At 30.3% G+C, this 55,100-nt stretch carries 53 protein-coding genes and 1 pseudogene; 23 read left to right on the forward strand and 31 right to left on the reverse strand.

Annotated elements, in window-relative coordinates:
• A pseudogene (locus FYJ83_RS19975) lies at positions 1-203 on the forward strand (IS256 family transposase); the annotation flags it as partial.
• Positions 204-566: 363 nt separating this feature from the next.
• Here FYJ83_RS19975 and FYJ83_RS11430 read toward each other — a convergent pair.
• From FYJ83_RS11430 to FYJ83_RS11440, 3 genes are all read right to left on the reverse strand, one after another.
• A complete protein-coding gene (locus FYJ83_RS11430) occupies positions 567-1,028 on the reverse strand; it encodes a hypothetical protein (RefSeq protein ID WP_154440692.1) in 462 nt (153 codons plus the stop codon).
• Positions 1,016-1,354: a YtrH family sporulation protein gene (locus tag FYJ83_RS11435; protein ID WP_154440694.1), complete on the reverse strand. Its 339-nt coding sequence runs from the start codon at positions 1,352-1,354 to the stop codon at positions 1,016-1,018. Before FYJ83_RS11435 ends, FYJ83_RS11430 begins: the two co-directional genes overlap by 13 nt.
• 192 nt (positions 1,355-1,546) lie before the next feature.
• On the reverse strand, positions 1,547-1,885 hold the full coding sequence (locus FYJ83_RS11440; RefSeq protein ID WP_154440695.1) for a zinc ribbon domain-containing protein YjdM: 339 nt from the start codon (positions 1,883-1,885) through the stop codon (positions 1,547-1,549).
• Between the two features lie 224 nt (positions 1,886-2,109).
• Between FYJ83_RS11440 and pdhA the strand changes: the two genes are divergently transcribed.
• The 9 genes from pdhA (at position 2,110) to FYJ83_RS11485 (ending at position 10,818) form a co-directional block, all read left to right on the forward strand.
• Complete coding sequence (gene pdhA / locus FYJ83_RS11445; RefSeq protein ID WP_154440697.1) at positions 2,110-3,192, forward strand: pyruvate dehydrogenase (acetyl-transferring) E1 component subunit alpha; 1,083 nt, start codon at positions 2,110-2,112, stop codon at positions 3,190-3,192.
• 1 nt (position 3,193) lies between these two features.
• Positions 3,194-4,174: an alpha-ketoacid dehydrogenase subunit beta gene (locus tag FYJ83_RS11450; protein ID WP_154440699.1), complete on the forward strand. Its 981-nt coding sequence runs from the start codon at positions 3,194-3,196 to the stop codon at positions 4,172-4,174.
• 14 nt (positions 4,175-4,188) lie between these two features.
• Complete coding sequence (locus FYJ83_RS11455) at positions 4,189-5,481, forward strand: dihydrolipoamide acetyltransferase family protein (protein WP_154440701.1); 1,293 nt, start codon at positions 4,189-4,191, stop codon at positions 5,479-5,481.
• Positions 5,482-5,498: 17 nt separating this feature from the next.
• Complete coding sequence (lpdA, locus tag FYJ83_RS11460; protein WP_154440703.1) at positions 5,499-6,878, forward strand: dihydrolipoyl dehydrogenase; 1,380 nt, start codon at positions 5,499-5,501, stop codon at positions 6,876-6,878.
• 130 nt (positions 6,879-7,008) lie between these two features.
• A complete protein-coding gene (locus tag FYJ83_RS11465; RefSeq protein WP_154440705.1) occupies positions 7,009-7,491 on the forward strand; it encodes a DUF2975 domain-containing protein in 483 nt (160 codons plus the stop codon).
• A 10-nt stretch (positions 7,492-7,501) separates the two neighbouring features.
• A complete protein-coding gene (locus tag FYJ83_RS11470; RefSeq protein ID WP_154440707.1) occupies positions 7,502-7,711 on the forward strand; it encodes a helix-turn-helix domain-containing protein in 210 nt (69 codons plus the stop codon).
• Positions 7,712-7,753: 42 nt separating this feature from the next.
• On the forward strand, positions 7,754-8,815 hold the full coding sequence (locus FYJ83_RS11475; protein WP_154440709.1) for an FAD-binding protein: 1,062 nt from the start codon (positions 7,754-7,756) through the stop codon (positions 8,813-8,815).
• Between the two features lie 139 nt (positions 8,816-8,954).
• Positions 8,955-9,452 (forward strand): SixA phosphatase family protein, encoded by a 498-nt coding sequence (locus FYJ83_RS11480; protein ID WP_154440711.1) that lies wholly within the window; start codon positions 8,955-8,957, stop codon positions 9,450-9,452.
• A 130-nt stretch (positions 9,453-9,582) separates the two neighbouring features.
• Positions 9,583-10,818, forward strand: coding sequence for an aminopeptidase (locus tag FYJ83_RS11485; RefSeq protein ID WP_154440713.1), 1,236 nt, complete (start codon positions 9,583-9,585; stop codon positions 10,816-10,818).
• Between the two features lie 53 nt (positions 10,819-10,871).
• Here FYJ83_RS11485 and FYJ83_RS11490 read toward each other — a convergent pair whose 3' ends face one another.
• Together FYJ83_RS11490 and FYJ83_RS11495 are read right to left on the reverse strand one after the other, a co-directional pair.
• Positions 10,872-11,216: a hypothetical protein gene (locus FYJ83_RS11490; protein ID WP_154440715.1), complete on the reverse strand. Its 345-nt coding sequence runs from the start codon at positions 11,214-11,216 to the stop codon at positions 10,872-10,874.
• Complete coding sequence (locus FYJ83_RS11495; protein WP_154440717.1) at positions 11,209-11,718, reverse strand: DUF6036 family nucleotidyltransferase; 510 nt, start codon at positions 11,716-11,718, stop codon at positions 11,209-11,211. The genes FYJ83_RS11490 and FYJ83_RS11495 overlap by 8 nt, the downstream gene beginning before the upstream one ends.
• 174 nt (positions 11,719-11,892) lie before the next feature.
• Between FYJ83_RS11495 and namA the strand changes: the two genes are divergently transcribed.
• Entirely contained in the window at positions 11,893-12,909 is a 1,017-nt protein-coding gene (gene namA / locus FYJ83_RS11500) for an NADPH dehydrogenase NamA (RefSeq protein ID WP_154440719.1), read from the forward strand.
• A gap of 32 nt (positions 12,910-12,941) precedes the next feature.
• Here the strand turns inward: namA and FYJ83_RS11505 are convergent, their stop codons facing one another.
• From FYJ83_RS11505 to FYJ83_RS11520, 4 genes are all read right to left on the reverse strand, one after another.
• On the reverse strand, positions 12,942-15,566 hold the full coding sequence (locus tag FYJ83_RS11505) for an ABC transporter permease (RefSeq protein WP_154440721.1): 2,625 nt from the start codon (positions 15,564-15,566) through the stop codon (positions 12,942-12,944).
• Positions 15,553-16,242 carry an ABC transporter ATP-binding protein gene (locus FYJ83_RS11510; protein WP_154440723.1) on the reverse strand — a complete coding sequence of 230 codons (690 nt, stop codon included), beginning with the start codon at positions 16,240-16,242 and terminating at the stop codon, positions 15,553-15,555. Before FYJ83_RS11510 ends, FYJ83_RS11505 begins: the two co-directional genes overlap by 14 nt.
• A gap of 134 nt (positions 16,243-16,376) precedes the next feature.
• Positions 16,377-17,600: a HAMP domain-containing sensor histidine kinase gene (locus FYJ83_RS11515; protein WP_154440724.1), complete on the reverse strand. Its 1,224-nt coding sequence runs from the start codon at positions 17,598-17,600 to the stop codon at positions 16,377-16,379.
• A 4-nt stretch (positions 17,601-17,604) separates the two neighbouring features.
• Positions 17,605-18,294: a response regulator transcription factor gene (locus FYJ83_RS11520; protein ID WP_216584799.1), complete on the reverse strand. Its 690-nt coding sequence runs from the start codon at positions 18,292-18,294 to the stop codon at positions 17,605-17,607.
• A gap of 156 nt (positions 18,295-18,450) precedes the next feature.
• Between FYJ83_RS11520 and FYJ83_RS11525 the strand changes: the two genes are divergently transcribed.
• The 5 genes from FYJ83_RS11525 to FYJ83_RS11545 all read left to right on the forward strand — a co-directional run bounded on the left by FYJ83_RS11525 (position 18,451) and on the right by FYJ83_RS11545 (position 26,554).
• Complete coding sequence (locus tag FYJ83_RS11525; RefSeq protein ID WP_154440726.1) at positions 18,451-19,272, forward strand: putative ABC transporter permease; 822 nt, start codon at positions 18,451-18,453, stop codon at positions 19,270-19,272.
• A gap of 155 nt (positions 19,273-19,427) precedes the next feature.
• Entirely contained in the window at positions 19,428-22,325 is a 2,898-nt protein-coding gene (locus FYJ83_RS11530) for an acyl-CoA dehydratase activase (RefSeq protein WP_154440727.1), read from the forward strand.
• Between the two features lie 16 nt (positions 22,326-22,341).
• The gene (locus FYJ83_RS20300; protein ID WP_154440728.1) at positions 22,342-23,709 is read left to right on the forward strand and encodes a 2-hydroxyacyl-CoA dehydratase; all 1,368 of its coding nucleotides are present in this window, start codon (positions 22,342-22,344) and stop codon (positions 23,707-23,709) included.
• A 77-nt stretch (positions 23,710-23,786) separates the two neighbouring features.
• Complete coding sequence (locus tag FYJ83_RS11540; RefSeq protein ID WP_154440729.1) at positions 23,787-25,109, forward strand: helix-turn-helix domain-containing protein; 1,323 nt, start codon at positions 23,787-23,789, stop codon at positions 25,107-25,109.
• Positions 25,110-25,183: 74 nt separating this feature from the next.
• On the forward strand, positions 25,184-26,554 hold the full coding sequence (locus FYJ83_RS11545; protein WP_154440730.1) for an aldehyde dehydrogenase: 1,371 nt from the start codon (positions 25,184-25,186) through the stop codon (positions 26,552-26,554).
• A gap of 56 nt (positions 26,555-26,610) precedes the next feature.
• Here FYJ83_RS11545 and FYJ83_RS11550 read toward each other — a convergent pair whose 3' ends face one another.
• The 5 genes from FYJ83_RS11550 to FYJ83_RS11570 form a co-directional block, all read right to left on the reverse strand.
• Positions 26,611-27,105, reverse strand: coding sequence for an ECF transporter S component (locus FYJ83_RS11550; protein WP_154440731.1), 495 nt, complete (start codon positions 27,103-27,105; stop codon positions 26,611-26,613).
• Between the two features lie 167 nt (positions 27,106-27,272).
• Entirely contained in the window at positions 27,273-28,667 is a 1,395-nt protein-coding gene (locus tag FYJ83_RS11555) for an MATE family efflux transporter (protein ID WP_154440732.1), read from the reverse strand.
• A gap of 145 nt (positions 28,668-28,812) precedes the next feature.
• Positions 28,813-30,789, reverse strand: a complete 1,977-nt coding sequence (locus FYJ83_RS11560) for a helix-turn-helix domain-containing protein (RefSeq protein ID WP_154440733.1) — start codon at positions 30,787-30,789, stop codon at positions 28,813-28,815.
• Positions 30,790-30,811: 22 nt separating this feature from the next.
• Entirely contained in the window at positions 30,812-31,138 is a 327-nt protein-coding gene (locus FYJ83_RS11565; protein WP_154440734.1) for a P-II family nitrogen regulator, read from the reverse strand.
• A 36-nt stretch (positions 31,139-31,174) separates the two neighbouring features.
• Positions 31,175-31,876, reverse strand: coding sequence for a DUF1538 domain-containing protein (locus FYJ83_RS11570; RefSeq protein WP_154440735.1), 702 nt, complete (start codon positions 31,874-31,876; stop codon positions 31,175-31,177).
• A 152-nt stretch (positions 31,877-32,028) separates the two neighbouring features.
• Here FYJ83_RS11570 and FYJ83_RS11575 point away from each other — a divergent pair, with 152 nt between their 5' ends.
• The gene (locus FYJ83_RS11575) at positions 32,029-32,712 is read left to right on the forward strand and encodes a hydrolase (protein WP_154440736.1); all 684 of its coding nucleotides are present in this window, start codon (positions 32,029-32,031) and stop codon (positions 32,710-32,712) included.
• Positions 32,713-32,762: 50 nt separating this feature from the next.
• On the opposite strand, the gene FYJ83_RS11580 is transcribed toward FYJ83_RS11575, so the two are convergent.
• The 3 genes from FYJ83_RS11580 to FYJ83_RS11590 form a co-directional block, all read right to left on the reverse strand.
• A complete protein-coding gene (locus FYJ83_RS11580; protein ID WP_154440737.1) occupies positions 32,763-34,121 on the reverse strand; it encodes an alanine/glycine:cation symporter family protein in 1,359 nt (452 codons plus the stop codon).
• A gap of 90 nt (positions 34,122-34,211) precedes the next feature.
• Positions 34,212-35,057 (reverse strand): response regulator, encoded by an 846-nt coding sequence (locus tag FYJ83_RS11585; protein ID WP_154440738.1) that lies wholly within the window; start codon positions 35,055-35,057, stop codon positions 34,212-34,214.
• A gap of 17 nt (positions 35,058-35,074) precedes the next feature.
• Positions 35,075-35,959: a DMT family transporter gene (locus FYJ83_RS11590; protein ID WP_154440739.1), complete on the reverse strand. Its 885-nt coding sequence runs from the start codon at positions 35,957-35,959 to the stop codon at positions 35,075-35,077.
• Positions 35,960-36,098: 139 nt separating this feature from the next.
• Here FYJ83_RS11590 and FYJ83_RS11595 point away from each other — a divergent pair, with 139 nt between their 5' ends.
• The 3 genes from FYJ83_RS11595 to FYJ83_RS11605 all read left to right on the forward strand — a co-directional run bounded on the left by FYJ83_RS11595 (position 36,099) and on the right by FYJ83_RS11605 (position 39,079).
• Positions 36,099-37,397 (forward strand): aminotransferase class V-fold PLP-dependent enzyme, encoded by a 1,299-nt coding sequence (locus FYJ83_RS11595; RefSeq protein ID WP_154440740.1) that lies wholly within the window; start codon positions 36,099-36,101, stop codon positions 37,395-37,397.
• 61 nt (positions 37,398-37,458) lie between these two features.
• The gene (locus FYJ83_RS11600) at positions 37,459-37,947 is read left to right on the forward strand and encodes a DsrE/DsrF/DrsH-like family protein (protein WP_154440741.1); all 489 of its coding nucleotides are present in this window, start codon (positions 37,459-37,461) and stop codon (positions 37,945-37,947) included.
• Positions 37,948-38,059: 112 nt separating this feature from the next.
• Complete coding sequence (locus tag FYJ83_RS11605) at positions 38,060-39,079, forward strand: lysylphosphatidylglycerol synthase transmembrane domain-containing protein (RefSeq protein WP_154440742.1); 1,020 nt, start codon at positions 38,060-38,062, stop codon at positions 39,077-39,079.
• A 146-nt stretch (positions 39,080-39,225) separates the two neighbouring features.
• Here FYJ83_RS11605 and FYJ83_RS11610 read toward each other — a convergent pair whose 3' ends face one another.
• The 6 genes from FYJ83_RS11610 to FYJ83_RS11635 form a co-directional block, all read right to left on the reverse strand.
• Positions 39,226-39,420, reverse strand: a complete 195-nt coding sequence (locus tag FYJ83_RS11610) for a hypothetical protein (protein ID WP_154440743.1) — start codon at positions 39,418-39,420, stop codon at positions 39,226-39,228.
• A complete protein-coding gene (locus tag FYJ83_RS11615) occupies positions 39,417-40,742 on the reverse strand; it encodes a tetratricopeptide repeat protein (protein WP_229768574.1) in 1,326 nt (441 codons plus the stop codon). Before FYJ83_RS11615 ends, FYJ83_RS11610 begins: the two co-directional genes overlap by 4 nt.
• Positions 40,743-41,111: 369 nt before the next feature.
• Positions 41,112-41,774: an ABC-2 transporter permease gene (locus FYJ83_RS11620; protein ID WP_154440745.1), complete on the reverse strand. Its 663-nt coding sequence runs from the start codon at positions 41,772-41,774 to the stop codon at positions 41,112-41,114.
• Positions 41,775-41,785: 11 nt separating this feature from the next.
• Positions 41,786-42,397, reverse strand: a complete 612-nt coding sequence (locus FYJ83_RS11625; RefSeq protein WP_154440746.1) for an ABC-2 transporter permease — start codon at positions 42,395-42,397, stop codon at positions 41,786-41,788.
• A gap of 4 nt (positions 42,398-42,401) precedes the next feature.
• A complete protein-coding gene (locus tag FYJ83_RS11630) occupies positions 42,402-43,247 on the reverse strand; it encodes an ABC transporter ATP-binding protein (RefSeq protein WP_154440747.1) in 846 nt (281 codons plus the stop codon).
• 2 nt (positions 43,248-43,249) lie between these two features.
• Positions 43,250-43,624, reverse strand: coding sequence for a GntR family transcriptional regulator (locus FYJ83_RS11635; protein ID WP_154440748.1), 375 nt, complete (start codon positions 43,622-43,624; stop codon positions 43,250-43,252).
• A gap of 215 nt (positions 43,625-43,839) precedes the next feature.
• Between FYJ83_RS11635 and FYJ83_RS11640 the strand changes: the two genes are divergently transcribed.
• Positions 43,840-44,403: a biotin transporter BioY gene (locus FYJ83_RS11640; protein WP_154440749.1), complete on the forward strand. Its 564-nt coding sequence runs from the start codon at positions 43,840-43,842 to the stop codon at positions 44,401-44,403.
• 14 nt (positions 44,404-44,417) lie between these two features.
• Here the strand turns inward: FYJ83_RS11640 and brnQ are convergent, their stop codons facing one another.
• From brnQ to FYJ83_RS11665, 5 genes are all read right to left on the reverse strand, one after another.
• Positions 44,418-45,701 carry a branched-chain amino acid transport system II carrier protein gene (gene brnQ, locus FYJ83_RS11645; protein ID WP_326828338.1) on the reverse strand — a complete coding sequence of 428 codons (1,284 nt, stop codon included), beginning with the start codon at positions 45,699-45,701 and terminating at the stop codon, positions 44,418-44,420.
• A 91-nt stretch (positions 45,702-45,792) separates the two neighbouring features.
• On the reverse strand, positions 45,793-46,773 hold the full coding sequence (locus FYJ83_RS11650; protein WP_154440750.1) for a biotin--[acetyl-CoA-carboxylase] ligase: 981 nt from the start codon (positions 46,771-46,773) through the stop codon (positions 45,793-45,795).
• Between the two features lie 110 nt (positions 46,774-46,883).
• A complete protein-coding gene (gene dapB, locus FYJ83_RS11655) occupies positions 46,884-47,603 on the reverse strand; it encodes a 4-hydroxy-tetrahydrodipicolinate reductase (protein WP_154440751.1) in 720 nt (239 codons plus the stop codon).
• 9 nt (positions 47,604-47,612) lie between these two features.
• Positions 47,613-48,485 carry a 4-hydroxy-tetrahydrodipicolinate synthase gene (gene dapA, locus FYJ83_RS11660; RefSeq protein WP_154440752.1) on the reverse strand — a complete coding sequence of 291 codons (873 nt, stop codon included), beginning with the start codon at positions 48,483-48,485 and terminating at the stop codon, positions 47,613-47,615.
• 2 nt (positions 48,486-48,487) lie between these two features.
• The gene (locus FYJ83_RS11665; RefSeq protein WP_154440753.1) at positions 48,488-49,492 is read right to left on the reverse strand and encodes an aspartate-semialdehyde dehydrogenase; all 1,005 of its coding nucleotides are present in this window, start codon (positions 49,490-49,492) and stop codon (positions 48,488-48,490) included.
• 171 nt (positions 49,493-49,663) lie between these two features.
• Between FYJ83_RS11665 and FYJ83_RS11670 the strand changes: the two genes are divergently transcribed.
• Complete coding sequence (locus tag FYJ83_RS11670; protein WP_195837988.1) at positions 49,664-51,454, forward strand: DUF2207 domain-containing protein; 1,791 nt, start codon at positions 49,664-49,666, stop codon at positions 51,452-51,454.
• 62 nt (positions 51,455-51,516) lie between these two features.
• Here FYJ83_RS11670 and fni read toward each other — a convergent pair whose 3' ends face one another.
• Both fni and FYJ83_RS11680 read right to left on the reverse strand, forming a co-directional pair.
• The gene (fni, locus tag FYJ83_RS11675; RefSeq protein ID WP_154440755.1) at positions 51,517-52,539 is read right to left on the reverse strand and encodes a type 2 isopentenyl-diphosphate Delta-isomerase; all 1,023 of its coding nucleotides are present in this window, start codon (positions 52,537-52,539) and stop codon (positions 51,517-51,519) included.
• Between the two features lie 14 nt (positions 52,540-52,553).
• Complete coding sequence (locus FYJ83_RS11680) at positions 52,554-53,489, reverse strand: LCP family protein (protein WP_154440756.1); 936 nt, start codon at positions 53,487-53,489, stop codon at positions 52,554-52,556.
• Positions 53,490-53,831: 342 nt separating this feature from the next.
• On the opposite strand from FYJ83_RS11680, the gene FYJ83_RS11685 reads away from it, so the two are divergent.
• Complete coding sequence (locus FYJ83_RS11685; protein WP_154440757.1) at positions 53,832-54,761, forward strand: TDT family transporter; 930 nt, start codon at positions 53,832-53,834, stop codon at positions 54,759-54,761.
• A gap of 110 nt (positions 54,762-54,871) precedes the next feature.
• Here FYJ83_RS11685 and FYJ83_RS11690 read toward each other — a convergent pair.
• Positions 54,872-55,100, reverse strand: a 229-nt coding sequence (locus FYJ83_RS11690) for an IS3 family transposase (protein WP_154440758.1), incomplete at its 5' end; no start/stop codon positions are given.

The raw sequence follows: 55,100 nt of genomic DNA on the forward strand, positions 1-55,100 counted from the left end.
TAATAGAAGGTTTTCATAGACAGCTAAGAAAAGTAACCAAGACTAAAACTATGTTCCCATCTGATCAAGCTCTAGAAAAGATACTTTACTTAGCTAGCCAAAATACTATAAAGAAATGGACCCAAAGGTATAAAAACTGGGATTTGGTTATAAACCAGTTATCTATATTCTTTGAAGAACGAGTAAATATCCATCTTTCATAGAATTATATAGGTGTTATATGAAAACCTTCTAAATTTGGGATTATAGGCTTTAAAACAGATTATAAAGCTAGCTTCAAACCATAATCCAATTAAAAATGAGTAAGCTTTTTGTAAAGATAAATTCAAAGATATATTTACAAAAAGTCATAGCATCACTTATATAAAATTATTGCCAAGATTATTCAATTTAATGCATAAATTAAAATAACCTTGGCAAAGATATAATCAAGATATTTAATTGTAAGTTTTATCCAGTTTAATATTTCTTGTCAGATTAGAGATGAGTAGTTATCTCTAAAGCACAAAGTTATTTACATTCTCGGCTCTTATATTAAGATACTACCCTTTATTTCATTGCCCTTATTATTCCTTTAACTCTACATTAACATATATCTTTAATATTTCTGTCAATATTAATTTTTCTACCTTTAGCTTGTATTCCTTTTTTTCTATTTTAAAAATTCTTTTATCTATTACTTCTGAAAGTATATCTGTGTCTATACTTTTAACTTCTTTTCCAATTAAGGTATTATATTTTTCTTTTATGGACTTTTCTATATCTATTCTATCCATCTCATCTCCATTAAAGTTTAGTTTTATCTCTATATCTTTAAGTATCATATTAGTATCACTAATGGTTTGTTCTAATTTTTCCAACTTGGCATCTCTATCCTCAATTGTATTCTCTAGAGATATTATTGTTTTATGATATTCATCTATTCTATAGCTAACTAAAGTAGTAAAAACAGCTATCCCCATTAAGATACCTGAGATAAATCCTGTGAAAAGACATACTATATATTTTGAACTTCTTACTTTAGCCATATTTCACTACTCCTTTGAATTAACTTAATAAAAGAAAATCCTAAATTTGCCCCTAAAAGAGCTATTAATATATATATCATCTGTTTTATAATAGATTTTAACTCTCCTTCTATTAAACCTTTATCAATTATTATAAAAGAAGAGAATGTTCCACCTAATGCAATGGCAACAGCCCATATTTTAATAGAACCTGCTACGTTTAACATAGTCCGAAGGGGTGGGTTATTAGTTATAATTGCTCCTATTCCAGCAAATACACTTCCTCCAACTACTACACCAAAAGCAATGCAAAAGTTTTGTACTATACTTATATAAAAATTAGACAATATATCATCCCCCGAAGCAATTCTTTTTTATTAAGATATGTTTGCTTTTTTTGTTTATGTTAGTAATCATATTTCAAATCTTCGCTTTGTTTCAATTACTGACTAGCCTATTTTATAGAAATAAGATTTTTAAATAAATAAAAACCTATGGATTATATATAATCCATAGGTCTTTATATGTTAGGTATACAGTTATGCCTTTTTTACAAATTCAGATTTTAGTTTCATGGCTCCAAATCCATCAATTTTACAATCAATATCGTGATCCCCATCGACTAATTTTATATTTTTCACCTTTGTACCTATTTTTACAGATGATGAACTTCCCTTGACCTTAAGATCCTTAATCACTATTATATCATCACCATCACTAAGTACATTTCCATTGGCATCTTTTACTACCTTCTCATGGGTAGACTCTTGTTGTATATCTGGGTTCCACTCGTGGGCACACTCTGGACAAACAAGAAGATGTCCATCTTCATAAGTATATTCTGAACTACATTTTGGACAATTTGGTAAGCTTGACATATTTTCCTCTCCTTTCATGATTAATTTTTATATAAATTTATAATTTATTTTAAATTTCCTCATAGGCATATATAGTACCATAGTTCACTTTTATTTACAAATAATCTCAAAATATATAAAAATTAAAGCATGTCTCCATGTTTAGTTTATTGTATTTAGGGAATAAAATAAATACAAATGATAATAGTTATCAATTAGTTATTTATATATAAGGAGGTAGTAAAATGAGATTTGAAGATTATAACCCTCTAGATGAAAAATATTATAGTATTTTAAATGCCCATGGCGAAATTATAAACGAAAAAGATATTCCGGCACTGTCCAACGACGAATTATTATATCTTTACAAAACCATGTTATACACTCGTACAATAGATGAAAAAGCTTTATCCTATCAAAGACAGGGAAGGATGCTTACCTATGCTCCTAACACTGGTCAAGAAGCTGCCCAAGTAGGCAGTGCTTATGCCATGGATAAGGAAGACTGGTTAGTTCCTGCTTTTAGAGAATTAGGGGCTTGGTTAGTTAGAGGTGTTCCTCTTAAAAATATTTATTTATATTGGTATGGAAATGAATGGGGAAGTTATATGCCAGAAGGTGTAAAAGTACTTCCTGTAGCTGTTCCTATAGGTTCCCAATATCAACATGCAGCAGGTATCGGTATGGCAAACAATATTAAAGGAGAGAAAAATGCAGTAGTAACTTATATTGGAGATGGCGGTACTTCCCACGGAGATTTCCATGAGGCTTTAAACTTTGCGGCAGTTTTTAATGCTCCAGTAGTATTTATAATCCAAAATAACCAATACGCTATTTCAGTTGCTAGAGAAAAACAGACTAAGAGTAAAACCTTAGCTCAGAAAGCTATTGCTTACGGTATGCCAGGTATTGTAGTAGATGGCAATGATATATTTGCCATGTATTCTGCTACAAAAGAAGCCATAGACAGAGCTAGAAATGGTGAAGGTCCTACACTTATAGAAGCCTTTACCTACAGATTAGGTGCTCATACTACTTCTGATGACCCTACTTTATATAGGGAAGACTCTGAAGTTGAAGAATGGAAACATAAAGACCCATTATTAAGATTTAGAAAATATTTATTAAATAAAAATATATTAACAGAGGAATGGGAAGAAAAAACTAAAAAGGAATTGGAAACTGAAGTAATGGCTACTTTTGAATCAATTGAAAATAAATCTGATACCGAAATTGATGATATATTTAAGTATCACTATGAAACAATGCCTCCACAATTAGAGGAACAATTGTTGGAATACAAGTCTTTTTTAGAAGGAGGTAAATAATATGGCTAACACATTAAATATAGTTCAGGCTGTTAATCAAGCTTTAATGAATGAAATGGAAAATGATGAAACTGTAGTAGTTTACGGTGAAGACGTAGGTCTTGAAGGTGGAGTCTTTAGAGCAACTGTTGGATTACAAGAAAAGTTTGGAAAAATGAGAGCCTTTGACTCTCCCCTTGCAGAATCTGCCATAGTAGGTACAGCAATAGGTATGGCAGTTAATGGACTAAAACCAGTTGTAGAAATGCAGTTTATGGGATTTTCCTATCCTGCCTTTAACCAAATAATATCTCATGTTGCTAGAATGAGAAACCGTAGTAGAGGTAGATATATTTTGCCTATGGTAATTCGTGCTCCTTACGGCGGAGGTATTAGGGCATTGGAACATCACTCTGAAAGTACGGAAGCTCTTTATGCTCATATACCAGGACTTAAAGTTGTTATCCCTTCTACCCCTTATGATGCAAAGGGACTTCTTATAGCAGCAATTCGAGATCCTGATCCCGTTTTATTTCTAGAACCAAAGAGAATATATAGGGCATTTAAACAAGATATTCCAGAGGACGCTTATACACTTCCTATTGGTAAAGCAAAGATCGTGGAAGAAGGAGAAGATGTAACTATTATAACTTGGGGTGCAATGGTTAGAGATGTGCAGAAAGCTGCCCAAATGGTAAAAGCCAAAGGAATCCATCCGGAAATAATAGACTTAAGAACCATTGCTCCAATGGACAGAGAGACTTTTGTTGAATCAGTTAAGAAAACTGGAAGAGCCATAGTAGTCCATGAAGCTCCAAAGACTTTAGGTACAGGAGCAGAGATTGTAGCTATTCTAAATGAAAAGGCATTCTTATATTTAGAAGCTCCTCCTACTCGTGTAACAGGATTTGATACTACTTTCCCTCTTCCAAGAGGAGAAAAGCACTATATTCCATCTCCTGAAAGAATAGCAAAAACAATTGAAGATGTAGTTAAGTTTTAGTTAGGAGGTATATTATGAAATTTGAATTTCGTTTCCCAGATATAGGTGAAGGTATAAGAGAAGGTACTCTTATGAAATGGCTAGTTCATGAAGGTGACAATATAGAAGAAGGTCAATCTGTAGCCGAAGTAGAAACAGATAAAGTCACTACAGAAATCCCTTCTGCAAAATCAGGTAAAGTATTAGAATTGAAGTTTGAAGAAGGAGATACTATTGAAGTAGAACAGGTCTTTATTGTAATAGATACTTCTGATGACTCTTTAGAAAATGAACAAGAACTAAATGAACTATCTGAAAAAAAAGAAGTCGTAGAAGAAGAAACTGCTGGGGTTGTAGGAGAAGTCATAGCTTCCTCAGAAGTGATTCCATCTAGTACAGAAGGTCAAAGTTCAGTCAATGTAAATATTGAGAAGAAAAAAGTATTAGCTACTCCTGTAGCTAGAAAAATGGCTAAAGACTTGGGAGTAGATATTCAGACTATAGAAGGAACAGGTCCACAGAGTCGAGTAATGAAAGAAGATATTTTAAATTCTAAGAAAGGTGCTAAACCATTTAAAGTAGAAGAACCTAAGACTGAACCAGTAAAAGTAAGTTATGATAATAATGAAAAGGTGGAAAGAATTCCACTTACAAGAATTAGAAAGACTATTGCAGAACAAATGTCAAAATCTAGATTTACTATACCTCATACAACTGCAATGGATGAAATAGATGTTTCTAAATTAGTAGAATTTAGAAATAGGCACAAGGATAAGTTTAAAGCTGAAGACATTAATCTAACTTATTTGCCATTTATTATTAAGGCTGTCATAAGAGTATTGAAAGAATTCCCTGAATTTAACTCATCCTTTGATGAAGAAAATCAAGAATTAGTCCTAAAACATTTCTATCATATTGGCATAGCAACAGATACTGATAGAGGGCTTATGGTACCAGTCCTTCGAGATGCAAATGAAAAAAATATTGTAGAGATTGCTAAAGAAGTAGAAGATTTAAGTAATAGAGCCAAGGAAAATAAGGCAGAGCTTCATGAGTTGAAAGGAAGTACCTTTACTGTAACTAATTATGGTTCAATCGGTGGACTATTTGGTATCCCAATTATTAACTACCCTGAATCAGCCATCCTTGGTATAGGACGTATTGTAAAGAAACCTATTGTAAAAGATGATGAAATAGTAATTGCCCATATGCTGCCTTTATCTCTATCCTATGACCATAGAATAATTGACGGTGCTAGTGGTGCTCGTTTCCTAAATATGCTAACTCAATTATTATCTAACCCAGAAATGCTTTTACTAATGTCATAGAAAGAGAAGGTGATTATATGAGTAAATATGATATTCTTGTTTTAGGCGGAGGCCCAGGAGGTTATGTGGCTGCCATAAGGGCAGCCCAACTTGGGGCAAAGGTGGCCTTAATAGAAAAAGAAAGATTAGGTGGTGTTTGTCTCAATTGGGGTTGTATTCCTACTAAGACAATGCTTAGAACTGCTAAACTCTATAAGGATATTTTACGGGGAGAAGAATTTGGCATAGTGGGTATTGATGTAGATAATATAAAAGTAGATTGGAATTCTCTAATAAATAGAAAAGATAAAGTTGTAAATCAGTTAGTATCTGGCATAGAATCCCTTATGAAAAAGAATAAAATTGATATTTATGAAGGAATGGGAACTGTTTTAAATAAAAATGAAATTAAGGTAAATGATACTACTCTTTGGGGACAGAACCTTATTATAGCCACTGGAGCTAAGGAAAACTTTCCTTCCATAAATGGATTAGAAGATATGGTTAAATCTGGTAAAGTTATAAATAGCAAAGGTGCATTAAGCTTAAAAGAAATTCCAGAAGAATTAGTAGTAGTTGGCGGTGGAGTCATAGCAGTGGAATTTGCAACACTTTTTAGCTCCTTAGGCTCTAAGGTAACTTTAATTCAAAGGTCCAATAGAATATTAAGTTCTACAGAATCAGAAATGGCTACTACCCTTGAAAGACAACTTAAAAAAGTAGGAATCAATATATTGACCAATACTAAGTTAAAGTCTATATCAAATGATGGAGTTCTAATTGAACACAAAGGTAAGGAAAAGTTATTTAAAGGAGATAAATATCTTGTATCCCTGGGATTGAAGCCACAATTAAAGGGATTAGAAAGTCTAAATCTAAAGCTAGATTCCAAGGGTTTTGTAGAAACAAACGGAAGAATGGAAACTAGTGTAGATGGAGTATATGCCATAGGAGACTTAAATGGTAAATACGCCTTAGCCCATGTAGCTTCTCATGAAGGCATAGTAGCTGCTGAAAACATTATGGGAATGAAATCTAAAGTAGATTACAATATAGTACCTCAATGTATATATACATTCCCTGAGTTAGCCAGTGTGGGACTTACAGAAGAAGTGGCTAAGGAAAAAGGATATGATGTCATAGTTAGTAAATTCCCCTTATCAGCCAATGGTAAAGCCTTAGCTGAAGGAGAAAATGTAGGATTTATAAAGATAATAGCAGATAAAAAATATGGTGAAGTCTTAGGCACACATATTATGGCAAGTCATGCTACAGATATGATTGCAGAAGCAGTGATGATTATGAAACTTGAAGGAACAGTCTACGATATTAAGGAGGGAATCCACCCTCATCCTACCCTATCAGAAGCAATGATGGAAGCAGCCTTTGGTGCCATAGATAAACCAATTCATTTTTAAAACTCCCTTTTGGGAGTTTTTTATTATATCCAATTTCAATACATTTCCATTTATTCTCAACAATAATTTATTGACATTCGATAAATTATTGTTTATAATCTATTTATTGATATTTCATGGAGGTGTTTTTATGAAAAAGGGGTCAACGCTCTTTTTAAAAATTGCTGTTATCCTTATAGGAGTTCCTATTTTTCTTGTATGTATATTCTTGATACCCAAAATAGGAAACTATGCAGCAAGTCTATATCCAGATATGGATTATATAAAATACTTAATTTCAGCAAATTTATATGCTACAGCTATACCTTTTTATTTTGCCCTATATCAAGCCTTTGAACTTTTAAACTATATTGACAAAAATAAGGCTTTCTCAGAACTATCTGTAAAAGCTTTAAAAAAGATAAAATACTGTGCAGTTGCAATTAGTGTATTATATGCTATGAATATTCCCTTCTTTTATCTTATGGCAGAGATAGATGATGCTCCGGGAATTATAGTATTAGGCCTAGTAATTAGCTTTGCTTCTATGGTAATTGCAGTGTTTTCCGCAGTTCTTCAAAAACTTTTAAACGAGGCCGTAGAGATAAAGTCAATTAACGATTTAACCATATGAGGTGAATAACATGGCAATTATAATTAATATTGATGTAATGTTGGCTAAAAGAAAAATGAGTGTAACAGAGCTTTCAGAGAAAGTTGGAATAACCATGGCTAATATTTCCATATTGAAAAATGGAAAAGCAAAAGCCATTAGATTATCAACTTTAGAGGCCATATGCAAGGCATTAGAATGTCAGCCTGGAGATATTCTTGAATATAAAAGTGATATTTAAATAATAAATATTTGAAAATCTAAAAATCTAGAAGGTGAATTTATGTATGATATTGCTATTATAGGTTCAGGTCCTGCTGGGGCAAACCTTGCACGATTAATAGGAAATAAATATAAAGTTTTATTAATAGATAAAAGGAATTTTAAAAATGAGAATTCCAAAAAAATCTCCCATAAATGTTGTGGAGGTCTATTAGCACCAGATGCTCAAAAGATGCTTGTAAAATTAGGTTTAGGAATACCTAAAAATATATTAGTTGACCCTCAGCTTTTTGCTGTAAGAACTATTGATATGAATAATAATTTAGATAACTTATATCAAAAATTCTATTTCAATATGGATAGGGAAAAATTTGATAGATGGTTAATTTCCATGATTCCATCTAACGTTGATAAAATATTTGATTCATGTTTTAAAGGTTTCACTGAAATATCAGAAGGCTATGAAATTAAATATATTCATAATCAACAGGAAATTTCAGCGAAAACAAAGATTATCATAGGTGCAGACGGTGCATCTTCAAGAATAAGAAATTTAATAAGTAACAATATTCATATGCCTGAAAGATATATAGCAATTCAAGAATCCTATAAGTCTCCTATACCTGCACATAATTTTACAGCCATATTCGATGAAGAAATAACTGATTTCTACTCTTGGATAATACCAAAGGATAATTATCTATTACTAGGAGCTGCCCTTAGACCTAGAAACAATACGGCAGAAAAGTATAATCTACTAAAAGCAAAATTAAAAAATCTAGGTTTTAACTTTAGCAATAGTATCCATAGAGAAAGTGCATATATTTACAGACCCAAAAAATTATCACAGTTTTATCTTGGAATGGATAATATAGCCCTTATTGGCGAAGCCGCTGGAGCCATTAGTCCTAGCTCCGCAGAAGGAATCAGCTATGCGCTGAAAACTTCTCTATATCTAGCTCAAAGTCTTGAAAAAGGTATTGATGGATTTCAAAATAGATATAAAAGTAAGGCAGATAATATTAAATTTAATCTAATGGCTAAAAATTTAAAATCTCCAGCTATGTATAATCCTTATATTAGGCGAATAGCCATAAAATCAGGCTTATTTAGTATAAAGTAATCTTTTTACATAAAATCAACATCTTAATATCTACTTGTCTTCTTCAAATAAAAATATCTCCTATATTTTTCATGGTTTTTTTTAACGAAAATGGGTAATATTCTTAATAACCAAATTCATTTAAAAAGGAGAGTCTTACATGAGCAAATATCTTATACTCTACAGACACGGAATGGCAGAAGATAAGGAAAAATCTACAGATGATGATTTAAGGTCCCTTTCACTTAGAGGAAAAAAACTACTGAAGAAAAGTGTATCTGGATTTAAGACAATGCTAGGTAATCATAAAAATATAAAAATTTATTCTAGCCCAAAACTAAGGGCAAGAGAAACTGCTGACATGTTATCAGAAGAGCTAGATTTAGAAGATCCAATATACTTAGATTTTCTTGGAACTGGAGGCAGTGTTCGTTTACTTAGGGATCTGGTTACTGATATTGAGCCTGAAACTGCTGCAATTATAGTTGGTCAGCAACCCTTCCTTTCACTTTGGAGCCAAGAACTTTCAGGAACCTTCCTTCGTTTTAAAAAAGGAACTGCAGCCTGTTTCAAACTTCCTGATGAAGGAGGAGAAGCTAAAGCTGAACTAACCTGGTATTTACAGACCCGTGAATTTGTAAAAATTGATGAAAAGTAAAGATTTAATTTAAATCCCAATGGATATATAATTTCATTGGGATTTATTTTTTACAGATTCCTAAACCATATATTTACAAATCATTGAATTTCCTATAAACTATAGGTAAATACATAAAAGAGGTGATATTTTGAAAAATCATGAAATGATATTAAATGATTATGCAAAGTTATGTGTTAAAGTAGGTATCAATATTCAAAAAGGTCAACCCCTAGTAATCAATGCTCCAATTGAGGGTATTGAATTTGTCAGACTTCTTGCTAAAAATGCCTATGAACTTGGTGCCAGTGAAGTTCATGTAAACTGGAATGATGAAGTCCTTACAAAACTAAAATACGAAAATGCTCCTATGGAAGTATTTGAAAACTTCCCATCATGGTATGCTGATTCTTTAGAGGATTTTGCAAAAAAAGGTGCAGGTTTCCTTTCAATTTCAGCTCAAGACCCAGAATTACTTAAAGAAATTGATCCAAAGAAAATAGCTGCAAATAACAAATCTTCTTCCATTGGATTAAAAGAATTTAGAAAATATACTATGAACGATATAAACCCTTGGTGTGTAGTATCTATTCCTACTAAATCATGGGCAAAAAGAGTATTTCCTAATGTAAGTGAAGAAGAGGCAGTTGAAAAACTATGGGCTGCCATATTTAATGCTACTCGTATGGATTTAGAAAATCCTGTTGAAGCTTGGGAAAATCATATGGATAATTTAAAAGAAAAGGTTGATTTCTTAAATAATAAGAAATTAAAATCCTTACACTACAAGTCATCCAATGGAACAGATTTAATGGTAGAATTGCCAGAAAATCATATTTGGGCTGGTGGCGGGGCTACTGACTCTAAAGATGTATACTTTGCACCAAATATGCCTACTGAAGAAGTATTTACTATGCCATTAAAAACAGGAGTAAATGGTGTAGTATATAGCACAAAACCTCTAAATTATGGTGGCAAATTAATAGATGATTTTAAACTTACCTTTAAAGATGGAATGGTTATAGATTATGATGCCAAAGTTGGTCGAGATGTATTAAAGGATTTATTTGACATAGACGAAGGTGCAAAACACCTTGGAGAAGTAGCTCTAGTTCCTTTTAGTTCACCTATTTCTAAATCCAATATAATCTTTATGAACACGCTATTTGACGAAAACGCATCTTGTCACTTTGCCTTTGGTAAGGCATATCCTACTAATATAGTTGGTGGAGAAAATATGACAGATGAAGAATTAGAAAAACACGGAGTAAATAACTCCCTTACTCACGTAGACTTTATGATTGGTTCAGAAGATATGTCAATCATAGGTGAGACTATAGATGGAGAAAAATTACAAGTATTTGAAAATGGTAACTGGGCATTTTAAAATAAATATATAAGATAAAGGATAAGCAAGTTTGCTTATCCTTTATTATTAAATTAACCCCAATAGGACAATTTTAGAAACATATTTATAATTTTAGTCAATTCCCTAAATTCTTCCTCAGAAATAACACCATAATCCTTCCCATATATTCCTCTAGATTCTAAGCTCCATAAGAATGATTTATAGTCAGGATATTCATTGATATTATTTTTTAAAAGATATATAAGATTTTCTAATTTTTGATATTTTAGGGTATTATGTTTTTTTTCTTGTTCATATAAAGATAAGTCCTGTATCAATTCCAATGGTATAGTAATCTTATAACGATAGTTATCACTATCATATGGCAAAAAATCATTTTTATAGTTCTCATAGCTTTCACATACTATCCTATACATTATATCTCTCCCTAAACCGTACTAATTGTCTTTTAAATTGTTCTTTTTTTGACTTATACAAATCATTTCTAGATAAAACTTCACATATGATTTCATTTATTAATTCCTTATTAGCCATATTAATAAGTATATCAATATCCTCTAAATCCTTTTCCGCCAACCTGATGATTTTACTCACAATTATATCTTCCACTGATAGCAAATAAATATTTAAATATGTAAACTTATCCAATCTTTTAGCTCTTTCTCTAAATTTAGGTGATATTAATGTACTTTCATATTCTAGCATATCAAAATCTCTTAAGAGTACAAAAACTCGACCTAATTTAGAAGGATAATCTAAATCTATGAAATCAAAATCTCTAGTTGCTCTTTCAGTATAATCTCCTAATATACATGCAGATCCTCCTAGAAAATATATATCAAAGGGTTCAATATTAAAAACCTGTGAAACCTTTTCCATATCAAAAATTCGATCTTCTAATTCTTCCTTCAAATTCATATTTAGCCCCCATTTATTACATCAACTAATATATATTATGTAAATCATTATTTAAATATATTATACCATATAGTTTTACAATTCTCTATTCACTATTAAAAGAATATATAAAATACTATGCAGTGATAATTTTACCACTATGGGTAAGTATATCTTTAAAGGACGGTGATATATTTGAAAAGTTTAACATCATATAAAATTAAAGATATGGAATTAAAAAATAGGATTGTAATGCCTCCAATGTGTATGTATTCTTCTGATGAAAGTGGAATGGTTAAGGACTTCCACAAAATTCACTATATATCTAGAGCCATAGGTGATGTGGGATTAATCATTGTTGAAGCCACTGGTGTAGTTCCCAATGGCAGAATCACCAGTAATGATCTAGGTATTTGGAATAATGAACATATAGAAGGATTAAAATCATTAGTAGATGGTGTGAAATCTCACGGCAGTAAAATAGCCATACAATTAGCCCATGCAGGAAGAAAATGTGAGTCCAATGATGAATATATTGTAGCCCCTTCAGCAATTCCATTTAATGAAAAATATAGAATACCCCGTGAATTATCAAAGGAAGAAATCAAAAAATTGGTATTGGCTTTCAGAGATGCTTCAAGGCGTGCCAATGAGGCTGGTTTTGATTCCATAGAGATTCATGGAGCCCATGGATATTTGATACATGAATTCTTATCTCCTATTACAAATAAGAGAACTGATGAATATGGTGGTAGTATAGAAAATAGAACTAGATTTTTAAAGGAAATATTAGAATCTGTAAAAGAAGTATGGCCTAAAGAAAAGCCTATTCTTCTTAGGGTATCTGCTGATGATTATGACAATGATGGAATTGATAAATATGAAATGGTGAATATTATCAATGAAGTAAAAGAAAATATAGATATGGTTCATGTAAGTACTGGAGGACTAATCAATGCTAAATTTCCAATATTCCCAGGATACCAAGTATCTCATTCTCACATCATAAGAAAAGAATGTAATATGCCTACAATTGCAGTAGGACTTATTAAAGAATTTGACCAAATAGAAGAAATCCTTTATAATAATAGAGCTGATTTAGTAGCCATTGGCAGGGGACTTCTTCGTGACCCATATTTTGTACTGAATATGGCTTATGATAATAATTTAGATATAAAATATCCTAGACAATATGAAAGAGGATACTTTTAAAAAAAGATAGGGAAATCCCTATCTTTTTTACTTTAATTTTCTGCTTTTATACTTTCCACTATGATTTTATCATTGATTCTCTTAAGGGGATATGCTCCAGATAATAAGGCTATTATTACAGCCCCTATACAGGCAATAAATATATTCTTCCATGGTATCATCCATTGAAATTCTCTAATTCTCATTAATATATTAAACAATATATATGACAATACTGTCCCTATTGTTCCACCAAATATCGTAGCATATATACCATAGAAAAGGCTTTCAAATGCTACCATTCTCTTAATACCAGATTGAGTCATACCTATGGCTTTAATCATTGCGATTTCCTTAGTTCTCAATATAATATTTGTACTTATGGTATTTATTATATTTATTGAACTTATTAAAGTGATTATGGCTACAAAACCATATAAAAATATACTTACAATTATATTTACTATCTTATTTTCCTTAGCTGATTCCGCATAATCTATATAATGAAACCCTGGTGTTCTTTCCTCTAATTTATCCAAATAAGACCTTATATTTTCAATGTCTCCATCCTCAGTCATATCAATATACATATTTGTACGGTATCTACTTATACTATCATCAATCTCTTCATCATTTGTCATTAATAAATTATTTAATACCTCTTCTGTAGTTATTATATTTATACTGCCATTTAGATTATATTCCATATCTAATATACCTTTTTCCAATACTCCTGCCACTGTTAGTTCTTTGTAAACACGATCTGCTCCTTCTTTATCTAAATCATAGGAAGCATAAGGTAGTTTATCTCCTACCTTTAATTTATATCCTTCCATCAAAGAATTCCTCTTAGTTTTTTGGTTATGGGCATAGGTACTATTTATAACCAATACTCCATTTTCTTTATTTAGTTTATCTATATCTAAAGTCCCTTCTTTTAATAATCCCTTTAAAACCTCTAAATTTTCATCTCCAATAGTAAATATTTGAGCATTATTTATCTCAATTAAATCATCTTTCTTATTTTCAAATAACATAGGAGCCATTTTTATCATATCCTTGCTAATTCGGTTTTCTTTGATTAAGACTTCTCCATTATTAAAGGTTACTTTATATACTCTCTTTATATCCTCTATATCTTTTAACTCTCTATATATTTTTTCTGCATTATCATCTATATCCCCATAGATAGAGAAATTTCCCATATTGCTACTTTCTACAACACCCATCTTAAACATAAAATTTGAGAAACTAGAAAATGTAATAAATAGAGATATACTTATAACCATGGAAAATACTGTTATTATAAATCTCTTTCGATTTCTTCTTAGATTCTTATATGCAATTTCTCCTTCTACTCCTAAGATTTTTCTGATAAATATAGTATTTTTAGTTTTACCAACCTTTTCCTTCCTAATACTTCCCGTATTCCTAACAGCTTCCACTGGAGACACCTTTCCTGCTTTTATTGCTGGACCTATGGCAGATAAAAATACTGTAACTAATCCTATTACAGTACTGATTAGAAATACAATTTCTGATATGGTTATTTTCATATCACTAAAAACAAGTATATCTGCTTTTAATAAATTAATGATATATAAAACTACTCTCATGGCAAATACTCCTGAAAACAACCCTATTGGAATACCTATTATACTAAGAATCATAGCTTCTTTAAGGACTATCCCTTTAATTTGCCTTGGTGTAGCTCCAACTGATCTCAAAAGTCCAAATTGAGTTATTCTTTCTAATACTGAAATATTAAAAGCATTATATATAACTGCTATAGTAGATACTATAATCAATCCTACTACAAACAATAAAAGAATTACCATGGATTTATCAAATGTTTCACTCATGCTTTCTGCATATAATCTCAATACTCTATAATTATATTCAAAGTCATTTTCTGTCTTTCCCAAATCCTTTGCAATTGATGTTACTTTTTCATATGCGTCTTTTACATTTGGAAGCTTTATATAAGCACTATAACTTCCTTCTTCTGTCTTATTATCTAATCCAACAACACCTTTAGTAACTAAGTTTCCTTTCCAAATATATTGAGGTTTTATAAAACCTACAACTGTATATTCCTTTTCTCCAGTTTTCTCAAAGGTTTCTTTTCTAATAATGTTTCCGTCTGAGGTCTCTTCATCATTTCCAATCACTCTATTTCCAACTGTTAATTTTATCTTATCTCCTAATTGTACCTCTTTATAAAAATAATTAGCCACCCAATGCTCTATTGCTATTTCATCTGGTGTTTTTGGAAGCCTTCCTTCATCTATATTAAGAGGAAGCATTTCTAGAGCTTTATCTTCAAGACCTTCTATTTCTATATATCTATATGGAATGTCCCATCTGTATTCTTCCCTTTCTCCTTGAGTTGTTTCCTGTACTATAGCCGAACCTTCAAACTTACCAATTCCTGCTTCTGATACTCCTACATGATTCATTAATTTATTTATACTATCCCTATTCATCTCATTAAATTTAGCATGATAAGAACCATTTTCTCTTATGGCATCTGCAATCAATGCTCCTCTTACAGATACAATTATGGTTCCTATTGCTGAAATAAGTGCTACAGATAAAATAATTCCCAATATAGTAAGTAATGTCCTGTTTTTTTGTCCTTTCAAATATCTATAGGTAATTTCTTTATAACTTTGCATTGTTAATCACCTCATTTATAATATTGCCGTCTCCTATGGTTATTATCCTATCAGCTTGAGAAGCAATATTTAAATCATGGGTTATAAGTATCAATGTTTGATTATATTTTCTTACAGATATTTTAAGTAAATCTATTATCTCCTTACTATTTTTACTATCTAAGTTTCCTGTAGGCTCATCTGCCAATACTATAGAGGGTTTGTAGACCAATGCCCTGCCTATAGATACTCTTTGCTGCTGTCCTCCTGAGAGTTCATTTGGCAAATGATGTTTTCTATCTTCTAATCCAAGAATATTTATTAATTCTTCAAGATGTTCTTTATTTACTTTCTTTGTATCTAAAAGTAAAGGTAATAATATATTTTCCTCTGCCGTGAGAACTGGAACAAGATTATAAAATTGAAATATAAATCCTACCTTTCTTCTTCTAAATATAGCCAGTTCCTTTTCAGAAAGATTATATATATCTACTCCATCTATATATATTTTTCCACTTGTAGGCTTATCTACTCCACCTAACAAATGTAAAAGAGTGGATTTCCCAGAACCACTTGCCCCTACTACTGCTACAAATTCTCCATTTTTTATAGTTAAATTAATATTTTTTAAAGCCTCTACTTTAGTATTTCCTGTACCATAGGATTTACATAAATCAACGACTTTCACCACATCCATTTTATCCCTCCTATTATATTTATCTCATTAACTGTAAGTAATAACATCATATTTATATTATATGGTGTCAACCTTACATCTTCATGAATAGAAGGATTACAGTTTAGTAAGAAATCTCTTAGATATAAAAAAGATTAAACTACTCCTTTTAAAAATGTCATCGTAAATTCTGTACCTTTATTTTTCTCACTTTTTACAGAAATAGTCCCATTTTGAGACTGTACTATTAACTTTGCTAAATTCAATCCTATACCAATACTATCTTCTTTAACTTCATTACTTACTTTATAAAATCTTTCAAATATATGAGGTAAATGTTTATAATCTATACCATCTCCATTATCTCTCACAGCAATGGTAGAAAACAAAGATGTTTCCTCTAAGAAAATATTGATTTGCCCTTTACCATGTTCTATGGCGTTCTTAATTATATTAATTAAGGCTTCTCCTGTCCATTCTTTATCTCCATAAAAACCTGCATTTTTATTACCTTCTATTTCTACAATCTGATTTTCCAATCTATGGCTTAATGCAGATAAAGCTATATTTACTATATCAGTTAATAATACTTTTTCTTTTTTAAATTCAATAGCTCCTGCTTCTATTCTTGCCACTTTCAAAAGATTAATTGTAAGCCATTCCATTCTATCTAATTGAGACCTTTCTTTTTCCAGAAAATTTTTTCTTACTTCTAAGGGCATATTATCATCCTCAATTAATAAATCATTAAATACTATTAAAGAGGATAATGGTGTCTTTAACTGATGAGAAATATCAGATATTATATTCTTTAAAAATATTTTTTCATCTTTTAAAATTTCCAAACTATTTTTCAGTCTATTTGTCATTTGGTTAAATTGATGGTTGAGTATATTAAAATCCCCTTCTCCTTCCTCAGGCAAATATACTTTAAAATCTCCTTCCACAACTTTCTCTGCCACATTATATACATCTTGTACTTTAGTATATATCTTTTTATATTCAGCTCTTATGATATAACCTAAAGGTATAATAAAAAAGAAGATTAATAGAGCCATGGATATTTCCATATTAGTATTTTTCAATATGGGTTGAAAAATCTTATCTAATTTCTCATGATAACCATAGGATTTCAATACTTCTTTTCCAATTAACTTATCATTTTCAGTTACCTCTTTAGTTATATATGAAATTATTTCATCTTCTACTTCTGGATAATGCTTTATTATATTTCCAACTAGACCCATATCTCTTTCTATTATTTTTTCATTTATACTATCTATAAAAACATTTACAATTAGAAACCCTATAATTGCAAACATTAATTGTAACAGTATTAATTTTAATATGATAGATTTAAATTCTTCGTTTCTAAGCAAATTCCTACCCCCTTACCTCAACATTCCATCTATATCCTATACCTCTTATGGTTTTTATATATATGGGATTTGAAGAATCTTCCTCTATTTTTTCCCTAAGTCTCCTTATATAAACAGACAGGGAATTATCATCTACAAATTCTCCATCTATATCCCAAAGTTTCTCCAACATTACAGTTCTAGATAATACTTTATCGGAATTATTCATCAATATACTTAAGAGCTTATATTCCGATGGCGTAAGCTGAACTAGTTCATCTTTATTATAAACCCTATATTCCATTAGATTTAATTTAATATCTCCAGATATTAGTACGTTTTTTCCTTTAGTACCTTCTGTCCTTCTAAGAACTGCCTTTATTCTAGAGATTAATTCTCTTATTCTAAAGGGCTTAGTTATATAATCATCTCCACCAATCTCTAATCCCATTACAATACTCACTTCTTCATCTTGAGCAGTCAAAAATATAATAGGAGTTGCTTTATCTTCTCTTATATATTTACAAAGTTCAAATCCATCTCCATCTGGCAAACCAATGTCTAATATTATTAAATCGTACTCTATTTTATCCACTAAATCTTTTCCTTTAGAAACAGTACTGGATATATCCACATCATACCCTTCAGATTTTAATGAATATTCTATTCCCATTGCCAAAGTAGCATCATCTTCTACTAAAAGTATCTTAATCACATAAACACCTCTTTCATTACTAATATTATAGCAAAATATTAATAAATTCCTAATTAACTTTAAATCTACTGAAAAAAATTGCATTTGTTGATTTTTTGAATTATAATTATATCATTAACCAATCTAAAAAAATATAGTAATGTGATGTGATATAATATGATAAATTTTATTCTTGAATATTTATGGTTCTTTATTATTTATGCTTTCCTAGGTTGGTGTGTAGAAGTCGCTTATCACGCAGTAACATCTGGCAAATTTGTTAATAGAGGTTTTTTAAACGGTCCCGTATGTCCGATTTATGGCTTCGGTATGATAATATTGATATTTTGCTTAGAAGACCTATCAGAAAATTTCTTTCTATTATTTTTAGGTGCATTTTTGCTTACATCGACTTTGGAACTCATTACGGGATTTATACTTGAAAAAGTATTTAATAATAAATGGTGGGACTATAACGATATGCCTTTTAATATAAAAGGTTATGTATGTCTCTCCTTTTCGATTATATGGGGTCTGGCTGGAGTCTTCATGATAGATATAATTCATCCATCAATTTCAAAGTTTGTATCTATCTTCAATAGTAATATTGGTAATATTATATTGATTATACTTTTGGCATATTTTATAGCAGATTTTCTTATAACAATTTTAGGTATCATGAAAATAAAAAAACATATGCTTATACTTGAAGAAATAGCTGAAAAATTAAGATCCTATTCGGAAGATGTAGGTGAGAATATTTATAAAGGCATGACATTAGCAATTAAAACTAAAGATAATATGAAAAATAAACTTGCAGAACAGAAGTCAGATTTTAAAGATATTATAGATGAAAGAAAGCTACATATGGAAGAATTAAAGACAAAATATGAAAAATTGTCAAAAGAAAAAAGCTTTATTCATAGGCGTTTAGAAAATGCTTTTCCTAATATTAAGAAAAAGCTTTCTGAACTAGACCATAATAGAAAAGATAAATAAAACAGCCTAGTTTCCAAATAGGGGACAGTATTCTTACTGTCCTCTATTTTATTTTTGGGGAGGTGTTTGTTAAATTTTATCGGAATATTGAATAATATTAAAACTATGATATAGTATAATAAAGTTAATTATATAGAAATGAAGGGACGATAAAAATGAGAATCGGTATTGATGTAGGTTCTACAACATTAAAATGTATTGTATTAGATGAATATGACAATATAGTTTTTAGTTCCTATGAGCGTCATTATTCTCAAATCACTAAAAAAACTAAAGAATTGCTAGAAAGAATTATGGAAGAATGTCAATGTGACGAATATGTTAATCTATCTATTTCAGGTTCCGCTGGTATGGGATTTGCCGATAGATGTAAAATTCCCTTTGTTCAAGAAGTATATGCAACACGTATAGCAGTGGGAAAACTGATGCCAGAAGCAGATGTGGTTATTGAATTAGGAGGAGAAGATGCAAAAATACTATTCTTAACCAATGGATTAGAAGTTCGTATGAATGGCTCCTGTGCTGGTGGTACAGGGGCATTTATTGACCAAATGGCAACTTTACTTAATATTACTCCTGGCCAAATGAATGATTTAGCCAAATCTTATGATAAATTATATACAATTGCCTCAAGATGTGGTGTATTTGCCAAATCAGATGTTCAACCTCTTTTAAATCAAGGAGCTAAGAAAAATGATGTTGCTGCCAGTATCTTTTACGCTGTTGTAAATCAGACCATAGCAGGATTAGCTCAAGGTAGAGAGTTATTAGGTAATGTGGTATATCTTGGAGGACCACTGACCTTTTTATCAGAACTTAGAAAAAGCTTTGACAGAACTCTTAATACAGAAGGTATTTGTCCAGAATACTCCTTATATTTTGTTGCCTTAGGTGCTGCCTTTATGTCTGAATCCCAAAAGATAAATCTAGAATCTACTATATCTATGATTGAAAATCAAAATAGTGATGGAGATTTTGCCCATACTTCTCCATTATTTCATAGTGTAGAAGAATATAATAATTTTATTTCTAGACACAATGCGGAAAAGGTAATATATTCAAATCCTAATGAATACAATGGAAATGCCTATATTGGTATTGATGCAGGTTCAACTACCATAAAGATGGTAATTATCGATGATAAGGAAAATATCCTAAATTCAGTTTATCTTCTCAACAAAGGAAATCCTGTATCTATTGTAAAGGACTTTCTACAAGATTTTTATAACAAATTTCCAAATATTATCATAAGTTCTAGTACTGTAACTGGATATGGTGAAGAAATAATAAAAAATGCCTTTCAAATAGACTATGGTATTGTAGAAACTATTGCACATTTTACTGGTGCTAAGAAATTTAGGCCTAATGTGGACTTTATAATAGATATAGGTGGACAAGATATTAAATGCTTTAAGATAAAGAATGGTGTTATTGATAATATATTTCTGAATGAAGCTTGTTCCTCTGGCTGCGGTTCATTTTTGCAGACCTTTGCCGGGGCCTTGAATTATACCATTGAAGATTTTGCAAACCTAGGAAACTTTGCTTCAAACCCTGTAGACTTGGGATCACGTTGCACAGTTTTTATGAATTCTTCTGTCAAGCAAGCTCAAAAAGATGGAGCTACCATTGAAGATATATCGGCAGGTTTATCGGCTTCAGTAGTTAAGAATGCCTTGTATAAAGTTATTCGAGTTACATCTAGAGAGGCCCTGGGTAAAAATATTGTAGTTCAAGGTGGTACATTCTTGAACAATGCTGTACTTCGTGCTTTTGAAATGGAATTAGAGCAGGAAGTTATTCGACCAAATATTGCAGGTTTAATGGGAGCCTATGGGGCAGCCCTTTATGCAAAATCTAATGCTAAGGATATCTCCACTATTCTAACAAAAGATAAACTGAAATCCTTCTCCCATGAAGTACAAGGTACTACCTGTGGACTTTGCAGCAATAATTGCAGATTGACTATTAATACATTTGATGACGGCAGAAAGTTTATTAGTGGCAATCGATGTGAAAAACCTTTATCAAAGAAAGAAGGAAAAAAACAATTAAGTATATATGACTATAAAATAAAACTCTTAAATAACTATCAGTCTATTAAAGGAAAACGAGGCAAAATAGGGATACCCATGGTATTAAATATGTATGAATTATTACCTTTCTGGCATAAATTTTTTACAGAATTAGGATTCGAAGTAATTATTTCTCCTAAATCCAATAGAGATTTATACCTAAAAGGTCAGCATACTATTCCTTCTGATACAATTTGTTATCCAGCGAAACTTGTTCATGGACATATTGAATCTCTAATAGATAGTGGGATTAACAATATATTCTATCCATGTATGAGTTATAATTTAGATGAAGGATTAGGAAATAACCATTATAACTGTCCTGTGGTTGCATACTATCCCGAAGTCATCAATGCAAATATACCACAGATTAAGAATATTAACTTTATCTATGATTATATTGGTCTTCATAGACCTAAAGATTTTATAAAGAAAATTTATGGAATTTTAGGCAGAAGCTTTAAGGATATTACTTTAGACGAAATAAAGTTGGCTTCTAGCAAGGCCTATGAAGAATACTATTCTTATTTAGAAAGGGTTCAGACCATGGGCAAACATTATATAGATTATGCAAATAAAAATAATCTACCTATTATAGTTCTAGCAGGCCGTCCTTACCATGTAGATCCTGAAATAAACAATGGGATAGATAAATTGATATGTCAATTAGGTGCTGTAGTTATATCAGAGGATGTTATTAGCGGAAATATATCCAAATTTCCAACTTCAGTCTTAAACCAATGGACCTATCATGCTCGACTATATGCTGCAGCTAAATATATTGGAGATAAAGATAATATGAATTTAGTACAATTAGTTTCTTTTGGATGTGGTTTAGATGCAGTCACTACAGATGAAGTTAGTGAGATATTAGAGAATGAAGGAAAGATTTATACTCAAATAAAGATAGACGAAATAACAAATCTTGGAGCTGTGAAAATCAGGCTTCGCAGTCTGATGGAAACTCTCAACCAATGAAAGGAGTCATGGTAATATGACAACAGATCATACTAACATAAAGGATTCAAATGTCGTATTTACTAAAGAGATGAAAAAAGATTATACTATTTTAATTCCAGATATGTCTTCAATTCATTTTTCTCTTTTTAAAAACGTATTTCAACAGTATGGATATAAAGTAGAAATACTTAAAAATGAAGGCCCTTCTGTAGTAAATGAGGGATTAAAATATGTTCATAATGACATCTGTTACCCTGCATTACTTGTTATTGGTCAGATGATAGATGCCCTAAATAGTGGTAAATATGATTTAGATAAGGTGGCTCTCATTATTAGCCAAACAGGGGGAGGGTGCAGAGCTTCCAATTATATACATTTACTTAGAAAAGCTTTAAACAAAGCTGGATATAAGAATATCCCTGTCATCTCCTTCAATGTTAAGGGGATTGAAAAGAATAGTGGGTTCAAACTTACTTTACCTTTGATTAACAAATTATTAGTAGCTTTAACCTATGGTGATATGTTGATGCTTTTAAAAAATCAAGTTAAACCCTATGAAATCTCTAAGAGTAGCAGTGAAGATTTGGTAGATTTTTGGATTAATCATTTAGGAATGCAATTTGAACATGACAAAGGATATACAATAAAAGAAGTAAATAGAAACTTAGAGAGAATAGTCAAATCCTTTGGAGAGATTCCAGTTTTCAACGAGAAAAAAATAAAAGTAGGAATTGTTGGAGAAATTTATATAAAATACTCAAAGTTAGGCAATAACCATCTAGAAGATTTTCTTATGGGTGAAGATTGTGAGATCATGGTCCCTGGTATTATGGGGTTTGCAATGTATACTGTAGATAATTCCATGGTAGATGTTGATATTTATGGTGGAAGTAAGATTAAAAGAACAAGTGCATCATTAATAATGAAGTACCTTAGAATGTACGAGAATATGATTATCGATGCAGTTAAGAAATATAGTGATTTTACCCCCCCTTCTTCATTTGAACATTTAAAATCCCTGTCTACAGATATAATAAATGAAGGTTGTAAAATGGGGGAAGGCTGGGTGCTAACAGCTGAAATGGTTGATTTGGTTAAAATGGGATATGAAAATATTGTATGTACTCAGCCATTTGGATGCTTGCCTAATCATATAGTAGGAAAAGGAATGATACGCAAAATTAGAGATATTTATCCTAATGCAAATATAGTCCCCATTGATTATGACCCAGGGGCTACTAAGGTTAATCAAGAAAATAGGATTAAATTAATGTTATCTGTGGCTAAAGAAAATCAGGACTTAAATAATCCCACTAAGAAATATAAAACATCAGATAGACAAAAAAACTCTTTATCGGTTAAAGGACATAAAGTCGGAAAACAACTTAAAGCAGAAAATTAATATAGCAACACAGGAAATATTTTTGCTCCATCCCTATGTTAAACTTATATTACCCTAGGGCAGAGAGGAGAATAACCATGACTACTATTCAATTGCTTCAAAAATCCATTGATTATATTGAAGAAAACTTAAAATCTTCAATTTCCTTATTAGAAGTTTCGGAGATTTCAGGATTTTCAGTATATCATTTCTGTCGAATTTTTTCTAACTATGTAGGTATGCCTGTAGCTGCTTTTATTACTAAACGCAGACTTTACCATGGAATCTATGAAATTCAAAACGGTAAGAATATAATAGACATAGCTCTTTTATATGGTTTTGATACCTATGCAGGATTTTTCAAAGCATTTAAACGTGAATTTGGTTGCTCTCCTACAAAGTTTTTAAAGCTAAATACTGTTAAAAGGCCAATAACAGTAAATTTAATTAGGGAGGCAAAAATTATGCTAACACAGAGAGAAATAAAACAGATATTATCAAATTGGAATTTAGACTCAAATTTAGAAATAGAAGATACCCTTACTTTAGGTGGTACAGTTAAATCTCATAATACATGGTTAATTAATGGAAAATATATCTTCAAAACAGGAAAAAATATTGCAGGTTTAAAAACACATATTGCCATTTCAAAGGAACTAGAAAAATCTGGAGTCCTTGCAGCAACTCCTATTAAAACCATTAAGGATGAGAATTTTGTTATTGAAGATGATAGATACTTCTGTCTTACCAATGCTATCAAAGGTAAATTTCTGACACCTGAGGAACGTTATGCAGGCAATAGAATTGAAACCGGAAAAAAATATGGTGAAGCCATTGGGAATTTACACAAGATTTTAAAAAAACAGGATAAAAATTCAGAAGTCAATGACAGTAATCTCCTCAAAACTGTATTAGACTGGGCATTGCCACAAACAAAGATAACTATGGAACAATGGGAATGTCCATTACCTGATGAATTTTATGAGGACTTTACTAAAAACTTTAGCAAACTTTACAATGAATTACCAAGACATATAATTCATCGTGATCCCAATCCATCTAATATTATGTTCCATGATGGTGAAGTAAGTGGATTTGTCGATTTTGAAATCAGCGAGAGAAATGTACGAATCTTTGATCCTTGTTACTGTGCAACAGGAATCTTAGCTGAAGCTACTACAATTGCTGATAGGTTTGAAAAATGGGATGAAATACTGAAGGGAATAATTACTGGATATGATAATATTTGTAAACTAACAGAATCTGAAAAACTTTCAATTCCTTATGTAATCTATTCCATTCAAATGATTTTCATTGCCTGGTTAAATGGAAAAGAGGAACTTAAGAATCTTGCAATGCAAAACAGGAAGATGCTCTTATGGATTTGGGAAAACAGAGATAGATGTTTCCCTAATATATAGTAAATTCCAATAATATTTCTGCTTCTTTTGTGATACAATTGATTTAAGATAGAATCATAGAAAGGATTGATTCCATGGCAGAAAACTTATATAGCTCAAAACAAGAGTACTTTCACAAAGGTTATACTAGAAGTTATGAATTTAGAATAAAACAACTTAAAAACCTTAGAGATGAAATAAAAAAAAATGAAGAGGAAATAATAAATGCCTTAACTATGGATTTAGGTAAACCTATTTTTGAATCCTATACAGCAGAAATTGGAGTAGTATATCAGGAATTAAATCATACAATCAAAAACTTGAAATCTTGGATGAACCCCAAGAAAGTTCCTACTCCTGTATATCTTCAACCTGCCAATAGTTATATTTATTCTGAACCTTTAGGTGTAGTTCTTATAATTAGCCCATGGAATTATCCTTTTCAATTGGCAATATCCCCATTAATAGGTGCTATTGCGGCTGGCAATTGTATTATCCTAAAACCATCTAACCAATCAAAGGAAATAGAAAAAATAATTTCAAAGATTATTAGTAATATATTTGAAGATAATTATATTAGTGTAGTAGAAGGTTCTGGCTCCAGTGTGGTTACACCTTTAATAGAGAATTATAGATTTGATCATATATTTTTCACAGGCAGTATGAATGTAGGTAAAAAAATATTGGAATTATCTGCAAAACATTTAACACCTGTCACCCTAGAATTAGGTGGAAAATCTCCCACAATAGTTCACGAAGATGGAGATATTGATTTAGCAGCTAAAAGAATTACTTGGGCAAAGTTCTATAATGCAGGTCAAACCTGTGTTGCCCCTGATTATCTATTGGTACATGAATCTAAAAAAGAGACCTTAATAGAAAAAATAAAAAGCTATATTGAAAAATATTATGGTAATAATCCTCAAGACTCTAAAAATTTAGGCAGGATAATTAATGAAAAAAGATTTGATAGATTAATAAGTTTACTTGATAATACTAATATATTAGTTGGAGGAGACTATAATAGAGAAACTAGATTCATATCCCCTACATTGGTAGATGAAGTAAATATAAATCACCCAATTATGCAGGAAGAAATCTTTGGACCGCTCCTTCCTATACTGACCTATGGAGATATTTCAGAGGTTGTAGATATTGTTAGAAAAAATCCTTATCCATTGGCATTATATCTTTTCACAAAAGATAGGATGATAGAACATTATATTTTAGATAATCTTCAATTTGGTGGTGGATGTATAAATCATTTAATAACCCATGTGGCAAACTCCAATCTTCCCTTTGGTGGAGTTGGTTTCAGCGGTATAGGAAAATATCACTCTAAATATACCTTTGATACATTTTCCCATGAAAAAAGTGTATTTAAGTCTATGGGAACCATTGATACCAATATACTATATCCACCTTACAACGAAAGAAATCTAACACTGGCTAAAAAATTCTTATGAGAAATTCATCATAAATAAAATCGACCATTTAAAAATGGTCGATTTTATTTTTTATATTAACTTGCTACTTTAGTTCTCTTTAATGCTTCAAATAAAACTATTGCTGTAACTGCTCCAAGTAGTCCCTGCATTATATTTCCTGGTACAGATGCTAGCGCTGCTTTTGCTCCATACATAAATATCTCAGCAAAATAATATCCAAATGCCATCCATAATCCACCTACTACTGTAGCTATAATGGGCTTATCTTGACCTAGTTTAGTCTCTAGTATTTTTCCTGCAATATATCCTTCTAATCCCTTTACTATGAAAGTAATAGGTGCATAGTGACTATACCCTAATAGCAAATCAGCTAATCCTGAACCTATTCCTCCTACTAAGAATCCACCTTTTTTTCCCAAAGTTAAAGCTGCTAAAAATACTACCATATCACCTAAATTCAAATATCCATTTGTACCTATTGTAGGAATATGAATTACCATAGTCATAACTGTAGTCAATGCCATTAAAACTGCCATTCTAGTTATGGTTTTTGTATTCATCTCTTTCATTTCAATCTCTCCCCTCTTTTTTGTATCGATACATTGTTTATTTATCTTATGTAGTGTGCTTAAATTTATAATAACACTTTCAGTACAGTTTTTCAATAGTTTTTACAATTATATAAATAAAAATAAAAAAAGCAAAAACATAATATTATGTTCTTGCTTTTTTTATCTTAATTTGATGGAAAAGGAATAGTTCCTTTTGTAGTTGTCTTTGCCTTTTCAATCTTTAGATTTAACTCATGTCCTTCTTCTCTAATTAAAATATATGCTCCAATACTTGCTAAAATATCTGATATTGGGTATCCTAGCCAAACCCCCATAGCTCCTAAATTAAATACCTTTACCAGTATAATAGATATTGGTATAGTTAGTATCAATTGTTTAGATATTGATAAAAATATGGATGTCCTCGCTTTTCCAAGTGCCTGAAAATAAAATATAGAAACATAATAAATACTAACTAAAGGTAGTGCTGCTACTATTATTCTAAATGCCTTTACAGATTCAACTATTATTTCTTGCTCTTTTACAAATATGGAAATTAACTGTGGTGTAAATATCATTACCCCTATCCACATTATTAAAGATGTGATAAAAGCATATATAGTAGTTTTCTGCATTACTGTTTTCAATCTTTTATAATTTTTTGCTCCAACATTAAATGCTGCTATTGGCTGCATGGCTGAAGCTATTCCAAACATTGTTATAAATAAGAACATATACACCTTAGATATAACACCTAGTACTACAATCCCAGTATCTCCTACTGTATTAACTAATAAATGATTACGAACTGCCATTAAGAATCCATCTTCTGATTCTATAATAAAAGCAGATAATCCTACTAATATAATTGGTATTATAATTTTTTTATCTATTTCAAAACCTGATGGTATTTTATATTCTTTTTTTATCTTTACATAATTATAGTACGCATAACTAAATCCTATGATTTGAGAGACTACTGTAGCAATAGCTGCACCCTTTACTCCCATTTTAAATTCCACAACTAAAATATAGTCTAGTATTATATTTACTATGGCTCCTATACTGGTACTTATTATTGAAACTTTATTATTCCCTACAGCAATCATAATATTGGATATAAAAGTTGTCAAAGTTAAAAAGGTTGACCCAAATATTATTATATCTAAATATTCCTTTGCATAGGGTAATATCCTTTCACTGGCACCAAGTGCTATAAGTACCTTTTCTGAAAAAATATATATAATAGCTGTTAGTATCAACATTATTAAAGAACATAAGGAAAAACCATTTCTTATAATCTTTCTAGATTCTTCAAAATTATTTTGTCCATTGGCTCTAGAAAATGCTGTAGATGTTCCTACTGCTATCATTACACCTAATGCTATTATTATTCTTTGTATAGGAAATACCAGTACCAATCCACCTATTCCATATCCTCCTACACTTCTTCCTACAAACAAAGTGTCCACCATATTATATAATTCCGATACTAAAAATGAAATTATTATTGGAATAGAGAATCTAAGAAGTAATTTCCCGATTTTTTCCTCTCCGAATAATTTGTTATTTTTACCCATAATAAAACCTCCATTTATGTTACTCTATTATGTTAACATAAATGAAGGTTTCTTTTCATTCACTTCTTTAGTATCTATTTTGGATTGTTTTTGGCTTTTAAAGAAATTTAGATTTTGCCAAACCTTAAAATAATCCAAAAAAACATTAATTAAGTACACTATTTAAAACAAATAGCACTGCTCCATAGGGTTTTACATTTGCTACAGTATTATATACAGTAGATTTCTTACCATAATAGAATGATATATTGGGATGAACATACTCCTTTAAAAGCTCCCAATTATCATTATCTAACCTTTCAGGCCTATTTAGTCCTACCCATTTATCATATACTGATCCATACCTTTTATCTAAAACATATTTTGTAACTTGAAAATCACTTTCCATATTTAATATATTTAAAGATATTTTTCTTTCCTTAATCTTTTCAAGAGGGTTTTCTCCATATATCAACTCTTCATCTAATTCTACAGGATTAAAAAGCATTATTTGATAACCGTATTCTGATTTTGTAACTACATAACCCTCACCCCTGTCTATTATAGTGTCTCCCAATGAGGATAATAACATATAGCCATAATATGAAGGTTTCTTTAAATGATTAGATGTAAATATTCCTTTATCTCCAAAAAATGTATCATTATAAAGAATAATTTCTTTAGATATTTCGTCTACCATATTTAAAACTATTCTATTATTTAATTGAATATAATTGTATAGTATATAAGGCACCATTGCTAAATTATCATGAACTCCATGTATGTCCTTTTTAGGAAAATATGGTTTTAAATCCTTTAACTTAATATTCAACCATTCCTCTACATCTTCTTCATAAAGATTAGAAAAATGCTCTATAAAGTCATCTATTACATATTTTTCTACATTTTCAGTCCGAATTATTGGGATTAATTCCTGCTGTCTTAGAAAATCCAATATGGTTTCGACCCTAGTCCAATTAATAAACTTATGGTTCTTATCTCTGTATATGTCCATATCTTCAGAGAATAATCTATTTACTATACAATATTTAAACCCTATTTCTCTTTGTATTTCTTCTAATATTCTTCTATTTTCCTCTTCTAAAAGAAGATAAATATCTCCTAAATCTATTACATCTGGTCTTGTAAATGTTTCTCCAGTATCTTTTTTAAGGTCTATATCAATTTTAATTATCTTATTATCATAATTATATCTTTCATAGTCCTCTATATAATGATTCAGAAATGGCAAGGCCTCTTTAATATTTAAATAATTAATTTTTGTCATCTTTTCTAACTGTTCTCCATTAACTTTGTTTTTCTTACGATATGCCATTGGTGTACAATTATAATGGTTTTTAAAGTGTTTATTATAATACCTTACATGAGAAAATCCCACTTCTTCTGATATTTCAGAAATATTTTTATCTGTATCAAGCAATAGTTTAGTAGATTCCTCTACTCTAATTTGATTTAGGTATTCATTAAAACCCTGTCCAAATATATCCTTTATTTTATAGGATAAATATTGAGAGGTCAAAAACTCTTTATCTGCAATATCTTGCAGGCTGACTTTATTCATATAGTTGTTGCTTAGGTATTTGACTATTCTATGGTATCTTTCAAGCTGTTCTTCATCTTCTTTGAGGCTTTCTTCTCCTTCATAAAAAAGATAATGAAAGTTATTAAGCAAATGGTACATCATATCCAATAGGTATTCCTCTATTTTATCCTCATAATCATCTATCTTTGATATTGCCTCATATACCAGTATAGAGATATATCTTCTTAATTCGTAATATTTCTCATCCTCTTGTCCTTTTTTATCTGAAGAATCCGTATAAAAAAAGACTTCCTTTGCATCATCATAATATTTTTCAAAAAAGTTCGGGTCGATATTAAGTATTAAAACTAAATTATCAGGGTCCTTAGATTTTATACTATAGACTTCATTTGAATTTATTATTTCTATTTCTCTTTCTTCTAAAGTATAAATTTCATTTTCTACACCAACATCTATAGTACCCCTTAGTACAAATAAAACTTGAATAGAATCCTGCCAATGAATTGGATATTCCATAATATTTGCTAGAAATATATTTATAGGTAAATCCTTTATATATTCAACATATTCTTTTCTCATATCTGTTCCCCTATATCTTTATTTAATCCTCAAATTCTTCTCTATGATGTAACCCTATTAAATTATTAACTGGAACTGTAAATATAATTCCTGTACCCGGTTTCTTCAATTCTCCAGCTTCTACCATTGCTTTCATTATATTTTTATATTTATCTACTTCTGTTAGAATCAATATTATTTCCTTCGAAGCTTCAACATGAATACTTAAAAACTTCTTTACTTCTGATTCCCCTGTTCCTCTACCATAAAATATAGTCGCTCCATTGGCTCCTGCTTTTTTAGCAGATTCTACAACTTTATCAGCCTTTCCTCTTTCAACAACAGCAACTATACATTTTATTTCTATCATAATAACACTCCTTTCATTTCTATGGTAACAATATTTTTAAATCTTAGTTAATATTCCTAATATCATTACAGAAATCATAGAGCCTATAGATGTAAGCCCCACTATTCCAAAACCAGAAATCAATGGGTCTACCCCTTCAATAACTGATGCTAAACCTACAGCTAAAGCCATATTAATTGGTATATTCACAGGACCGGTTGTTGCAGAAGCAGCATCAAATGCAATGGCACCAAAAGGTTCTGGTGCAAAAAATGCCAAAATCATTACTACTAATAATAATGGTATTAAAACCTTTATATATGGAACATTTAATAATATTTTTAGTAAACCTATAGCCATTCCACCACCAAATCCTAGGGCAACACCTTGAATTAATAGCTTATATGGAATAGCTCCAGAAGATAACTCCTCTACTTCCAATGCCAATGCCTTTAACCCTGGTTCTACTAATGTTGCACAATATCCTATTGCAAATCCTATTATTAGTATAAGCCATTTTCTTTCAATCATGACAAAATTTCTACCAACAGAATCTCCTAAAGGTATTAGACTCATGGTTGTCCCCTTTAAAAACAAATGAAGACCTACTACGGATAATAAAAATCCAATACTAAAATCCTTTACACTATGTAGTGGTTTTTTTAGTACAAATATTTGAAGTATGGCTAGTATAGCCGTTAGGGGTATAATGCTAGCAGCAGTTTCCCATAAGGCTCCCAAGCCTTGTAAACCCTTCATAACAATTCACTCCTCTATATTTTTTTGTAACTTATAGTGTTATACCCATTATAGCATATTAATCACAACAATTTTACTTATAAATAAAATAATTGGGTAAACAGGGGTTATAGGGTATAATATACTTATCTAATTTCTTTAGGAGGTGTAATATGGAAAAAGAAAAATATATACCAGAAGTAAAATCACATCTTAGGTCTAGAATAATAGAAGTACCATCTTCCATATATAAGGCAAGTGGTATAAAAATCTTAGGGACAAGGATTAAATCATTATTATTTACTACTGACGTAGCCATAATTAAAAATTCTAATGCTAATTCTATTATAGCAGTATATCCCTTTACTCCACAATTATCTATTACTCAATCCATACTTGAGGTTGCTGCAGTTCCCGTATTTGTTGGAGTAGGTGGTGGACTTACTACAGGTAAAAGAGCTGTAAATATTGCCCTTCAGGCAGAGCTAATGGGAGCCTATGGAGTAGTAGTAAATGCTCCTACTAAAAATGATGTAATTGCCCAAATGAAAGAAGGAATTGATATACCAATTATAGCAACAGTAGTATCAGAATGTGATGATTATAAAGGTAAGATTCAGGCAGGAGCAAGTATATTAAACGTATCTGGTGGTGCTAAAACAGCTTATTTAGTACGTAAGATAAGGGAAGATTTAGGAAAGGAATTTCCTATTATAGCAACAGGAGGTCCTACAGAAAAATCCATACTTGAAACTATAGAGGCTGGAGCCAATGCAATAACTTATACTCCACCTACAAGTGCAGAAATATTTTCAGGAGTTATGGAAAAATATAGAGAGGATATGCAAAAAGAATAAAATGAGCATATATATGCTCATTTTATTTTTTTTGTTTACTATTATATTATTTATCTATTATTAAGTGCATTTTCTTTTGCAAAGAATTCTTTAGTAAGTTTAATAACAACTCCACTTAGAAGTGCAACTCCTATTAAGTTTGGTATAGCCATTAAACCATTTAGAGTATCTGCTATATCCCATAAAAGCTCAAGCCCACCTACAGCTCCTATAACTATAAAAGGAATATATAATATTCTGTAAAAAATATTAACTTTAGGTCCAAATAAATATTCAGCACATCGTTCTCCATAGTATTCCCAACCTAATATAGTGGAGAATGCAAATAGTAAAATACCTATGGAAACTATCCATCCACCTACTGTCGGAATTGCAGCATTGAAAGCTTCTGTTGTAAGAGCAGCCCCTGTTGCTCCATTTTTCCATACTCCTGTAGTTAAAATTGTCAGTGCAGTTATGGAACAAATAACAATTGTATCTACAAATACTTCAAATACTCCCCATAGTCCTTGACGTACAGGATGGTCTGTAGTAGCAGCAGCATGAGCTATAGGTGCACTACCAAGTCCTGCTTCGTTTGTAAATACTCCACGAGCAACTCCATATCTCATAGCCTGTTTAAGAACTGAGCCTGTAAATCCTCCTATAGCAGCTGTTCCTGTAAATGCAGAGCCAAATATTAGACCAAATGCCTCTGGAACGTGGGAAATATTCATAATAATTATTACTAATCCCCCAAGAATATAGAATGCCGCCATAAAAGGTACAAATATTTCAGTTACTTGACCAATTCTTTTAATACCACCTATAACAACTATAGCAGCAAATACTGCTAAAAAAATTCCTGTCCATAGTTTAGGAATATTAAATGTAACTTGAAGTGATTCAGCAATGGAATTTGATTGAACCATATTTCCTATACCAAAGGCTGCCAAAGCTCCAAAGAATGCAAATATATAGGCTAACCACTTTAGATTAAGTCCATTTGTAATATAATACATTGGACCGCCTACGAATCTGCCATCATCTGTCTTTTCTCTATATTGAACTGCTAAAACTACCTCTGCAAACTTTGTAGTCATACCAAATAATGCTGCAACCCACATCCAGAATACTGCCCCTGGACCACCAATAGATATGGCTGTGGCAACTCCTGCTATATTACCTGTACCTACTGTTGCAGCCAATGCAGTAGCAACTGCCTGAAAAGCTGTTACCTCCCCTTCACCTTTGTCTTCCTTTGCAAACATCTTTAATAAAGTGTTCTTTAAAATATAACCTAGTTTAGTAATTGAGAAAAAATTAGTGCGTAATGTTAAGTAAACTCCTGTCCCAACCAATAAAATAAGCATTGGTGGTCCCCATACAAAATCATTAATAATTTCATTTAACCTCATTAATTGATCCATTACCTCTCCCCCTTTTATTAGATTATTCCTATTATAAAGGGGACACTTCAAAAAAACTCAAAATTATTCAAGGTTGATGTCAGAATATTTCTAATTGTTTTGATTTTCACAAAGTATACATATGCCAGATAAAAACTTTTTCATGTTTATGGTTCCTCTATCTTTAGATTTTCCTCTTATATAATCCATTTCTCGTTTTATTTGTTCAAAATTAAATAATGTATTGGAATATTCCATAAAAGTTTCATTCATATAATCCTCTATTCCTAAAGCTGCAATATTTACCATTGCTGTATTTATAGCCCTTCTCATTTTTTGTTCCATGATTTTTGGATTTTGTGTAAATTTGGAACATATATCCCGTATGGATATATCATTTAATTTTATATTGTTATAAATCAAAAATTTAACAACATTTAGTAAGTCCTCACTTCCCATTTCTCCCATAATTCCTAATTTTAATAAAATAATATTGATACTTTGTTCACAATTCTTTATTTCTTCTGTGCTATTAGAATGTGGATTAGTTTCTTTAAATATTTCTTGAATTTTTCTTATTTTTTCTTCTAACTGAATATTATATTTTACTTTTTCTATTATAGTTTTTACTTCTAGGGTATTTATTGGTTTATAGATAGCATACTCTACACCTTCCTCATATGCCTTTTCTATATCTTTCTTAGATGCAAACTCTGAAATCATAATAAACTTAATATCTATACCTTTTCTCTTTATTTCATTTATAACTTGAAATCCATCTATTCTATCTCCTAAGTGATCTAAAACTACTAAATCTGGAGAAGAAAATATTATTTCTTCTAAACCTTCATTAAAATCCCTTGATTCCCCTACTAATGAGCCTAAATTGTTATTATGTATAATCTTTTTCAAGATATTTATATCATTTGAATTTTTATCCAAAACAAATATCTTCATTTTATACCTCCAGTGGCTTATTCTACTATCTTTTTGCCCCTTAAAAATTCCCATTTGGTTTCACTTGTTATAACAGAAATTAAAATTGCCATACATCCTATAAAAAATTTTATAGTCAATGGTTCTTTTAAAAATATAATAGAAAATGTGCTTCCAAAAACAGCCTCTAAACTTAAAATTATGGCTGCATGAGTTGAGCTAGTATATTTTTGTGCAACAGTTTGCATTAAAAATGCAGTCATTGTACTAAAAATGGCAAGATATAATATGGGGAAAATTGTATTTGACTCCAATTTAATATTAGTTCCCTCAAATGATAAAGCAAATATAAATGATAAAATTGCTGCCGTTAAAAACTGTATTATAGTTATTACATAAGGATCAGATTCCTTTGCAAAATGTCCTGTAGAAGAAATGTGCATAGCAAACAGTACAGCACATAAAAGAGTGAGTAAATCCCCATATCCCATAGATAAATCTTTATTTAGACTAAGTACCCCTATTCCTATTAAACATAGAAAAGCTGCTGCTAAGTCAAACTTATCTGGCCTTTTCTTAGATATAATCCAATAAATAAATGGTACCATCACCACATTTGTAGCTGTAATAAAAGCTTGTTTTCCAGCTTCAGTATATTGAAGCCCAACAGTTTGAGTAGCAAATGCTGCAAATAAACATGACCCAATTATAATTCCAGCTTTAATATCTTGTTTTGAAGCATTTTTAATATTCTTAAAAAATACTATGGATAAAATAATAGTTGAAATAGTAAACCTAAAAAATAACAAATAATATGGAGTCACATAGTCTAAAGCATTTTTAGTAACAACAAATCCTGAGCCCCAAATGATTGCTACTAAAAGCAGAGACATATCTGCATATAATATTTTTTTCTTTTCCAAATACTCATCCCCTTTCCCCTTTATTATATCATATTAGAATTATTCCATTAAAATGTTTTTCACTTTCTTTCCCTAAACATACACCAAAACTTGGTTTATTAATAAAATGATATTAATAAAAAATAATGAGGGTGATTTTATGGAAAAAAATTTAATCGTAGGTAGTGATAGTCTTGTAAGACTTACAAATGGAAACTATGTTAATTATATAAATTTTGATAATGCTGCTACAACTCCACCTTTTAAATCAGTAATAGATGAAATAAATAATTTTTCTCATAATTACTCTTCTATTCATAGAGGTACAGGATATAAATCCATAATATCTTCAAGAATTTATGATGAGGGCAGAGAAATAGTATTGGATTTTGTAGGTGGCAATAGAGATTATCATACAGTAGTCTTTTTAAAAAACACTACAGAATGTATAAACAAACTTTCCTATAGACTTCAAGAAACTTTAAAGAATAAAGTAGTATTATCTACATACATGGAACATCATTCAAATCTACTGCCATGGAAATATAGATATAATACAGACTATGTAGAAGTAGATGAATCTGGAAGATTGTGTTTAGAGGACTTGGAATTTAAACTAAGGCTATATGGAGGAAAAGTAGGCTTAGTTGCTGTTACTGGTGCCTCCAATGTAACAGGATATATTAACCCCATATACGAAATTGCAAAGATTTGTCATAAGTATGGAGCTAAAATCTTAGTAGATGCTGCCCAACTTATTCCTCATAGTCCCTTTAGTATGGGGGATATAAATGATCCAGAACATATTGATTTTGTTGTCTTTTCTGCCCATAAAATGTATGCTCCCTTTGGCATAGGTGCATTAGTAGCACCAAAGGAAACTTTTAAAGATGGATTCTCTGAACAATTAGGTGGCGGAACAGTAAAATATGTTTCTATAGAAGATGTAGTATGGCTAGACCCACCTATGAAAGAAGAGGCGGGAACTCCAAATGTAATGGGTGTAGTTGCACTTTCCACAAGTATAAAGACATTAGAAAACTTAGGTATGAGAAAAATCGAAGAATATGAAAGGAGTTTAACTAAATATGCCTTAGATTTAATTCAAGATATTCCTGGAATTGTTTTATATGATGACAAAAATATAGATGAAAAAGTATCTATTATATCATTTAATATGGAAGGATTATACCACGATGAATTAGCTCTTATTTTAGCTCATGCAGGTGGGATTGCCGTTAGAAATGGTTGTTTCTGTGCCCAGCCATATGTCCAAAAACTCCTTAAAATATCTAAGGAAGCAATGCTTCGATATAGGAACGATGAGTATTTACCTGATCCTGGATTAGTGAGAATAAGTTTTGGATTATATAATGATTATAATGAAATTTATCTCTTTTATCATCTTTTAAATGAAATCAGCAAAAATGTAGATTATTACAAGAAAAGCTTATATTAAAACATTAATTAAGTATATAAATACTCCTTTCTACTAATCCTAGTGGAAAGGAGGTTTTTTTATGAGTAAAAATCCTAATAAAAAAATGAGCATATTGATGTTTAGCGGTGATTATGATAAGGCACTAGCAGCCCTTATTTTAGCTAACTCTGCTAGGGAAATCAATATTGATGTTACTATGTTTTTTGCTTTTTGGGGACTAATGCTTATTAGAGACCCAAATTCTATACCAGAAGAAGAAAAGACTGCTTCTGAAAAGATGTTTGCCAATATGACTCCAAAACATATAGAAGATCTTCCATTGTCTAAAATGAATTTTGCTGGTATAGGAAAGAAAATGTTAGTAGGTATGATGGAGGAAAACGATACTCCAAATCTTACTGCATTTTTAAATGGAGCATTGAAAAAAGGAGTAAATATGAAAGCATGTAAACTCTCCTGTGAAGTAATGGGCTTTGGAGAGGCAGAATTACTTAAAGAAATCAATATAGTTACTGCTGAAGAATATTTAATTGATGCTTTGGAAACAGATATTCAGCTATTTATATAATTCCATATGGCGACTTTTGTCGCCTATTTTCTTCTTTTATTATTACCTTTTATAATATATACTCTATATAGTGGCTATAAAATCTACTGTAATAAAGGAAGGTGAAAATACAATGAAAAAAACATTGAATTTTATAATATTATTTAGTCTTATTGGACTTACTATATGGATTTTCGTCAGTAATAACGATTTCGATAATTTTTCTGAACTAATCAAAAGTACTAATACTTTATTTTTATTGATTGCTTTTTTATGTATGGTTTTATATTGGTTCTTTGAAGCTTATATACTTCACAAAATGAAAAAAACTCTAAATATTAATACAAGTTATGGATCATCTCTTAAACTATGTATGATTGGACAATATTATAGTGCTATTACTCCATTTTCCACTGGTGGTCAGCCTGTTCAAATATACTCAATGGTAAATGACGGTGTTCCTATAGGTACTGCATCTTCTCTATTTGTTAATAGATTTTTAATATATCAATTTGTTATGACTTTTTACGCATTATTTATGTTTATAATAAAATTTAATCTACTCTATAGTGAAGCCCAATTGGCATTACCCTTTATAGTAATAGGCTGTTTTATAAATATGGTAATTTTAGTAGGTATTTTTTTATTTTTACTAAATGAAAAATTTGTTAAAGCTTTTTTAGGAAAATCCATTAGAATACTTCATAAACTTAAAATAGTAAAGAACATAGAAAAATCTGAAGAAAAATTAAACAATACTTTATTAGATTATAAAATAAGCGTTGAGGAAATGAAGAAAGATAAGAAAACTACTGTATATCTAATCTTCATTTCCATAATACAATTGACCATAAGTTTTTCTATTACCTATTTTATATATTTGGCCCTAGGATTTGAAATGGGACATTTCCTAGATATTATAGCAATCCAATCCCTTCATTATATGGCAGTATCCTTTATGCCTACACCGGGAACTGCTGGAGCATCTGAAGGTGGATTTTATATGTTATTTAAAGTAATATTCCCTAAGAAGATTTTATCCTTTGCATTGCTCCTTTGGAGATTTATTGATTATTATCTAAGAGTATTGATCACAGGATTAGTTACACTAGTTGATTTTATATGTAGAAAGAAAAAAGTAAGAACAAATTAAGATAACAAAAACCTCAAGAACTTGTAAATTCTTGAGGTTTATTTTAATTATGATTTAGGTTCTATTAAACTATTGATAATACTTAAATACTTTATCCTTTTTAAACATAAGATTTAAATGAAAATATCATTCTTTAATATACATTACTAGTCTGGTCTAGTTGTACCTGCGTCGCCTGCACAATAGCTGACTATAGGCGCTTGGTTTTCTTCATTTTCTATTGGCAAGGGGATACTGTCTGGTCTAGTTGAACCTGCATCACCTGCTGCAAATACCATCATGGACATATTCAACAGTAAAACCATCAACGTAACTGCACATATTAATTTTCTTCTCTTCATTTACTTTCTCCTCCTTGATATTTTATTATATTATCAATTAGCTTTTCAAACCTATCATACTCTTTATTATCTACATATGTCTTCAAACATTTAAAAATTAATGATGAATCATTATTAGATTTCATTCCAAATACAATATCATCATTATACTGTTCTATTATTTGACAAATATTATTATCTTGCATTTTTTTACTTAATTCTATTAAAGATAGAATATTCTTATAAACATAATCTTGTTGAACATTTCTCTTTGCATACTCTAATGATTCTTTATAATATTCTTCTGCTTCTTCTAGTTTTCCTAAGCTCTCATAACATATGGCAAGTTGCCTACAAGTTACTGAATAGTTATCTGAGTCTTTATCTAATTCAACTTTATCCTTTAAAATTGCATCTAAGTATTTATAAGCACGATTTACATCTTTTAATCTAAGATATGCTTCAGCTATATTTCCATATATCAAATATTTAATATCACTATATCCAGTAAAGGTCAAAACTTGAAGTGCATTATTATAACTACTTAAAGCTGATTCATAGTTTCCCATTTCAAAATAACATACACCTTGGAGATTATATGCCATCCTCCATAAATCATAGTCTTTTCTCTCAGTATATCTAAGTAAATCTGAAATTATTTCTAAAGAAGGTGAATACATCTTTAATCTATAGTAGGCTAAAGCATAATTATAATATAAATGAATTAGATATTTTTCAGGAATATTATCAACATTTAACAAAGCTTTTTGATATAATGTAATGGCATCTTGATATTTTCCTCTATCAATATAGTTATTGGCAAGTTTTATCATTATCCTATAGTTTAGCTTTCGCTTAGGGTATCTAGTAGTTAACTCCCAAGCTTTACACATATATTCATATTCCTTTTCATAATTTCTAGAATTAAAATATATACCTCCTATAATCTCATATGCCTTGATTTTTTTATCCATAAGATCGTATTCATTTAAAAGAAACTCTATATCATCTAAATCATCTGAATCAATAATATAATCCTTTTGTTTTTTATGCTTGTCCAACTCTGCAATATATTCCTCTACTTTTTCCTTTGCCTCATATCTTCTAGAATTTAATAAATCTTCTGGGTCTATAATTAAATCTATATTCTTTTCCTCTAATATTTTATTTATTTCTTTGCATATTAATTGTGCATCATCTATTTTTAGAGGAACTTCCTCAGTTCCTATAGATCTTAGCAAGTTATCAGTCTTATCTTTTAAAACCATTTCTGATTCCCCTATATCTAATTTCTCTATGATTCTTTCCAAGGTATTTCTATGATTATTGGACCCTATCTTCATTGTGTCCAAGCATATCACTCCTATCTAATATTTAATTATATATTTCAGAATTATCCCAGTTATATTGGTGGTAAAATATTTATTAAATCCACAATATGATTATTATATATTACCTTATTAAACCATATTATGAATTACATAGTCAATATATTTATTTTTACAATATTCGATATTTTTTGTCATATTTTATCGAAAATAATTTTTCATGTTTTTTCTTTCATTGGATATATGTTTATTTTTCAGTATATCTTCATTATACAGATAAATCAATATCCGTAGTACTTTTTTGTCTATTTTTGTTTGTTTTTTCATATCAATATAAAAATATATTAAAAACCTACAGTGATTATTGTAGGCTTTTAATATATTTTAAAATTCTTTTCCTTTATATATATTTTTTGAAATTTGTAAGGATATTAAATACATTATTGCTCCAATACTTACAAACATAAGAATCACTATTTTCCAATCCATATTTATTATACCTTGAAATATCTCTGTATTTTCAATCTTTTTACTAAATTTACTTATTACATTTGGTAATATAATAAGTATAATATAAAAAATTTGATTAAATGCTTGGGCTTTTCCTACATTGTAATAGTGAAATGGTAAGTATATAGAGAAAAATACTAAGGATAATCCAATTATAAATGATACATCCCATATGGTTGCAGGATTTCCTGATATTGTGGTGCTAAATATAATTCTAGATATATTAGAAGATAAAAAGACGACGCCAGTTATAAATAAAATATATAGTCCCATAGATATATATTTTGATTTTACAATATCATATCTATCCACTGGAAATGAATTTAACATCATATCTGTTTTTCCTTTTACATCATATTGAGTGGAAAACATTGAAACTATATATACCATTATAAACATGGCAAATCCATATACAAGCTTAGATTTATATATATGGTCTATGCTCACCCCAATATATCCAAATAATATTCCCCCGCAAAGTATAACTAGATTTATAATTTTTAATAATCGCATATCCTTTATTACCAGTTGTTTCATTGCTATCCCTCCTACACAAAGTCCCTTGTTTCATATAGCCATAAAGATATTCCCATGGATAAAAAATATACTATAACCGCTATAATTGGTAATCCTAATCCATTTAATAAATTACCATATTGACTGAATGGTATAATAACAAAATTCATAATACCTATATATATAAACATATTTATAATATTGGCTATTTTAGGTGGCAATCTAAAAAGTGAAGGTAATGATATGGATAATGACAGTAATATTATAGGTAAGGTAGATTCCACAAGAGAAAGATTGAAAGTATCCACATCTATAAATCCTAAGAGTTTAATTATCCACAAATAACTCCCAGTAATAACAAATCCTATTGTATAATTTATAAATATAGATAAATATTTGCTAATAACTATATCTCTTTTTCTAATTGGTAAGGATTGCAATAATATATGGGTTTTTACTTGTGCATCATAACCAAAAGATATAGTTGTCAGCATATATACAAATGTATATATCATTAGACTACCTATGAATTTATTATCCGTACCTATTGTAAATAGAATGAATGGTACATATAATATTATAAATATCAAAGTTGATTTACTAGAAAAGGCTAACAAGAAGTCTTTTTTGATTAAATTTAACATCTTTCTACCTCCTTACACTATAAATCATAATATCTTCAAGTGTTGGTCTTTCAATCAATATCTCACTGCCAAATATCTTTTTCAATCTTTGTGGGTTTTCTGCTAATCCTTCAAATCCAACATTAGTCTCTCGAATTCCTATAAATTCTTTTCTTGTATCTCCATCTAATAAATCTTTCCCACCTTTTACTACTCCATAGGATTCTAAAACTTCATCTTTAGATTTAGAAAAAACTATTTCTCCATTATTTATAAAGGTAATATAATCTGCTACTTTTTCTAAATCTGTAGTTATATGAGTTGAAAAGAATATAGATTTATTTTCATCTTGGATAACACTATATAGTATATCTAGTATTTCTCTTCTAAAAATCGGATCAAGACCAGATGTTGGCTCATCCATAATTATCAAATCTGCATTGTGAGATAATGCTGTTGCTAAAGAAAATTTCATCTTCATACCTTTAGATAATTTCTTTATTTTTTGTGTATAATCTAGATTAAAATCTTTTATATATTTACTAAACATTTTTTCGTCCCAATTTTTATAAAAGGGTGCTATTATATTCTTCATTTGATTAATAGTCAAATCTTCATAAAAATAGGATTCATCATATACAAAGCCTATTCTATTTTTTACTTCTCTTTCAAAGTCTATATGGTCTTTTCCAAATATCTTTATTTCTCCAGAATCCTTTTTTAGTAAGTTCATTATAAGCTTTATAGTAGTGCTTTTACCTGCTCCATTTGGTCCAATAAACCCCATTATATATCCAGATTCTAGGTTGAAGGATATATCATTAAGCTTAAATTTCTCAAAATTTTTGGATACATTCTTTATCTCTAACATATTTACTCCTCCTCAAATAAAATCTTCAGCATTTCTTTTACTTCTTTGTATTCAAGTCCTAGTAGTCTGGATTCTGCTACTACTTCTGTTAATTTTTCTTCTATAACCTTTAGTTTTTTCTCTTTCATTAATTCCTTGTTCTGCATAGCCACAAAGGAGCCTTTTCCCTGCATAGTTTCTATAAATCCTTCTTTTTCTAATTCTTCATATGCCCTCTTAGTTGTAATAACAGATATTTGAAGGTCCTTTGCCAGTCCACGAATGGAAGGTAGTGCGTCCCCTTCTTCTAATTCTCCTTTTATTATCATTCCCTTGATTTGACTGGCTATCTGCTCATATATAGGCTCACTAGATGAATTAGATACTATTATTCTCATAATGTCCCTCCTTAGAACAAACTGTTATGTTTGTATATACTGTATATTTCCTATATGTACAGTATATACTTATATTTTTTATCTGTCAATATTTTAAAGTATTAAATTTCAACTTGTAAACTTAAAATTATATTTCAGTTGACAATATTTACAAATTAATATATTATCTTATTGTAAACATATAATCATATTTTAGTTGACAATGGAGGGGTAAAATGAAAATATCCGTAAGAGAAATGTCTTTAGTTGCTATGTTTGCAGGACTTACTGCTGTGGGAGCTATGGTTAGTATCCCTTTTGGTGAAGTACCTATTACAATGCAAACCTTATTTGTGATTTTATCTGGGCTTATATTAGGTCCCAAACTAGGTCCTTTATCACAAATAGTATATGTACTTTTGGGACTAGCAGGTGCACCTATATTTGCAGGATTTACTGGTGGGCTTCAATCTATAATGGCACCTAGTTTTGGATTTATTATTTCTTTTATATTTGTGTCCTATATTGCAGGATTGATTTCTCATTGTGGAAAATCTTCTTCAAAAATCAATATTTGGATTGGATCTTTTGTAGGAACTATAGTGGCATATTTAATTGGGTTACCTTATATGTACTATATATTAAATATAGTAATGGGAAAGGGTTTATCCTTTGGTACAATTCTTAATATGGGTTGTATTCTTTTTCTTCCTGGAGACCTTTTTAAGTTTATTATAGCTTCAGTAGCTACTGCAAAAATTTTACCAATACTTAAAAAATCAGGGTTATCTTTGAATTAAGATAACCCTGATTTTTAATTTACTTGAATATCTGGTTTGTTTGGTAAAAAGGTTCCTATAACAGCTCCTATTATTGCAGGAAGTAACCATGCTAAGCCCCATGAAGCTAAAGGTAAACGTTCTACTATATTTGTAATCTTCCATATTTCAAATCTATTTAATAATTCTAAAGTACTGACTATTAGTGTTGCATATACTGCGTGTTTGTAAATATTTTTATTAGGTTCTTTTCCTAGAATCATAGTAAGTAATATCATTACAATTACAACTGGATACATAAACACAAGTATTGGTTCTGCAAATACTATTATTGATTCTACTCCCCTTATGGACATAAAAGCACTAAATATAGTTGTTCCTATTACTAAGGTTTCATATTTTAATTTACCATTACTTATTTTATTAAAATATTGTCCAACTGTAGCAGTAAGTCCTATTGTAGTAGTTAAACATGCTAAGGATACAACTATTCCTAAACCTATTTTTCCAAAGCTCTCTAAGGAGTTATTTGCTATGTTTACTATTAGATCTACCTTTTCTATATCCTTTGAAAATAATGAACCTCCTGTTGCTCCTAAATATCCTAGTCCACCATAAACTAAAGTAAGAGCTGATACTGCTATTAAACCAGCCTTTTTAGTCATCTTCATTTGTTCCTTTTCATCATTATAGCCACTTTGAATAAGTGATGTAGTTATAATTCCACCAAATAATATGGAAGCTAAGGCATCCATGGTTTGATACCCACTAATAAACCCTTCAGAAAAAGGTCTTGCAAAGTCTTCTGGCACAGGCATACCCATAGGATCAAATATTCCCTTAACTATGATTAAAATCAATAGAATCAGTAATGCAGGTGTTAATACTTTTCCTATTTTATCTATTACGTCATTTGGCTTTATAACCAATAATAAAGTTATACCAAAATATATTATGGAAAATATAACAGGATTGCCATTGGGCATCAATGGTAAAACCCCTATTTCAAAAGCAGTTGCTCCTGTTCTTGGAATTGCTAATAATGGACCTATGGCTAAAACCACTGTTATGCCTAAAAATTTACTAAACAACGGAGAAACTCTTCTACCTAGTTTGTCCACATCTCCTCCAGCTTTAGCTGAAGCAATTATTCCTAAAAGTGGTAACCCAATTCCTGTAATAAAAAATCCAAACATAGACCAATTCCATTTTTGTCCCGCTAAAAGTCCTAAAAATGGTGGAAATATTAAATTTCCTGCTCCAAAAAACATGGAGAATAATGCCGCTCCTAAAATAAGTGCATCATTTTTCTTTTTCACAACAACACCTCGCTACAATTTTGTAATTATTCAAATTGTAACACAAGTTTGAAAACAATACAACCTTTTTTGATTCTATCAAAAAAGGTTGTTAAATATATCCATTTAAACCTCTAACAGAAACTTCTCCTGAATAGATATTATCAACTGTCCCATCTTGAAATTCTACTACTAATTCTCCCTCTTCATTGATGTCTAAGACCTTACCTAGTGTTTCTTCTTCCCCTTTAATTATTCTCACTTCTTTACCAATTAGTGCAGAGCTTTCTCTACATACTTTTATTGCCTTAGAAATAGTCTTTTTATCTCTAAAATCAATATATAGTTTTTCAAATTCATTTATAATATTTCCTAATAATTCTTTTCTATTTATTTCTATATCTTTACTTATTTTAATTGACATTGCTTTATCCTTCAAATCCACAGGTATATCTTCTTGGTTAAAGTTAACATTTATCCCGATACCCATTACTACATAATTAATCATATTTAACTCGCAGTTCATTTCAGTAAGTATTCCACAAATCTTTTTGCCATCTATTAGTATATCGTTGGGCCATTTTATTTGAGATTCTATATTCATATTTTTCAATGCCTTATGTACAGCTGCTGCCCCTAACAAAGTTATTTTTGATACCTTAATTGGGTCCACCTTAGGTTTTAGGATTATACTCATCCATATACCTTTTCCTTTTGGAGATACCCAATGTCTGCCCAATCTTCCTTTTCCTTCTGTTTGCTCTTCTGAAATTACAACTGTTCCCTCATTTTCGTCAAATGCTATTTCCTTAGCCTTTTTATTAGTAGAATCTATGGTATCAAAGTATTTTATATTTCTGCCTATAAAGCTTGTATCTAAATAGGGTTCAACTTCTTCCAATGTCAAAATATCTGGCAAGGATATTATTTTATATCCTTTACTAGGTACAGATTCTATATTATATCCATCTTCTTTTAAAGCATTGATATATTTCCATATGGCTGCACGGGTCATATGAAACTCCTTAGATATTTCTTCACCTGAAATAAAATCCTTACCATTCTTTAGCATATTTAAAATTTTTTGTTTCAATATATCACCACCTAAAATATAGTGAATAATTAATAGATAATAGTGAATAGTTAAAAGACCATAAATTTTCACTTAAAACTATTCACTATTCATCACTCACTTTTCATTATTTATAAATTTAGTACATCTCTCATAGTATATAATCCCGGTTCTTTACCTATAAGAAACTTTGCTGCCTCCAATGCTCCACTGGCAAATACCTTTCTATCATAAGCCTCATGGCTAATTTTTATGGCTTCTAATTCTCCAATGAAACTAGCCTCATGAAATCCTACTATATTTCCTGCCCTTAGAGAATGGATTCCTATTTCCCCTTTTTCTCTGGGACATTCTCCAACTCTTCCATGTTGATGATTTCTCTGTTCTCCCAATCCTCTTTCTATGGATTCTACTATTGTAACTGCACTGCCTGAAGGGGCATCCTTCTTTCTATTATGATGAGCCTCTATTACTTCAACATCAGTTTTTTGACCTAATATCCTAGCCGTCTGTTCTACTAGACTAAATAATAAATTCATACCCATAGACATATTAGTAGCATAAAGAATAGGAATCATTGTGGAAGTTACTTGTATCTTTTTTAATTGTTCTTCATTATATCCTGTAGTACCTATTACAACAGGGATATTTCTATCTAAACCAATACTCAGTACCTTATCTAAAGTGGACTCATGGGTAAAGTCTAATAATATATCAAAGTTAATATTATCCCCTATTACTGGAACTTTTCTGCATATGCCATATATATTATTCCAATAGGAGTCCTCCATTGCCAACTCCTTAATAGTACTTCCCATTTTCCCCTCTATTCCATTGATTAATAAATCCATATTTTCCTCCTAAACTAGATTTAGTCTTTTCATCTCTTGGATTAATTTTATTTTATTGCCCTCCTCCATAGATGTAAGAGGTAATCTCAATTGATCCTCAATATATCTCATTTCTGATAGAGCTGCCTTAACTGGTATTGGGTTTACTTCTGAGAATAATAAATCTATCAATTTCTTATATTCTAATTGAATTTTTAAAGCTTCAGCAACATTTCCTTCCATAAAAGCTTCACACATTTCCTGCATTTCTTTAGGAATTATATTTGATGCTACAGAAATCACTCCATGACCACCACAAGCATATACAGGTATTACTTGGTCATCATTACCTGAATAGATCATGAAATCTTCTGATACCAATCTTTTTATTTCTAGTACTTGTGATATATTTCCACTGGCTTCCTTAACTCCTATTACATTTTCTACCTTGGACATAGTTACAATTACATCTGGTGGTATATTTACTGCTGTTCTTCCAGGAACATTATATAATATAACTGGTAATTTTGTATTCTTTGCAACTTCTGTAAAATGTGCTATCATACCTTTATTTGTACATTTATTATAATATGGAGTTACAAGTAATATTCCATCTGCTCCCAGTTCCTCTGCTTGTTTAGTATACTTTACTGAAGTTTCAGTAGAATTTGAGCCAGTACCTACTATAATTGGAATTCTCTTTGCATTTTTTTCTACAGCTGTTTTTATAATTTCTTCTCTTTCTTCATAACTAATAGTTGAAGCTTCTCCAGTTGTACCTAGCACTATCAATGCTTGAGTTTTATTTTGAATTTGAAACTCAATCAATCTTTCATAAGCTTCTTTATGAAATTTTCCATCTTTAAATGGAGTAACTATTGCAACACCTGCTCCTTTAAACATAATTATCCCTCCAATTTTATAGTTTCTATAGCTTCTATAATTTGAACAGCATTGGTAGCTGCCCCTTTTCTAAGATTATCTGCTACTACCCAAAGAGATAGCCCCTTAGGGTCATAAATATCTTTTCTTAATCTTCCTACATAAGTATAATCTGTATTCTCTGCTTGAAGTGGTGTAGGATATTTATTTTCACTAGGTTCATCTTCTAATACTATTCCTTCTGCCTTCTCCAATAAACTTCTTATTTCCTTTATATTTACTTCTTCTTTAAGTTCTAGATATACGGACTCACTATGACCATAGAAAACTGGAATTCTAACAGCTGTAGGATTTATTTCTATGGACTCATCATCTAATATCTTATGTGTTTCATATACCATCTTTAACTCTTCCTTTGTAAATCCATTTTCATTAAAGACGTCAATATGGGGTATACAATTTCCTGCAATTTTTCTTGTATATACTTTATTTGGATAATCTTTATCTTTAATTTGATTTTCAAGTTCTTCAATAGCCTTGTAACCACTTCCTGATACTGCTTGATAGGTAGATACTACAATTCTTTTTATTCCATATTTCTTATATATTGGAGCTATGGCTACTATCATCTGTGTGGTGGAGCAATTTGGATTTGCTATTATTCCTCTATATCCTCTTAGTACATGAGAATTCACTTCTGGTATTACTAAAGGTATATTTTCCATCATTCTAAAATGTGAGGAATTATCTATTACTATATTACCTGCATCTGCTGCAATAGGTGCAAACTTTTCTGATATACTTCCACCTGCTGCAAATAACAAATAATCATACTTTTCTTTCATAACCTCTTCAGTTAATAGTTCTACTGTCATATCTTTATCTCTAAGTTTCACTATTTTTCCAGCTGAATTTTTAGATGCGAATAATCTAAAATTATCTACATCTATATTTCTTTCCAATATTACTTCTATCATTTTTTGTCCAACAGCACCAGTAGCACCTACTATTCCAATCTTTAAACCCATTTTGTCACTCCTCCCTTAGTTCTTTTGTAGATATATTATATATCTTTTAGGATTTCTAGGCAATCTTATTAAAGCCTATTATTATTATATGAAAAACTTTCTAAATATTAGCTTGTATTTATGATTATAATATATAATATAATAAATATATGAAATTTGGAGGTGGTAATTTTGCTAAATAAAAAAATCTCTCTTTTGATTCTTATTATACTAATACTTTCTATATCTAGTGTAAGTTTTGCCGATGATACTTTAGGTATTAGAAGTTGGACAGTATTTTCTACTTTAAATGAAAATGGTGACTTAATTGTTTCAGAAGATATTACATTTGATTTTAGGGATAAATTCAATGGAGTGTATAGAAACATAGTCTTAACAAATACTGATGGAATTGAAAATTTAAAACTATCTCAATTAGAAGATAATGATGAAATTTTTTATACATTAGTAGACTCTGCTAAAAAAGGTGATAAAAACGTATTTACTGCTGCAAAGAAGAAGGATACTCTGGAGTTAATGATATTTTCTCCATCTAATAATGAAGAAAAAACCTTTAGAATTAATTACACAGTTAAAAATGTGGCAATTAGACATAAAGACATTGGAGAGTTATATTATAAATTCATAGGTAAGGAAAATGCTACTCCAATTGAGTATTTCTCTGCTAAAATCACTTTACCCAAGATAGATAGAGAAAAGACTAAAATATTTGCACATGGTCCTCTCCATGGAACAATTGATTTTTTAGAAGATAATTTAATAGAATTAGAAGTATTTAATGTCCCTGCTGAAACCTTTGTAGAAGGAAGAATACTGTTTCCTCCTGACTTCATAGGTGCTAGTGAAAACATCGGAAATAGTAGCTTTGAAAATATAATGGATGAAGAACTAGCTCTTATTAGGTCAATTGAAAAGAAAGCTGAATCAAGAGCTAAAAATAAAACTCTTTTTGGCAATATATCCCTTATATTTACAGCATTAGAAGTTGCTATTATAGGGTTTGTATTTAATAAGTTTAGAAGAAATATAGATAGTAATTCTTCTTACTTTTCACTCAATGACATTACCCCTGCTGAATTGCGATTATTTTTCCAGAACATTATAGACTCTAGATCCTTAATGACAACAATCTTTGATTTAGCAAGAAAAGGATTTTTAACCGTTGAAGAAATAGAAACGTCTCAAAAGAGTTCCAAAAAAAAGAAAAAAGATTTTTTATTTAGAAAAACTAAAAACTCTGATTTTGATTTAACTTCTCATGAAAAATATATCTTCAATTGGCTGTTTAATCATATTGGAAATGGACAAAAAGTATCCACAAAAGATATAGAAGATTATAGAAAGTCTAGTTATACTAAATTTAATAAAGAGCTTTTAGCTTGGCAAAATGAAGTAAGAGCTGATGTAAAGTCACAGGGCTATTATGATGATAGAGGGCATAAATGGGGATGGTTCGTACTTTTTCTTGGTGTAGTTTCTCTTATTTTAGGATTGCTTTCTCTGACTTTTGATTCTCTTTACGGTATTATTCCTCTTTTACTATCAGTACCTATATTTTTCTATTCTATAGTTCTTCTTTTTAGAAAATCTGATAAGGGATATATTCAATATTTAATATGGAAAGATATAAAAAGAGATTTATCTAAAAATAGAGATATACTTAAAGACTATGATACCAATATATCAACTGATAGGATATTGATATATGCCTTAGCTTTAGGATTACCTATGAAAACCATAGATAATTTCAGAGATAACTTCCAAGAATCTTACAATCCCAGTCATTGGGCATATTTATATTTCTTAACTAATAAATATGGAGGTTCCATGTTTGAAGATAGATTTAATTCTTCCTTTTATCCTGGTTCTTCAACTACTAATTCAAGTTCTATTGGCAGTGGAGGCGGCTTCTCTGGTGGTGGAGGTGGAGGTGCTGGTGGTGGAGGTGCAGGAGGATTTTAACTAGTAACAGTTCACCAATAATAAAAAAGGAATTTGGATTAATCCAAATTCCTTTTTTATTATTATTTACCGTTTAGTAAATCTTTTAAATTTCCAAGTATCTTATATTCTGTAGTTTTTAACTCCTGAATATTTTTCTTGCCTAATAAAAGCATTATTATTTTCATTTTATGTGTAGTTGCTTCCATATAATCCTTAGCATTTTCATATCCTCCATGTAGAAGATAAGATAAAATTTCACCAGATATTCCCACCATTTGCCCACCAAGAATCAGAGATTTTACAATATCCATACTATTTCTTATGCCACCGCTAGAAATTATATTTAAGTCCTCTGGCAATTCTCTACATTTAATTAAAGATAGTGCTGTGGGTATGCCCCATGAGTAAAGTTCTGAAAAATCTATACTATTATATCTAATATTTTCAATTTCAATAAAATTAGTTCCACCAAAACCTGATATATCAACATTTCTAACACCTATATTATATAATTTAGATGCAGCTTCCTTTGATATGCCAAATCCAACTTCTTTTACTATAACAGGTTTGTCTATGGTTTTCACTATTGTTTCAATATTTTCCAATATACCCTTAAAATCCCTATCTCCTTCTAACATGACTATTTCTTGGGCTGGATTTAGGTGTAATTGTATTGCATCTGCCTTTACCATCTCTAAGGCCTTGTTTACTTCATCTATAGATGATTGAGCATTAAGATTTGCTATAACAATCCCCTCATCACCTATTATTTCTCTAACTATAGTGAAAGATTCTCGGCATTCCTCATCATCACATAATGCTATGGTCTGTGATCCTACTGCCATGGGAATATTATACTCTTTAGCAATAAGTGCTAAATCCTGATTAATTTCCTGAGAAAATTCTGCCCCACCTGTCATTGCATTTATAATAATAGGGTAGTCTACTATTCTTCCTAAAAAACTTGTTGTTGTATCTATATGATTGAAATCTAGATTTGGTAATGAATTATGCTCTATAAATACATCTTCAAACAATGTATTTCCCTTATAGGTTGTCCTCAAATAGTTCTCAACATGCTCTTTTTTCCTTATTTTTCTCATGTTTCCACCTCTATCTATTGATCTAATAAATAGTCTCCAAACATCTCTTTAACAATTTCTTCTGTTTGTTCCCTATCATATATCCAATAATCTATTTTGGAAATCTTTTTATCATATCCTGGAATTGTATTTGTCTTCATATTTTCCATATCTATTTTTCTTGCTGCATTTGCTCCTTTTAGTATAACATTTAAAGGGATATTTGTATCTACATATTCAAAATAAGTGTTAACCAATTTTGGTAACTTTAAAATATTTTTAGGCTTTAAGGTTTGCTTTATCATTTCTTTCATAAACATTTGCTGTGCCTTAATCCTTCCAATATCTCCTTCTGCATATCCTGATCTATATCTTAGGAAATCATGGGATTTCTTTCCGTCTAGCACCTGCAAGCCCTTTTTTAAATTTATATTTAAAGGCGGATCACAAGTTGGGTCGGAGTATTTCATATTTTTTGGTACATCTATCTCTACTCCGCCTATGGCGTCTACAATTCCCATTACCGCTTTATAGTCAACCTTTACATAATAATCAATATCTAAATTAAGGAAATCTCTTACTGTCTGCATAGTAAGTTCTGGTCCGCCAAAAGCATGAGCATGGTTAATTTTATCTTCTGTATTCCTTACTTTTACTCTAGTGTCTCTAGGTATGGATAGTAAGTTTATTCCACCTGTTTCTAAATTAACCTTAAAAAGCATCATGGTGTCAGTACGGGTCCCCTTGGACTTTTTAACATCCTTTGCATCTACACCCATTAATAAAAATAGTATCTCTTCTTCATTCTTGGGTTCGATTACATCTTCATCAGTATTATTCTCTGTGTTGTCTTCTTCCCCTGTTGCCACAGTTGTATTATTTTTAGAGAATATCTTTTCACCAAAGAAACCAAATACCAATGCAAAGCATGCAAAAGATATTATAAATGATAATATAAATTTTTTCTTCATCATCACACCTCAAGTATTTTAAGTTATACATTAAATAATACTACATATAAAGAATAATTACAATTATAAATATACTAGAAAACGTTACAATTTGGATACAACAATGATTTGGTAAATAAAAGATATGTTATTCAGCCTATTTTATTGACGATAATTTAATAATCAATGTAATAATTGGCAACTTAATAACAGTCCTAGAAATCAATATATCTAAGTCTTTAATATAAATTTACTTATAGTATATTTTTTTCTATAGATATTTTCTATTGGATTTGAATATAGTTTTATGATAGTCTACTGAAGGAAGATATTGTTTAAATTCAGAGAAAAGGAGATGTCTAAATGAAGGAAATCATTAAAAAACTACCCGTACCTATTGTGGGACTAATGTTAGCTTTAGCAGCAACAGGAAACTTAGTATTATCTTATGGTGAAATTTATAGAAATATTTTTGGCGCTTTATCCGCAATCATTTTGCTTCTTATATTGGCTAAGATTATTATGTTTCCAAAAGGAGTATCTGAAGCCCTAGAAAACCCAGTGGTTGCAAGTGTTTTTCCTACTCTTTCTATGGGAATTATGCTTTTATCCACATATATTAAACCTATTGTACCAACTATAGGATTTGCTGTGTGGATTGTAGGTTTAGTTCTTCACGCAGTTCTAATAATTATTTTCTCAAAAAATTATTTAGTAAACTTTAATATCAAAAAAGTTTTTCCTTCTTGGTTTATTGTTTATGTAGGTATAGTAGTAGGTTCTGTTACTGCCCCAGCCTTTGGCATGGAAAGTATAGGAAAAATCTTATTTTGGTTTGGACTTATATCCTACTTTCTACTACTACCAGCAGTACTTAAAAGAGTTGTTAAAGTTAAAGAGATACCAGAACCAGCGTTACCAACTATGGCAATATTTACAGCACCCGTTGCTCTTTGTTTAGCTGGATATATGAATTCATTTCAAGATAAAAACATTTTTATAGTTTGGTTCTTACTGGCTTTATCTCAATTATCATATTTATTTGTATTGCTACAACTTCCTAAACTACTTAGTTTAAAGTTTTATCCATCTTACTCAGCATTTACATTCCCATTGGTTATCAGTGGAATTTCAATTAAACTTACTAATGGATTTTTAACTAATTTAGGAAAACCAATATCTATATTAAAGTATATTGTAAAATTTGAGGAATTCTTAGGTGTGGCTATTGTTCTTTATGTACTAGTTAGATATATAAGCTTTTTATTTGCAAAACCTGAAACTGCAAAGTAAGAAAACCTTCTATGAACATAAAAAATGAACATGCCCCTGTCAAGTAGACAGTGGAAATAATAAAAAACTTTGTGCGCCAATCATTAAATTATGATTGGCGTAATTTTATTCTATGCGACTAAATCTAAAAGATAACATCTGTATTCTAGTGGACTCATGCACTTTAATCGCTTCTGATATCTATGATTATTGTAATAATTTATATATTCTATAACAGCAGACTCTAACTCGGTATATGTGTTAAACTTTTTAAGATAGTACATTTCTGACTTTAACATTCCCCAAAATGCTTCCATAGGTCCATTATCAATGCATCTTGATACTCTGGACATGCTTTGT

The sequence above is a fragment of the Tissierella pigra genome, from assembly GCF_009695605.1.
Classification (GTDB): Bacteria; Bacillota; Clostridia; order Tissierellales; family Tissierellaceae; genus Tissierella; species Tissierella pigra.

What these genes read in the sequence shown, in the direction of transcription:
- FYJ83_RS11620 (WP_154440745.1), bottom strand. Translation starts at nt 41,774, where the DNA reads ATGAAACAACTGGTAATAAAGGATATGCGATTATTAAAAATTATAAAT.
- FYJ83_RS11630 (WP_154440747.1), bottom strand. Translation starts at nt 43,247, where the DNA reads ATGTTAGAGATAAAGAATGTATCCAAAAATTTTGAGAAATTTAAGCTT.
- FYJ83_RS11580 (WP_154440737.1), bottom strand. Translation starts at nt 34,121, where the DNA reads ATGGATCAATTAATGAGGTTAAATGAAATTATTAATGATTTTGTATGG.
- dapB (WP_154440751.1), bottom strand. Translation starts at nt 47,603, where the DNA reads ATGGATTTATTAATCAATGGAATAGAGGGGAAAATGGGAAGTACTATT.
- FYJ83_RS11555 (WP_154440732.1), bottom strand. Translation starts at nt 28,667, where the DNA reads ATGGGTAAAAATAACAAATTATTCGGAGAGGAAAAAATCGGGAAATTA.
- FYJ83_RS11440 (WP_154440695.1), bottom strand. Translation starts at nt 1,885, where the DNA reads ATGTCAAGCTTACCAAATTGTCCAAAATGTAGTTCAGAATATACTTAT.
- FYJ83_RS11665 (WP_154440753.1), bottom strand. Translation starts at nt 49,492, where the DNA reads ATGGGTTTAAAGATTGGAATAGTAGGTGCTACTGGTGCTGTTGGACAA.
- FYJ83_RS11475 (WP_154440709.1), top strand. Translation starts at nt 7,754, where the DNA reads ATGTATGATATTGCTATTATAGGTTCAGGTCCTGCTGGGGCAAACCTT.
- FYJ83_RS11510 (WP_154440723.1), bottom strand. Translation starts at nt 16,242, where the DNA reads ATGGATGTGGTGAAAGTCGTTGATTTATGTAAATCCTATGGTACAGGA.
- FYJ83_RS11540 (WP_154440729.1), top strand. Translation starts at nt 23,787, where the DNA reads ATGACTACTATTCAATTGCTTCAAAAATCCATTGATTATATTGAAGAA.
- FYJ83_RS11680 (WP_154440756.1), bottom strand. Translation starts at nt 53,489, where the DNA reads ATGAAGAAAAAATTTATATTATCATTTATAATATCTTTTGCATGCTTT.
- FYJ83_RS11595 (WP_154440740.1), top strand. Translation starts at nt 36,099, where the DNA reads ATGGAAAAAAATTTAATCGTAGGTAGTGATAGTCTTGTAAGACTTACA.
- FYJ83_RS11640 (WP_154440749.1), top strand. Translation starts at nt 43,840, where the DNA reads ATGAAAATATCCGTAAGAGAAATGTCTTTAGTTGCTATGTTTGCAGGA.
- FYJ83_RS11530 (WP_154440727.1), top strand. Translation starts at nt 19,428, where the DNA reads ATGAGAATCGGTATTGATGTAGGTTCTACAACATTAAAATGTATTGTA.
- FYJ83_RS11430 (WP_154440692.1), bottom strand. Translation starts at nt 1,028, where the DNA reads ATGGCTAAAGTAAGAAGTTCAAAATATATAGTATGTCTTTTCACAGGA.
- pdhA (WP_154440697.1), top strand. Translation starts at nt 2,110, where the DNA reads ATGAGATTTGAAGATTATAACCCTCTAGATGAAAAATATTATAGTATT.
- FYJ83_RS20300 (WP_154440728.1), top strand. Translation starts at nt 22,342, where the DNA reads ATGACAACAGATCATACTAACATAAAGGATTCAAATGTCGTATTTACT.
- FYJ83_RS11605 (WP_154440742.1), top strand. Translation starts at nt 38,060, where the DNA reads ATGAAAAAAACATTGAATTTTATAATATTATTTAGTCTTATTGGACTT.
- FYJ83_RS11495 (WP_154440717.1), bottom strand. Translation starts at nt 11,718, where the DNA reads ATGAATTTGAAGGAAGAATTAGAAGATCGAATTTTTGATATGGAAAAG.
- FYJ83_RS11505 (WP_154440721.1), bottom strand. Translation starts at nt 15,566, where the DNA reads ATGCAAAGTTATAAAGAAATTACCTATAGATATTTGAAAGGACAAAAA.
- FYJ83_RS11570 (WP_154440735.1), bottom strand. Translation starts at nt 31,876, where the DNA reads ATGAAGGGTTTACAAGGCTTGGGAGCCTTATGGGAAACTGCTGCTAGC.
- fni (WP_154440755.1), bottom strand. Translation starts at nt 52,539, where the DNA reads ATGAGAAAAATAAGGAAAAAAGAGCATGTTGAGAACTATTTGAGGACA.
- FYJ83_RS11685 (WP_154440757.1), top strand. Translation starts at nt 53,832, where the DNA reads ATGAAGGAAATCATTAAAAAACTACCCGTACCTATTGTGGGACTAATG.
- lpdA (WP_154440703.1), top strand. Translation starts at nt 5,499, where the DNA reads ATGAGTAAATATGATATTCTTGTTTTAGGCGGAGGCCCAGGAGGTTAT.
- dapA (WP_154440752.1), bottom strand. Translation starts at nt 48,485, where the DNA reads ATGTTTAAAGGAGCAGGTGTTGCAATAGTTACTCCATTTAAAGATGGA.
- FYJ83_RS11585 (WP_154440738.1), bottom strand. Translation starts at nt 35,057, where the DNA reads ATGAAGATATTTGTTTTGGATAAAAATTCAAATGATATAAATATCTTG.
- FYJ83_RS11550 (WP_154440731.1), bottom strand. Translation starts at nt 27,105, where the DNA reads ATGAAAGAGATGAATACAAAAACCATAACTAGAATGGCAGTTTTAATG.
- FYJ83_RS11480 (WP_154440711.1), top strand. Translation starts at nt 8,955, where the DNA reads ATGAGCAAATATCTTATACTCTACAGACACGGAATGGCAGAAGATAAG.
- FYJ83_RS11615 (WP_229768574.1), bottom strand. Translation starts at nt 40,742, where the DNA reads ATGAAGATAGGGTCCAATAATCATAGAAATACCTTGGAAAGAATCATA.
- FYJ83_RS11525 (WP_154440726.1), top strand. Translation starts at nt 18,451, where the DNA reads ATGATAAATTTTATTCTTGAATATTTATGGTTCTTTATTATTTATGCT.
- FYJ83_RS11560 (WP_154440733.1), bottom strand. Translation starts at nt 30,789, where the DNA reads ATGAGAAAAGAATATGTTGAATATATAAAGGATTTACCTATAAATATA.
- FYJ83_RS11450 (WP_154440699.1), top strand. Translation starts at nt 3,194, where the DNA reads ATGGCTAACACATTAAATATAGTTCAGGCTGTTAATCAAGCTTTAATG.
- FYJ83_RS11600 (WP_154440741.1), top strand. Translation starts at nt 37,459, where the DNA reads ATGAGTAAAAATCCTAATAAAAAAATGAGCATATTGATGTTTAGCGGT.
- FYJ83_RS11575 (WP_154440736.1), top strand. Translation starts at nt 32,029, where the DNA reads ATGGAAAAAGAAAAATATATACCAGAAGTAAAATCACATCTTAGGTCT.
- FYJ83_RS11455 (WP_154440701.1), top strand. Translation starts at nt 4,189, where the DNA reads ATGAAATTTGAATTTCGTTTCCCAGATATAGGTGAAGGTATAAGAGAA.
- FYJ83_RS11490 (WP_154440715.1), bottom strand. Translation starts at nt 11,216, where the DNA reads ATGTATAGGATAGTATGTGAAAGCTATGAGAACTATAAAAATGATTTT.
- FYJ83_RS11565 (WP_154440734.1), bottom strand. Translation starts at nt 31,138, where the DNA reads ATGATAGAAATAAAATGTATAGTTGCTGTTGTTGAAAGAGGAAAGGCT.
- FYJ83_RS11625 (WP_154440746.1), bottom strand. Translation starts at nt 42,397, where the DNA reads ATGTTAAATTTAATCAAAAAAGACTTCTTGTTAGCCTTTTCTAGTAAA.
- FYJ83_RS11610 (WP_154440743.1), bottom strand. Translation starts at nt 39,420, where the DNA reads ATGAAGAGAAGAAAATTAATATGTGCAGTTACGTTGATGGTTTTACTG.
- FYJ83_RS11470 (WP_154440707.1), top strand. Translation starts at nt 7,502, where the DNA reads ATGGCAATTATAATTAATATTGATGTAATGTTGGCTAAAAGAAAAATG.
- FYJ83_RS11545 (WP_154440730.1), top strand. Translation starts at nt 25,184, where the DNA reads ATGGCAGAAAACTTATATAGCTCAAAACAAGAGTACTTTCACAAAGGT.
- FYJ83_RS11465 (WP_154440705.1), top strand. Translation starts at nt 7,009, where the DNA reads ATGAAAAAGGGGTCAACGCTCTTTTTAAAAATTGCTGTTATCCTTATA.
- FYJ83_RS11635 (WP_154440748.1), bottom strand. Translation starts at nt 43,624, where the DNA reads ATGAGAATAATAGTATCTAATTCATCTAGTGAGCCTATATATGAGCAG.